The following is a 55740-nucleotide window of genomic DNA, read 5'->3' as shown; positions in this document are numbered from 1 at the left end:
CCTTCACCCATCAGTACCGGCGCGATCTGCAGGTTGATCTCATCAAGGAGCTCGGCTCTGAGTGCCTGCTGAGCGATGTCCGCACCCATCAGCGTGACGTCCTTCCCGTCCGCCGCTGCCTCTGCCTGCCGAAGCGCACTTCTCACATCACAGGTGAGGAAGGTGAAGGACCCGCTCTTCATGACCAGCCGGTCTCGCGGGTCGTGGGTCAGCACGAAGCACGGTGCCGGGAAGGGCGTGTCCTGCCATACCTCAATACCGACATCGAATGTTCTTCTGCCCAGTACGACGGCCCCTGTTGAAGCCGAGACTTCCCCAGCCCGTACGCGACGTGCGCCTCGTCGGCCGTCGTTCAGTCCCCCATCGCCGCGGTGACCAGCAGATCGCCGAGGCCGCCGTAGAAGGCCATGGCCGGGACCACGACGGCGCCCTGGTCACGGGCGCGGTCACCGAACTTCGCGAACGTGTCGAGGTTCGCCTCGATCTCCGCCGCCACGTCCACGTACGGGATCCCGGCGCGCAGCGCCGCCTCGATCAGCGGCGCGGCGGTCACCGCGAACGGGCCGGCGCAGTTGATGACGGCGGCCGCTCCGGCGAGTGCGCGGTCCAGCGAGGCGGGGTCGTCGACCGTCGCCGGACGGGTGTCCAGCACCTCACCGGCCGGGTGGGACGCCGCCAGCTCCCGCAGCTTCGACGGGTCGCGTCCGGCCAGGATCGGGGCGTACCCGCGCTCCCGCAGTTCCTCCACCACGAACCGCCCGGTGTGCCCGTACGCGCCGAACACCGCCACCGCAACCGCCATCGCTCTCTCCCAGCTTCTCCGTGTTTGACCGTGTCCGAATCCGCGTCCGAATCCGCGTCCGAATGATCCGGCTCGACCATCGTCGTTGCCGAGGCTCCGCCCACGCGAGTGTCCGGAACGACATGCCCCGTACAATTTCCGACATGAGTACCGGTACGAGGTCCATCGCGCTCGCCGTCACCGACGGCATGCTCCACTTCGAACTGGCCCTGGCCTGCGAGGTCTTCGGAACCGACCTGTCCCACCTCGTCGACCCCTGGTACGAGTTCGCGCTGTGCGGGCCGGGCGCCGTGCGGGTCGGGCGGTTCCGGCTGGAGCCCGACCATGGGCTCGATCAACTGCCGTACGCCGACACGGTGATCGTCCCCGGGTGGGTCGACGTCGACGTGGCACCACCCGCCGAGCTGGTCGACGCGGTGCGGGCGGCGCATGCGGCGGGCGCGCGGGTGGTCTCGTTGTGCACCGGCGCGTTCGTACTGGCCGCCGCCGGCGTGCTGGACGGGCTGCGCGCGACGACGCACTGGGCGCACACCGACGTCCTGGCCGCCCGCCATCCCCAGGTCGAGGTCGACCCGGACGTCCTCTACGTCGACAACGGCAGCGTGCTCACCTCCGCGGGCAAGGCCGCCGCGATGGACCTGTGCCTGCATCTGATCCGCCTCGACCACGGCTCGGCGGTCGCCAACACGATCGCGCGCCGTCTGGTGGTGCCTCCGCACCGGGCGGGCGGCCAGGCCCAGTTCGTCACCGCCCCGGTGCCGGAGCGAGGGGACGCGCCGCTCAGCGAGCTGTTCTCCTGGACCCTCGCGCGCCTGGACCAGCCCCTGACCGTGGAGGACCTGGCCCGGCGGGCGAACATGAGCTCACGCCATCTGACCCGCCACTTCAGGACGGCCACCGGCACCACCCCGCTCCAGTGGCTGCTGACCCAGCGCATCCGCCGCGCCCAGGAGTTGCTGGAGACCACCGCCGACAGCGTCGACACCATCGCGACGGCCACCGGCATGGGCACCGCCACCACCCTGCGCCGCCACTTCAACCGCACACTCGGCGTCCCCCCGGACACCTATCGCCGCACCTTCCACGACTCCCGGCCGGCGCCTCCCCGTTGACCCCGGGCGGGTACCGGCCGGTACCCGCCCGGGAGCGGCAGATGTCGTGATCCTGTGGATCCGAATAATGCGCCACATTCACATCAGGCGTTGTCGGACCCGTGCCAAACTGGGAATACGGCGGGTGTGCCGGAAACGGTCCGGAAACGGTTACGGGGGTGCCGTCATTTTGTCGTTGTTTTCGGAAGGGATCTTCACACCGCACGCACTTCTCGACGAACGGTCGATCGATATCCTCTCGGCGGCAACGCAGCGCTGCTCAGGGACGGTTCGCCCGAGCGACATCCTCCATGCCGCGATCGACTCCGGTGACCAGGGAGTTCTGTCGGTTCTCTCGCTGACGCTCGCCGAAGGCGCCCAGCCGCGGCATCTGCTGGAAACCATCGCGGTGTACAACCCGGGCAGCCGGGACGGGCAGCATTTCGATTTCGACGGACGGCGTGAGCGCTTCGCGGCGGAGACACTCGCCGCCCTCGACCGCTTCGCGGCGGAGTTCGCCGAGGACCGGGACCGGCTGCGTCCGGTCTGCCTCGAACTCCTCGTCGCCTGCGTCCTGGACCACCCCGACCCCGGTGACCGGCAGTTCCTGCGGATCCTCGACGCGCCGGCCGCCGCACGGGCGTTGCGCGACCAGGTGCGCGTCAGCGTCGAACCGCCGCCCCCACTGCTGGACGACACCGGGCGGCTGCGCTCCGAGGAGTTCTCGGCGGACGCCTGGGCTGTGCTGGAGCAGGCGGCGGAACGGGCGGGCGAGTTGGGGTACGACCGGCTGCTGCCACCGCACTGTTTCCTCGCCCTGCTCGGCGAGACGGAGGGGCTGACCGAGCGGCTGGTCCGGCTGCAGATCCCGCCGCAGCTGGGCCTGGCCAAGGTCGCGGAGATGCTGAGCGGCGCCTTCCGGTTGTCCCAGCACGGCAAGGACGCGCCACCGCTGCACCGGGACGGTCTGGGCGAGCCGCTGCTCGCCCTGCTGCGGCGGGCCCAGCGGGCCGCCGCGGTCTGGGGCGCCGAGCAGGTCGACACCCCGCAACTGCTCGACGCCCTGCTGGAGGATCCGCCGCCGAGGCTGGCGTCGGTGTTCCAGACCGACCCGCTACGCGTGGACCTCGCCCGGATGCGTGAACTGCTCGCCCAGTCCGTCCGGGAGGCGCGTACGGCGGGACCGCGCGAGGTCGCCTTCCGGTTACCGGCCGGCTCGCCGCCCGCCGAGGACCTCACCTGGGTCGCACGGACCCAGGGCATCCCGCCCGCCCGGCATCTGGAGCGCTACTTCGACGCGCTCGGCCGCGCCCTGCACCGTACGACCGACAACCATGTGCTGATCACCGGGCCCGCCGGAGTCGGCTCCACCACCCTGCTGCGCGAACTGGCCAGACGGGCGGCGGCCGGGGAGCTGCCCTTCCTGCGGCGCAAGCGCCTGCTGCGCGTCGACTGCCGCGACGTACCCGACACCGAGAGCGGCGCCAAACTCGCCCGCATCATCGCCCATGTGGCCGGGCGCACCGACCTCATCGTCTGCCTGGACGGACTCGGCGCCCTGCTCCGCGGCCCCGGCGACACCCACCACGTACTCGCCCTGCGCAGCGCGCTCAAGGAACGCCGCATCCATCTCGTCGGCGTCCTGTCCGACCAGGAGTACGACGACCTGCTGGCCGCCGACCACGTCCTGCGCGAACTCACCACCCGTATCCCCATGACCGAACCCGACCGGAACTCGGCGCGGGACATGGTCCGGCAGGTGGCGGACGCCCTGGAGACGGAGTTCGCCGCCGGGATCGACGACCGGGTGGTCGACCGGGCGGTGGTGATGTCCTCGGACTTCATCCTCAACCAGCGGCTGCCGCTCGCCGCCGTCAAGGTGCTCCGCCGGGCGTGCGAGGACCTGGACTACCGGCGTACGCAGCGCGGCGAGACCGAGTCCGGGGCCGCGCCCGCGCCCGGGTCCGGGGCCGCGTCCGGGTCCGGGGCCGCGCCCGGGTCCGGGGCCGGGTCCGGGGCCGCGCCCGGGTCCGGGGCCGGGTCCGGGGCCGCGCCCGGGTCGCCGCACATCGTCCGCGGCTACTTCGGCGGACCCCACGTCCGCTACATCCTCGAATAGAACCCTTTGAGTTTCGGATCAATAGGGGTCAACACCGACAGGTTTCTGCAGGTGGCTGCTGAACGCCTGTAATTGGAAGGAGTTGTCCGGTGAACAGGAAATTGGCTGGTGCCGTCGGCGTAATTGTGGGTGGCGCCGCTCTCATGATGTCCACTCAAGCATCGGCCCAGGAGAGGCCTGATGCGCGACCGATTTCCGGAAATGCGGCTGTGCAGATGGCAAGCAGAAGCGACGCTGAGCCGCAGGCGCTTCTCTCCGTCGCAGTGAGGGCTGCCAAGGTGGCGCGTTCGGTGACGCACCACCTGGCCGGCGGTGATGTTATGTCGCCGGTCACTGTCCCGGACGTCCCCGTTGACCACGCGTTCGATCAGTAGACGATACAGATGAGGCGAATCATGAAGATGAAGAAGTCTATTACTGTCCTGGGCATTGCGGTGGCGGGCGCTGCCGTCGCCATCGCGACGCAGGGTTCGGCCCAGGCTGCGCCGGTGAAGCCGGTTTCTGCACAGACGGCCGTTCAACCGACGGCCGGCGGTGAGGCGCCTCAGGCGATCCTGTCCGCAGTGACCAAGGTGGCCCAGAAGGCGACCGTGCACGCGAAGGCCGTCACGAGTAAGAGCCTTGGCAACATCAGCGAGCTCGGCAGCCTGTTCGGGGCCCCTCCTGCCAACGGAGTCCCCGAGGGCGGCGTGGAGTCCGTGGACGTGGCCTTCGACAAGTGACCCACACGCACCGCAAGGCCAGGAGGGCGGCGCTGCTCATCGGCGGCGCCCTCCTGGGCGTCCACATGCTCATGTCCGCCTTGTCGCAGGCTCCTTTGAGTCCCGCGAAGCTCCGCTATTACGACACGGTGGCCGGTTACCTCGACCCGTACTTCACTCAGAACTGGATGCTCTTTGCCCCGGATCCGCTGATGGACGACCGGGGGATCCTATCCCGTGCACAGTGTGCGGACGGGAAGACCACAGCGTTCTACGACGTCACGACACCGTTTGTCGAGCAAGTGCGGAATGCGAGGTTCTTTCCCTCGCGGATGTCGCGCATTATCACAGCTAGTGTCCAGCAGTTCAGCAACGGGGACGAACTGCTGATGCGACTGCGGCGGGAGGCCAGAAACGACAAGAAGCCGGTCATGCCGCAACTGCCGCACGAAAAGCGCTCGCAGGCCGAGGCCGTCGCCTTCGTGTCCCGATTCGCGCTCGACCATATGTCCTCCGCGTGCAAGGGCAACCCGGCGAAAGTACAGATCCGGATGTACATCCACGAGCTTCCTCCGTGGTCCAAGCGGAACGACTCTCGAGCGGAAGGGAAGGTCAGCGTCCAGGACTTTCCCTGGCAAAGCGTGAAGGGACTGCGATGAGCAAGTTCATGGTCACGATCGATCGCTGGTCCACGCTCCCGGTGAGCGTCCTCGGCGCCTCCGGCACCCGCTGCTTGCTCGGCTTCGTGGGCTTTATGTACTACGCGACCCAATACGCCGACAGGCAGTACCTGTTCGGCCCGGACGGGGTACTGCCGCACCGCGACTTCTCCGAGCAGACCGGCGGCACCTTCAACCTGTACGCGTGGAGTGCCTCGCCCGCCTGGTCCGAACTCGTGTTCCATGCGGGGGTGCTGGCCGCCCTGGCGGTCATGCTCGGTATCGGCGGACGGGTCGGCCTGGCGGTGCACTGGGCTTTGCTGTGGTCGATCTACCAGCGTCAGCCCGCCCTGCTGGACGGGGGCGACAACCTCGCCTATGTGGTTATTCCGATGCTTCTGCTGACGCGATGCTACGACCGGTTCTGCCTCTCCGCAGGGCTGGTGGACCGGCTGAAGGAGCGTCTGCCCGGTGCGGTCCGGTCCCTGTCGACTCCCCTGCATAACCTGGGCGTCCTGGCCGTCGCCGTGCAGATCAGCCTGGTCTACGTGGTCAGCGGGATGTACAAGGTAATGGGAGATGTATGGCAGGACGGCACAGCGCTCTTCTATATCATGCGAGTGCCGGAATTCGAGCTGCCAGGCATTTCCAGCATTATCTACGGAAACGATTGGGCCGTTTACCTGGGCACCTACGCGACGGTGTTGTTCATGGTCTACTTTCCTCTAGGTATCCTCATACCTGCGCTGCGTCCCTGGACCGCCGTAATGTCGATCGGTTTTCATATGGCGATCGCCGTGTTCATGGGGCTGACCGGATTCGCGTTGACGATGGTCGCCTGCGATCTTGTCTTCTTGTCTTCCTTCCTCGATCGTGCCGTGTCCTGGGCGCGGGCAGTGGGGAGGCGGGTGACGCACCGTGCGCACGCTGCCCGCGCTACGCCTACAGTCGACGCCTCCGTGCTGTCGGCGTCCGAGACCGAAGGAGTGACCCGATGACGGTCGCCACCTGCGTCCTGGCGAGCGAGGGTATCCGCTCGCACACCACACCTGGTCATGACCCGGACACGTTCGCGGAGATGGGTTCCCTGACGAAGGTGGTGACCGGCACGATCCTCATGCAGCTCGCCAGTGCTGGGGTGCTCAGCGCTCACGACCCGCTTGGCACCTGGCTGCCGGCAGCCGCCGATACCAAGATCACGTTGGATCATCTGTTGCGCCACACCTCCGGCTTGCCACGACTTCCACCCGACATCAGTTTCAGAGACCCCTACCGACGCTTCACCGACGATGCCCTGGAAGCCCTTCTGCCGCGCCTCGGCGCCCTCGCCACTCGTCCGCCGGGGCAGGAAGAGGAGTATTCCAACCTCGGCTATGCCATCCTCGGCGCCGCCGTGGTGGCTGCGGCTGGCCGCCCCTATCAGACACTCGTCGCCGACTACGTCTTGACGCCGCTCGGGCTAACGGCCGGAGCGATGACGCCGTGGCCGTTCCAGCACCGGTCGGTACGCCACGGGCTTCTTCGCCGCCCGATCAAGCCGTGGACACTGGACGGCGCGATCCTGCCTGCCGCGGGGCTCTGGGCCACCCCGCGCACCATGGCCGCTCTGCTAAGGCTGGTCACCGACCGACTCCTCGGCGATCCGGCGCCGACATGGCAGCACACCGGACCGTTGACCTGGCACAACGGAGCCACTCGCGCCTCCTCTGTGTTCGCCGGAGCACTCCCGGACGGCCGCTGGCTCCTCATGCACCGGCTCCACGGATCCCCGTCCAAGACTGACGCGGCGGCGATCACATGGTTCAAGAACAAAGGACACCAGGAGGGAAGATGACTGACACGCCGCTCCCGGTCCTCCTCTACGACGGGGACTGCGGGTTCTGTACGCGCACTATCACCACGCTCCTGGCCGCGCCTCGCCGCCCGGTACACATGCAGACCTGGCAGGAGACCGACCTCGGGCAGCTCGGCATCGACGAGTTGCGCGCCACGCGGGAAATGCTGTGGGTCAACAGCGACGGGCGGGTGACAGGCGGCGCCGTGGCCTTCGCAGACCTGTTCCGCCATCTTGGCGGCCCGTGGCGCGTATCGGAGGCGTTGCTGCGCACACCACCCACGCGGTGGCTCGCGGCCGGCGTGTACCGGGTCGTCGCCGACAACCGGCACCGCATGCCCGGCGGTACTGCGGCCTGCGCGGTACCACGACGGTAGGTGTCCCCAGCACCGCGGAAGCCGATGGGGCCGGCCAACTCGTCGAGTACAAGCGGCGGGAGGGGACGAGGACCGCACACCACGAGTGAGCCGACCAGGCGCCGCAGACGGTGCGGGAGCCGGGCATGTCCTGAGAGAGTTCGTGCCCCGCCGCTTGAGTGGATCCCCCGTCTGCGACACCAGCGGAAATCCTTGTGCTCTTCCTGCCGCTCGGCACATCCATCCAGTTCCGTCTCCGGCCCTTGCCCCGCACCACAGCCCACGCCCTCGCATGAGACCGAAAGAAGACACGTCGCGACCGGCAGGCCCAGTGGTCTCCTGCCTCACTCCGTCCAGCCAACTGTTCCGACTGCCACAGCCCGACAACTCATTCCGTCTCAACGAAACAAGGAAGAACTGATCTGATGCGCATACGTACATGGGTCGCTGTCGGGGGCGCCGTCAGCGCTCTGCTCACTGTCCCTGTCTCCGCCACGGCGGCGGCAGCTGAGGCAGAGGTCTTCACCTGGTCGACCCCAGCAGGCGGCCTGCCCCCGGGGAGCGATCGGGGGACCGAGCAAGCCACGTCCGAGCAGTCCGTGCCGTTGGGATATGTCTACGAGGCTGCATGGCTGTCCACCCCGGACGCGAAGGCTTACTGCGAGTCCCAGGGGATGAAGGGGATCGCGGAGGGCCGCTGGGCTGCCCATATATGCCGCGAGGAATACCGCAGGCTCACGGACATTCCGCTCCGCTTCCACGTGCTGTACGTGAAGAAATGACCGCAGCAGCTTGACTCGCGCGCCGAGTGTGGTCTGCGGTGCATCTTCTGGCCGGGCCGCGAACGCCGCCAGCGCCTGAGCCCGCAGTCGTCTCGGTTCGCTTCGGCCGCCAGGTGCGCCCTGCGAAGACTGGATGGTGCCCCGCCATGTGGTGTAGCCGATCAAGCAAGCGGAACGCCCAGGTCGCGGCCCTGATCCCCTTTGCCAGCCGCCCTGGTGGGGCTCACGAAGACGGGACTGGCCATGACTGCCGGGCGCCCCGTGGCGGGGCATGCCCGCAGCGCCCGGACCGGAGGCGGCAGGTCGTGATCGGCTACACCACGACAGGGGACGTGACCCGAGACTGCGTCGCTGGCCGCACCATCCCTCCGCCCACCCGTTCCTCATCGCAAAGGATCCCCACCGCATGCCCTGTCCAGTGACCACCTCGCTGGAAGAGTTCGGTGACCAAGCCTGTAACTGGCTCAGCGAGGAACCAGCTCCGACTCGCCCACGCCTACAGCCACATCGCTGCTCCTTGCCCTGAACCATGCCCATGCCCGGCACGCCCTCATCGGCACCCCCGTCCGGCACAGGAGGTGCTGGACGGGTGCGGGCTGCATTCGAAGGCCCAGGCCTCAGCACGCGATGACTCACCCTCCCCAGGCTCGGTGCCGCCGCTGCCCCGGCTGCAATCCCGATCCCACGGAACCGGCTTGCCGCGGCAGCAGAGCTGCCTCAGTTATCCCGCATGGACGGTTCACCGGACTCGTCCTGACGGTGCCCACCATGGCGTTTGAGACGCTCCGCGCACATAGGAGATCATGGGCATATGAGTCCTGCATTAAGTCGTTTCGCTGGCACAGGAACCATGGTTGTCGGCATTGCTGTTGCGTCCTGGGTGGTCTTCGGACCACCTCATGACTGGGAAGGTGGCATGAGATGGTTGCGCCACAGCCTCGCGTTGGCGTCCCTGGGAGCAATCAGTTATGGCGCCCGGCTGATGTTCCCTGACACCCAGAAAGATGCATCGGGCGCGATGTAAGCCTCACGGAAGTGGTGGAGTCCCACGGTCTGCTCCGGACTGCGTCAAATTGAGGGGAAGTCAGGTGAAAAGAGCTGCCTGCCAGCCACCTTCAGAATGTCAGGCAGGCCAGTGGTTAGGCCGGGCTTCCGCCACGTGAACCGGACCACTCGGCAAATTGGATTTCAGGCCGCACTCTGCCACCAGGTGCGGCGGTGTTCTGTCCACGGAGGTTGGTGACAGCGATCACTGAGGTGTGATCTTGATGCGTGAGGGCCTTCTGGCTCGGTGTGGATTGCGACATCTACGCCGGACGACAGAAAGGCCCTCGTGCCCCACCGTAATGCACCTCTGACCGAGACCGGACGTCTGCGGCTGGCCCGCTGCATCGTCGACGACAACTGGCCCCTGCGACGAGCCGCGGAAAGGTTCCAGGTCTCCGTGACCACGGCCCAGCGGTGGGCCAACCGCTACCGCGAGTTCGGCGAAGCGGGCATGGCCGACCGCTCCAGCCGTCCCCGCACCAGCCCCCGCCGGACCCCCACGCGTACCGAGCGGCGCATCATCAAGGTCCGCATCCTGCGCCGCTGGGGAAGGGCCCGCATCGCGGGCGGGGACGCATCGCCCACAGAGGATGGGACGTCACGCTCTGATGTTCCTGGGGCGCCCTTGGCGAGGCCCCTCTCCGGTCACTCCCGTGCCTGAGGCTCTCGCTTCAGAATCCCCGACGGGGCGACGAGATAGCCGAGTTGGGCGCGGCTGTCGCTGCCCAGTGTCTCCACGAGTTTCGAAATGTGGAGGCGGGCGGTGCGGACGTTCATGCCGAGGCGGTCGGCGATGGTGGTGTCGGTGTGGCCTTCGATGAGGAGGGCGGCGATGGAGCGTTGGCGTGGGGTGATGCCGTTCTCCGATGGTTGCTGTACGGCCTGGGAGTACATGGGGAGGGCCAGGTGCCACAGCCGGTCGAAGACCGTGACCAGGTAGGCCACCAGGGCCGGGTGGCGGATCTCCACAGCGGCGGTACGGTCCCGGCTTGCGGGGATGAACGCGACGGTCCGGTCGATGATGAGCAGCCGCTCGACGACCTCGTTGAGGGTGCGTGCCTCGGCTTCGCCGTGGAGGAGTTCGTAGCGGGCGATCGCCGGAGGCGAGTGGCGGAGTGCGTGTGCGTAGAGGGTGCGGATGCGGCCGCCGCGGCCGAGGAACGCGTGGTCGCGTTCCAGGGATGCGTGTACGTCTACGGCTTGCGGCCGTGGTGGGGCTGGACGGCGAGGAGTTCCTGCGTAGCGTTGGCCATGGCCTGTGCGATAGCCAGATTGATGCACTGGAGGCCGTCGAGGAGAGTGATCGTCGGGATCTCCGCCGGAGCCGTTCGGTGGCTGTCGACCCGCATCAGTGCTCGAACGCCTCGGCCAGCCGGGCCTCACGGTCTCGTTCGTCGCGGATACGTTTCTCGACGTTGCGCAGCAGCCGGTGAAACGCCACGGCCGGGGCGACGGGCTCCAGTTGATCCGGATCCTCGACGGCAGGTTGCAGCAGCCCGAAGGTGACGAGGCATGGGGCCTCGGTCGTGTCCTCGCTGCGTACATGTCCTTCGCGGAGGGCTCGTTCGTATAACTCCGCCCCTTTGGCACATAGTTCCTCCGCGCTGTGTTCCGTGTGTGTCGCTGTGCTCACTGCGCGCTTCCTTCTTGTTCCAGGATCCCCGACCGGGCGATGAGGTAGCCGAGTTGTGCGCGGCTTTCGCTGCCCAGCGTCGCGGCGAGTTTGGCGATGTGGACGCGGGTGGTGCGGACGTTCATGCCGAGGCGGTCGGCGATGGCGGTGTCGGTGTGGCCTTCGATGAGGAGGGCGGCGATGGCGCGTTGGCGGGCGGTGATGCCGTTTACCGATGGTTGCTGTACGGCCTGGGGATACATGGGGACGGCCAGATGCCACAGCCGGTCGAAGACCATGACCAGGTAGTCCACCAGCGCCGGGTGGCGGATCTCCACAGCGGCGGTGCGGTCCCTGTTGGCGGGGACGAAGGCCACGGTCTGGTCGATGATGAGCAGCCGATCGAGGACCTCGTTCAGGGTGCGTGCCTCGACGTCGCCGTCGAGGAGCTCATAGCGGGCGATTACGTGAGGTGAGTGGCGGAGAGTGTGCTGATAGAGGGTGCGGATACGGCAGCCTCGGTCCAGCAGTGCCTGGTCGCGTTCCAGGGCGGCGGTGTGAGCGGCCTCGTTGAACTCAAGGCGTTTGTGGTATGCGGAGTGGGGCTGGATGGCGAGGAGCTGCTGAGACGCGTCGGCCATCGCTTCGGAGATGGCCTCGTTGATTCGCTCCTTGCTGCTGAGGACCCTGATCGCCTTGGTGTCCGCCGCTGCCGCAGAGCCGATTCCCATCAGCGGCTCGAACGTCGCGGTCAGCCGTTCCTCGCGGCGTCGCTCGTCGGCGATGCGCTCCGCGGTGTTTTTCAGCAGGCGGTGGAGGGCGGTCGCCGGGGCCGTAGGTTCCAACCACTCCGTGTCCTCGAAGTTCGGGTGAAGCAGACCGAAGTCGATCAGGCAGGGAGTGTCGGCGGCGTCCTCGGTGCGGACACGTCCTTCACGCAGGGCTCGGGCGTATAACTCCGAACCGGGCTCGCACAGTTCCTCCACGCGGTGGGGCGGGTGCGCAGGACTCACTCTTGCGGTCCCTCCTGCTTGAGGATCCCCGACTCGGCGATCAGATAGCCCAGTTGGGCCCTGCTGCCGCTGCCCAGTGCCGTAGCCAGTTTGGCGATGTGGGCGCGGCAGGTGCGGACGTTCATACCGAGGCGGCGGGCTATGGCCTCGTCGACGTGGCCCTCCACCAGCAACTTGGCTATGGAGTGCTGGATGTCCGTGATGCCGTCGGGGGCGGTCTCGTAGGGGGCGCCGGCGGTCAGGGGGACCGCGCGGGACCACATGAACTCGAAGACCTTGATCAGGTAGCGGATGAGGCCGGGGTGGCGGATCTCCAGGGCGACACGCCGGTCCTCGCGGATGGGGATGAAGGCCGCGGTTTCGTCGCAGATGATGAGGCGCTCGACCAGTTCGTCGATCGTGCGGATCTGCACCTTGCCGTCGGGGATCTGATCCACGTAGGCGAGCGTCTCGGGGCTGTACCTGGCCGTGTGCTGGTACAGCGTGCGCATGCTGACGCCGCGCTCGATCAGCGGTCTGTCGCGCTCCAGCCCTTTGACGAGGTTGCTTTCCAGACGGCGGCCACCCGGCTGGACGGTGAGCATTTCGGAGCGGCATTCCGATGTGGCCAGGTTGAGCGCCGAGTTGATGCGTTCAGAGCCCTCCAGCACCTTGATGGCGTGGGTGCTCACCGTGGCCTGGGCGCTGACCGCCATGAGAGGCTCGAAGGCCTCGGCCAGTTCGATCGACAGCCGTCTGCGCTCGCTGATCTCGCGCTCTATGGGATGGAGTCGTTGGGCCAGGGCAACCGATGGAAGTACGGGGCGCAGGTAGTCCGGGTCGTCGGGGTCGGGATGGAGGAGGGCGAATTCCATCAGGCAGGGGGCGGTCTCCGCGTCGGCGCGCGCCACGCGTCCGGTTCGTAGGGCGTTCGTGTAGAGGCGGATGCCTTCACCGCACAGTTCCGTCACAGCATGGGGATGTGTCGGTTGTGTCTCGCTTATACCCAAATCTCCACCCCCCAGGGTCCTGAACATGCAGGAACATGATGCACCGATTATGTGGCCATGACGTGCCCGAATGAGCCATCGTCGTATCCGACGGGGGAAGAGGAGACCTTCAAGTGAGGACGAAGCCGACTATGCGGAAGAGAATGCTTCGCTCGATGCTTGCCGCTGCTCTTTCCACGGTTGTGGCGTTCGGGGTCCTGAGTGGCCTCGCCGGTGGGGTGGACAGCGGTCGGGCGGACAGTAGCTGGGACGCGAGTTCCCGTGTTGCCAGTGCGGACGGTCCGGGTTCCGTAGTCGCCGACGAAGAAGACAGTTCCTGGGACTGACGATGACCACTCCACCCGACGACCGTTCCTTCCGCCGTGAAATGGCCACCGCCTACCGTTCCGGTTGGCACTTCATCGACCTGGCCACCGCCATCCCCCACAGCGGTGACTCGTTGATGGTGACCGTGTTCGGCGAGCCGGTGGTGGTGACGCGGGGCGATGACGAGGACATCCGGGCGTACCGGTGTCTGCGACGTCCGCGCGGCGCGCCGCAGCCTGTGCGGTGTGCCGTCCGGTACGGGATGATCTTCGTCAATCTCGACCAGCGTGACCACCGGCTCGCCGAACCGGAAACCCCGGCCGCCACGGCCGTCTCAGCCACCCCCCGCAGTGCCTGAAGCGATTCCCCCGTCGTTTCAAATCGCTCAGGCGCTTCCCCCCAGCAGCGGCGTCACCGTGACCTGAACACGGTGACGCCGCTGCAGGTTTGGGGCGACATTTCAGGATGTCCATCGGTACGCCCCAGCCCTCTCGCCGGCTGGAACTGATCAGCCGCGCCCCATCGCCGCCGTCAGTTCGATCTCGATGACGACCCGGTCCGGGTTCGGGCCCGGCATCCGCCCGTACCGCTCCGCGTACCGCCGCACCGCGTCCGCGACCCGCTCCGGCTCCGTACGCACCCGTGCGCGCCCTTCGAGCGTCGCCCAGCGCCCCCCGTCCACCTGGCAGACGGCGACCGGGGCGCCTTCGGGTCCGGCGGCCAGCACATGGCCGACCTTCACGCTCGTCTTGTTGGTGATCACCCGAGCCAGCCCCGCCTCCGGGTCGTATGTGACCCCGACGGGCACCACGTGGGGCCTGCCGTCCGGGCGGAGGGTGGTGAGGGTGCACAGGTGCCGCTCCCGCCAGAAGCCGAGGTACGACTCGTCGGGTGCGTTCGGGTCTACGGAGTACGAGTGGGCGGCCATGCTGAGCAACCTAACCAGTTCACCTCCCGCCCGCCGCCTTGAGTGGAATAGACTCAACTTTGTGTACGTTGCTCAAGTCAGCGTGGATCAGGTGGATCAGGGCTGACGCAAGGAGGAGAACACGAACGTGGACGCCGAGCTGACCAACAGGAGCCGGGACGCGATCAACACGGCCAGCAACCGGGCCGTGTCCGAGGGCCACCCGGACTTCACCCCCGCCCATCTGCTGCTGGCCCTGCTCCAGGGGCGAGGCCAACAGGCACTTGAGAACGTCACCGACCTGCTGGCCGCCGTCGACGCCGACCAGGCGGCCGTGCGTGCCGGCGCGGAGAAGATCCTCGCCGGTCTGCCCAGCGTGACCGGGTCCACCGTCTCGCCGCCGCAGCCCAGCCGTGAACTGCTCGCCGTGATCACCGAGGCCCAGGCCAAGGCCAAGGAGCTCGGCGACGAGTACGTCTCCACCGAGCACCTCCTGATCGGGATCGCCGAGAAGGGCGGCCAGGCCGGGGACGTACTCTCCCGTCAGGGGGCGAACGCCAGGAAGCTGCAGGAGGCGTTCCAGAAGGCCAGGGGAGGACGTCGGGTGACCACAGCCGATCCGGAGGGGTCGTACAAGGCCCTGGAGAAGTTCGGCACCGACTTCACCGCCGCCGCGCGGGAGGGCAAGCTCGACCCGGTCATCGGCCGGGACCAGGAGATCCGCCGCGTCGTGCAGGTGCTCAGCCGCCGTACGAAGAACAATCCCGTCCTCATCGGTGAGCCCGGCGTCGGCAAGACCGCCGTCGTCGAAGGGCTCGCCCAGCGGATCGTGAAGGGCGACGTTCCCGAGTCGTTGAAGGACAAGCGGCTGGTCGCGCTCGATCTCGGCGCGATGGTCGCGGGGGCCAAGTACCGGGGTGAGTTCGAGGAGCGGCTGAAGACCGTTCTCGCCGAGATCAAGGACTCCGACGGCCAGATCATCACCTTCATCGACGAGCTGCACACCGTCGTCGGCGCGGGTGCCGGCGGCGACTCCGCCATGGACGCCGGCAACATGCTGAAGCCGATGCTCGCCCGCGGTGAGCTGCGTATGGTCGGCGCCACCACCCTCGACGAGTACCGGGAGAGGATCGAGAAGGATCCCGCCCTGGAGCGGCGCTTCCAGCAGGTGCTGGTCTCCGAGCCGACCGTCGAGGACACCATCGCGATCCTGCGCGGACTCAAGGGCCGCTACGAGGCCCACCACAAGGTCCAGATCGCGGACGCGGCGCTGGTCGCGGCGGCCACCCTCTCCGACCGGTACATCACCTCCCGCTTCCTGCCCGACAAGGCCATCGACCTCGTCGACGAGTCGGCGTCCCGGCTGCGGATGGAGATCGACTCCTCGCCGGTCGAGATCGACGAGCTCCAGCGTTCCGTGGACCGGCTGAAGATGGAGGAGCTGGCCCTCAGCAAGGAGACCGATGCCGCCTCCCGCGAGCGGCTGGAGAAGCTGCGCCGCGATCTCGCCGACAAGGAGGAGGAGCTGCGCGGCCTCACCGCCCGCTGGGAGAAGGAGAAGCAGTCCCTCAACCGCGTCGGTGAGCTGAAGGAGAAGCTCGACGACCTGCGCGGCCAGGCCGAGCGGGCCCAGCGCGACGGTGACTTCGACACCGCCTCCAAGCTGCTGTACGGCGAGATCCCCACCCTGGAGCGGGCCCTGGTGGAGGCTTCCGAGGCGGAGGAGGAGGCCGCCAAGGGCACCATGGTCAAGGACGAGGTCGGCTCCGACGACATCGCCGACGTCGTCGCCTCCTGGACCGGCATCCCCGCCGGCCGCCTGCTGGAGGGCGAGACCCAGAAGCTGCTCCGCATGGAGGACGAGCTGGGCCGCCGCCTGATCGGCCAGACCGAGGCCGTACGGGCGGTGAGCGATGCCGTACGCCGTAGCCGCGCCGGTATCGCCGACCCGGACCGGCCGACCGGCTCGTTCCTCTTCCTCGGCCCGACCGGCGTCGGCAAGACCGAGCTGGCCAAGGCCCTCGCCGACTTCCTCTTCGACGACGAGCGGGCCATGGTCCGCATCGACATGTCGGAGTACAGCGAGAAGCACAGCGTGGCCCGCCTCGTCGGCGCCCCGCCCGGCTATGTCGGCTACGAGGAGGGCGGCCAGCTCACGGAGGCCGTGCGCCGGCGCCCGTACTCGGTGGTCCTGCTGGACGAGGTGGAGAAGGCCCACCCCGAGGTCTTTGACATCCTCCTCCAGGTCCTCGACGACGGCCGCCTCACCGACGGACAGGGCCGCACCGTCGACTTCCGCAACACGATCCTGATCCTCACCTCGAACCTGGGCAGCCAGTACCTGGTCGACCCGGTCACGACCGAGGCGGAGAAGAAGCAGCAGGTCCTGGAGGTGGTCCGGACCTCCTTCAAGCCGGAGTTCCTCAACCGCCTGGACGACCTGGTCGTCTTCTCCGCACTGAACAAGGCGGAGCTGGAACGCATCGCCGAGCTCCAGATCAACCGGCTCGCGCGGCGTCTCGCCGAGCGCCGCCTCACCCTGGACGTCACCCCCGCCGCCCTCGCCTGGCTCGCCGACGAGGGCAACGATCCGGCCTACGGCGCCCGCCCGCTGCGCCGCCTCGTCCAGACCGCCATCGGCGACCGCCTCGCCAGGGAGATCCTCTCCGGGGAGATCAAGGACGGCGACACGGTACGGGTGGACTCCTTCGGCGAGGGCGAGGGGCTGATCGTGGGCCCGCCCACCGGACTCTCGATGGAGAAGGACATGTGAGCCGAGACAGCCGAGACAGCCGAGACAGCCGAGACAGCCGAGACAGCCGAGACAGCGGGGATATTCGTGGTGGCCGGGGTACCCGAATGGTTCCCGGCCACGCTCTGAGCTGAATCTCATGGCGGATCAGGCCAAGGACGACGAACCGCGCGGGTCAGGGGTTGCCACCCCCCGCCCCGCATGGGGGAGGATGGCGGAATCCGTACGAAGGGAAAATCACGGTGAGCATCGACCCGTCCTCGATTCCGAACTTCGGGGGCCAGCCCGAGCCGCAGCCCCAAGGGCCGGCGGGCCCCGTCGTCCCGGATCAGGACCTCGTGAAGCAGCTCCTGGACCAGATGGAGCTGAAGTACGTCGTCGACGACGAGGGTGACCTCGCGGCGCCGTGGGAGGAATTCCGTACGTACTTCATGTTCCGCGGCGAGGGTGACCAGCAGGTCTTCTCGGTGCGCACGTTCTACGACCGCCCGCACCAGATCAATGAGAAGCCGGCCCTGCTGGAGACCATCGACGACTGGAACCGCCGCACCCTGTGGCCCAAGGTCTACAGCCACACCCACGACGACGGCACGGTCCGCCTCATCGGCGAGGCCCAGCTGCTGATCGGCACAGGCGTGAGCCTGGAGCACTTCGTCTCGTCGACGGTCAGCTGGGTGCGCGCCGCCATCGAGTTCGACAAGTGGCTCGTCGAGCAGCTCGGCCTGGCCGAGGACGTCGACGAGGCCGAGAAGCCCGAGGACGACGAGTAGTCGTCACCCGGAAACGCCCCCAGACGTATACGAGAGCCCGGCCGGGGCGCCCACCAACACGGTGGCGCGCCACGGCCGGGCTCTCGCCTTGCGCAGGGCCTCAGAACGCCGCCTTCAGCCGCTTCGCGGCTTCCTCACAGCACCTCGACACGTTTGCAGAAGGCGAACCGTACGAAGGATGCGCCGGCCTCGCGGTGGTCGTAGAAGACGGCGTTCGGGATGGCGACGACCCAGGCGCGCTCGGGCAGCGCGCGGCAGAAGGCGAAGCCGTCGGTCTCGCCCAGGGGCCGGAGGTCGGCGGTGATGAAGTACGTGCCCGCCGTCCGGAACACCTCGAATCCGGCGTCCGCCAGCCCTGACGTCCGGATCGGCGGCCGCTCCGGCACGCCCCGGTCTGCCCGGCCTACTCGCGGAGATGCCGGGCTGTCCCCTGGCCCGGGATCAGGGTGTGCAGCGCCTGGTCCAGGACTGTGAGCAGGTGCTCGTGCTCCTGTGGGGTGTACAGCATGCGCAGTGCCAGGCCGTCGGACAGTGCGATGACTGCATCAGCGACGGCCGCCGCGTGGGTTTCGTGCCCGGCGGACTCCAGCCAGGTGGCCAGTGCCTCACGGATGTCCTGGTCGACCTGCCGCCGGATCGCGGCAAGGCGGGGGTGGTGTGCCGCGTGGACGGCAAAGGCGAGTTGCGCGGTGGCCTCAGCGCGTCGCTCGGCGTCCACGGGGAGCGTGGTAAGGATCAGGTCACGCAGCGCCTGGCGCAGCGGCAGTGCGGTGTCCACCGCGGCCATCCGGCGCTCGACGCGCTCACCGGCCAGCTCAGCGGCGAACGTGAGCATCTCGTCCTTGGTGCGGAAGTACTTCTGAACGGCGCCGGGGGAACGGCCCGTTGCGGCGGCCACGGTGCGCACGCTGACCTCGTCGAGGCCGCGTTCGGCGACCAGTTGGAGCAGGGCCGCACCGATCTGCCGACGCTGTTCCTCCCTGTCGACGGTCTTGGGCATCGGTCGCGCTCCCATCTTTAAGATACAGTCGTATTCTAACCTTCCGTCAGGTGAGGTGCTGCACGGAGCCGAAAGGAGACAAGTGGTGGATGACCGACGGGAGCCTCCGGTGCCCGCTCTGCGGGTCTCGGACCGCGACCGCGACGAAACGCTCGGCGTGCTGGCCGCGGCGCTGGCTGAGGGGCGACTCGATCCGCACGAGCACGAGATCCGTTCCACACGTGCCCTGCGGGCGCGTACAGCCGATGAACTCGCCGCGCTGACAGCCGACTTACCCGCACCGGCGCCGACCCGCTCAGAGCAGGACCGTAAAGACCTCAGGGAGTGGCTGGCCGAATGGCGCTACTGGCTCGGTGGAGCAGTGATCATGTCTGGGATCTGGGGCGCCCGCTGTGCGCAGAAGGGAGAGCTGACCTATTACTGGCCGGTCACGCCGCTGGGGGTGTGGGCGGCCGTGCTGATCGCCATCGCCATCTGGCCGCGCGACACGGGACGACAGCGATGAAGGAGACGGTGGTCGCACTGTGGCCCGCCAAGGCCTTGTTGTTCGGAGCAGGTCGGGGAATCGATCGCATCTCGTCAGCGCCGCAGACGCGCGTTGCCAGGCCCCGAGTCTGCGGCGTGATCCAAACGAAACGGCCTAGGGGTCACGGCAAGGGGCGTTCTCAGGCGAACGACAGCCCGGTCCGTGCACGGATCACCGGAAACGGTGGTGCGCGGCCGGGCTGTTGCCGTTTCGCCGGCCCGAAGGGCTTCAGCCGGCCAGGCACTTGAGGCGGGACACGGCCTCCTCCAGCACGCTCGTCCGCTTGCAGAACGCGAAGCGCACGAAGGGCGCGCCCTGTCGCGGTGGTCGTGGAAGACCGCGTTCGGGATCGCGACCACCCCGCAACGCTTCGGCAGCGCACGGCAGAACGCGAAGCCGTCGCTCTCGCCGAGCAGGCGGATGTCGGTGGTGATGAAGTACGTACCGGCCGGGCGGAACACCTCGAAGCCCGCCTCCTCCAGTCCGTCCGCGAGGAGTTCGCGCTTGAGGAGCATGTCCGCGCGGAACTCCGCGAAGTACGAGTCCGGCAGGTGCAGGGCCTCGGCGACCGCGTGCTGGAAGGGACCCGAGGCGACGTACGTCAGGAACTGCTTGGCCGAGCGGACGGCGGCCACCAGTTCGGGCGCGGCCGTCACCCAGGCGACACCTCGTTGGCCTACTTATTCCTATGTCGTGCGACAGGCCCCGCTGCGGATCTCCGGCACCGGCGGTGAGCGGGCCGCACAACCGTCCGGACCGGTCTGCCGGCCGTACCGACGGGCTCGGTGACGCGGCACTGTCCGTCGTATCCTGACCACACACGGGAAGGAGCCGTCCATGAGCGCCGACGCGATCGTGCACACCGAGTTCCCCAAGGGGTACACGGTCCTGTTCGGGGCCGACGGAAAGGTGATCATGACCCCGCAGAGCGAAGAGCACTCCAGCACCATCAGGTCGATGCAGATCGACTCCGCTCTTGCCCTCGGCCGTCACGCGAAGGTCACCTCCGACGTCTACATCGACTTCCCCGCCGACGAGAACTCCGCCCCCGACCTCGCGATCCTGCGCGAGGACGCACGCAAGGAAGGCAAGCGCTACAGCTTCGAGGACGTCCTGCTGATCTCCGAGGTCGTCTCGACCTCCTCCGCACGCAAGGACTACGACGACTGCACCGCGAAGTACGGCCGCTACGGCATCCCGATCTACCTGGTCGTGGACCCCTACGCCCAGGAAGTCGTCCTCCACACCCAGCCGACTGCCACCGGTTACATCGCCGCACACACCCACAGGTACGGCACGGGCAAGCTCCCCATCCCCCTGGCCGACGGCCGCACCTTCACCCTCGACCTCGACGAACTCCCGCGCCCGGATCCCGAGGCGGACGCCCGCTGACGAGGCACTCCCCGCTGGCCAGGCCCGTGCCGTCGGCACGGGCCTGGCCAGCGCCGTCGGCACCGCCGTCGCCGGACGTGGTCGTTCCTGGTCGGGGCAGCCGGCTGGGATGGCCCGGCCTTTCGTCGATCGGGATCGGCCAGGGGGGCGTGCCGTTCTGTGCCGTGAGTCCGTGCGACGAAGTCCGGTTCGCCGCAAGGAGGTTCGAAGCCGCGTTTGCTGCGGGCGACTACCACCACGTACTGCCCTGAGGTAGCGGGCCCGCTCGTCCTCGGCCGAGTTGCCGGCCCCGGTTCGGCGATAGCGTGGCACGGCAACGACTGCTGCAGACAGGTGGACGAGATTTCATGCGGATGCGGTTCGAACCCGAGGCCGAGGAAGAGTTCGAGGCGGCGTGCGGGCTGCTGGTTGACCGCCTCGTCCGGTGGGCCGGGGAGCAGGGGCTGCCGGTGGACGGGTTCACGGCTGAGACGGCACTGGACTACCGGCACCGGGCAACTGCCGACGGCCGACTGGGGCTGTGGGAGTCGCGAAATGTGGAGGAGCTACTGCTCTCCTGGCTTCCCCAGCAGGTCACCGAGCTTCCCGGGGAGGAACGCGCCGACGCCCCGGGCACACTGCTCACGCTACTGCGCTATCTGCACGCCGCGCAGTTGGCGGACCCGCGCGGCCCCTCACTCCAGGATTCCCTTGCCGCGGTCGACAGGGTCGCGGAACAGCATCTGGCGGCGATGACGGACCGCACTCGCTGGGGATTGGCGAAGTTCTGGGCGATGACGGCCGCGGAGCAGGGCGTGGACGTCCAGGACGGGGCGGCGTTTCAGCGCTTCGCGGACCGGGCGCAGCGCGGGGAGGTCGCCTACGATCAGCAGGCTCTCGCCGCGATCATGGAACGCCGGCTGACCGGCCGCGCGCTGTCCGGCGTGGCCCGGGCCGAGCCGCAACTGCCCGTGTTGCTTCCCCCGGACGACGAATTGCGCCGACGGGCCGAGGCGTCGACGACCGTGGCGCAGTTGCGCGGACTCGCCGAATGGGCGGGGCAGGGCGGCCGCCCGGTGACGGCGACGGGACGGCTGCGGATGGCGGAGGCCCGCGAGCTGGTGGACGTACTCGGCACCGGCGACAGGATTGAGGGGGTGCGCTCTTCGGCCGACCTGCCGCGCCTGGGGCTGCTGGTGGAGTGGGCGAAGAAGGCACGGCTGGTCCGGGTGGTCAAGGGGCGGTTGTACGCGGTGGCCAAGGCCCGGCCGGTGCTGGCCGACCCGCTCCAGCTGTGGCTGCGCGCCTTCGACGCGTGCTTCGAGCTGCGGCAGGCCCTGATCGGGGCACGCAGCGGCTGGCACGTCGAGTCGATGCTCTTCGACGTCTACGAGGACATCCTGGACGACGTGCTGAACACGCTCTACAGCCTGCCGTACCCGATGCCCTGGCCGCGGCTGCGCGACACGGTACACCTGGCCTATCGGACCTCCTCCCAGCTCGACGCCGGGTTGGACCTCCGGCACCGGATGTGGTTCGAGCACGCCGACCGGGACCTGCGCGCGGTGCTCGACCTGCTGGACGACCTGGGCGCGATCGAGCGTGACCGTGGGATGGCCGATCCGGTGTTCCTCGACATCGACCTCTCCGATGCCGGTCCCGAGCTGCTCGCGGACATGCCGCCGGAGCTCGCGGAGCTGCTGGGCGTCGAGGGGACGGCAACGGACCCGGTGGCGCGGGAGCGTGCCGATGCCCGGCGAGAGGAGCTGACCGCCGGGCCGGTCGAGCTCATCCGTCTCACCGAACTCGGTACCCGGGCCGTACGACAGCGGTTGCTGGCGGCCGGCAGGGACGCACCGTTGGTCGGTGAACTGGCCCAGGCGCCGGCGGCCGGCCTGCTGGGGGTGCTGGCCGAGGACTACGACCCGGACGCCGCCCGCACGGAGCTGGCCGGCTGGATAACGGCCCGCGGCGAGCGGGAAGGTGCCCTGCGGCAACTGACCGACGCCGTAAGGACCATGACCTTCCGCACGCGTGCGCAGGCGATGCTCGACGTGCTGCTGGCGGCGTTGCCGGACGGTGAGGGCGAGGGGCTGCTGCGCACGCTGCGGCGAGACACACAGCTGGCGCCGCTGGCGCTGAACGCGCTGGCGCACCGTGAGTTGCTGTCCCCAGAGGACATGACCGATGCAGAGTCTCTGCTGGTGCTCGCCGAGAGCCTGCTTCAGCTCGTGGAGTTGGCGGGCGGCGGGGACGGCGCCGAGGAGACGCTGCGCGCCCAGGGCTCCCAGGCCAGGGACGCGGTTGCCGCCGCGTTGGACTCCGCGCACCCGGACCGGGCCGGACTCGACGAGCTCAGGAAGCTGGCTGCCCGGGCACTGGGTACCCACGGCGTCCGCGTCGGCCGCGCCCCGAAGGCTCGGCGCTCCTCAGGCAAGAGCGGCCGCAAGCGGCGCCGCTGACCGGGCAACACCGCCTGCCCCCAGGCGCCGGGTGCGCCGGCACTGGCACGGAGCCGGGCAGAGGGAAACCGATGGGTCCCGGCGTCGTACGTCCTCGGTGGCGCGTTACCGTCGGGGTCGTGGGTGAGGGATGGGGCGAGGCCGGGCTGCGGGCCCTGCGTGGCGCGATCCACGCGCAGGACGGAGTGGCGTTGCTTGCGGCGTTGCGTCGTGGACCCGTGCGTGAGGTGCTGCAGCTGGCCGACGATGGTGTGGCCGGGGCCGCGGCGCAGGGCCTGCCGGGGGCTGCGGAGATGGCGGCCTTGTTTCTCGGCGCGCTCCAGGAGCGAGGCTTCCGGGGCGATGAGGAGCTGGCGGACCGGTTGCGCGCGGCCACGGGAGACGCGACGATCCCCCTCCTGCGCCCGCTCGCGGTCGATCTGGAGATGCTCGCCATGCTGCTGGAGGGCGACCCGGCCGAGTCCGGTGGCCGGATCGATCTGTCCACCGGTGAGTGCTGGCCTGCGTTCACCGATGAGCTGGGGCCTGGGCCCGAGGCCGAGGGGGACGACGATCCCGAGCGATGGCTGTACGTGCCGGCTCTGGGGTCCCGGGCCGGTTACCAGGACATGGAGCTGTTCATCGAAGAGGTCGAGGACGCCGCCCTTGCCGACAGGCTGCGGATCGCCATCGGTGGGCGGGGCGCCTTCCGGCGCTTCAAGGACGTCCTCGCTGGTGACGAGCGCTCCTGGAGCCGGTACCACCGGTTCCGCGATGAGCGACAGCGCGGCCGGGCCCGCGCCTGGCTGGCCGAGGAAAGCTACTGCCCGCACATCACCTTCTTCGTAGAGTCCAGCTCGGGTTCGTATCCTTCGGGGCCGGTATGACTCTTTGCTGCCCCTGTCTTGCATGATCCGGGGCGCTGTCACCGGGCCTGGCGGCGCCGGTTGATCGCTGATGGAAGCGTGTCCGCCGACAGGCGGGCTGCGTGATATGGCTGCCGAACACCGGTCTCCCGGTCGAACAGGCGGCAGTCGAGTGCGGGTGCGCGGCGGCTCGGAGCAACCAGGCCGTGTGGCCGGTACATTTGTTGGTACGTCTGTGGCTGTCAGGCGGCCAGCGTCTTGAGTCGGGAAGCCGCCTCCTCCAGCACGCCTGTCCGCTTGCAGAACGCGAAGCGGACAAAGGGTGCGCCCTGCTCACGGTGGTCGTAGAAGACCGCGTTGGGGATCGCGACCACCCCGCAGCGCTCCGGCAGGGAGCGGCAGAAGGCGAAGCCGTCGCTCTCGCCCAGGGGCCGGATGTCGGTGGTGATGAAGTACGTGCCGGCCGGGCGGAAGACCTTGAAGCCCGCCCGCTCCAGGCCGCTTGCGAGCAGGTCCCGCTTGGCCAGCATGTCCGCGCGGAAGTCCGCGAAGTATGAGTCGGGCAGGTGCAGTGCCTCGGCCACGGCGTACTGGAAGGGCCCGGAGGCGACGTACGTCAGGAACTGCTTGGCCGAGCGGACGGCCGAGACGAGTTCCCGGGGCGCCGTAACCCAGCCCACCTTCCAGCCCGTGAACGAGAACGTCTTGCCCGCCGAGCCGATCGTGACCGTCCGCTCCCGCATGCCCGGGAAGGTCGCCAGCGGCAGATGCCCGGCGTCGTCGAAGACGAGGTGCTCGTACACCTCGTCCGTCACCACCAGCAGGTCCCGCTCCACCGCCAGCTCGGCGATCGCGGTCAGCTCCTCGCGGGTGAGGACCGTGCCGGTCGGGTTGTGCGGGGTGTTGATCAGCAGCAGCCGGGTCCGGTCGGTGACGGCGTCCCGCAGCTCGTCGAGGTCCAGCCGGAAGTGTCGATATGCGACTCCGTCGCGGGCTCCCTCGTACGGGCGAAGCGTCACGGGTACGCGTGTCCCGCCCGCCATCGCGATACAGGCCGCGTACGAGTCGTAGTACGGCTCCAGCGCGATCACCTCGTCGCCGGGTTCGAGGAGGGCGAGCAGCGCGGCCGCGATGGCCTCCGTGGCACCGGCCGTGACCAGCACCTCCGTGTCCGGGTCGTACGTCAGCCCGTACCGCCGCTCCTGGTGCGCGGCGATCGCGGTGCGCAGCTCGGGGACGCCCGGCCCCGGCGGGTACTGGTTGCCGCGCCCGTCGCGCAGCGCCCGTACGGCGGCCTCGCGGATCTCCTCGGGGCCGTCGGTGTCCGGGAAACCCTGGCCCAGGTTGATCGAGCCGGTCCGCACGGCGAGCGCCGACATCTCGGCGAAGATCGTCGTCCCGAACTCTGCGAGCCGCCGGTTCAGCACCGGACGCGGGGTGGGGGCGGGGCTTGCGCTGGAGGTCATGGCCGTCATCCTGCGCCGAACCTCTGGACTTCCTCAACTCTGCTTTGGGCCGTGCGACGCCCGGGCATCCCCACGTCACGCACGGCCCACGGGGGGTCTGCAAGGGGGAACGAAAGGCTGGTGACGGAGATGGAGGCCTTCTACTTCGTCCTGGGAGCACTCGTACTGCTCGGCCTCTTCGCGCGGGTGGCCGGCGGCTCGCGCCGGCGCCGGCGCCGCAGCTGGTGGGCGGACGGCAGGTCGTCCCACGAGGGCGGATCGTCGTGCGGGGGCGGCTCGTCCTGTGGCGGCGGGTCCTCCTGCGGTGGCGGTGGCGGCGGTGGCGGTGGCGGTGGATGCGGCGGCGGCAGCTGACCTGCCGATGGGCAAGTGAGTAATCGCAAGTGAGCGAGGCGCCCACGGGGGCCGCTTCGGGGGACTCAGGAAAGAGGGGAGGGTGACGCCATGAACGCGATCGCGGTGATCGGCATCATCCTGGCGGTGCTGCTCTGTGTCGTGCTGGTGATCGTCGTGGCCGTCAACCGGAGCCGCGCGAACGCGGCCCGGGCGGCCCGGCGCCGTCCGTCACGCGGCGGCTACGGCAGCGGCCGCAACAGCGGCACCAACAGCGCCGAGGCCAGCAGCGACAACAGCTGGTGGGTGCTCGGCGGGGCCGCGGCGGTTGGCGACAGCGGATCGTCCGGCTCCGGGTCGGACGACAAGGGCTCGTCGTCCGGGGGCGGATCGTCGTGCGGCAGCGGCTCGTCGTCGTGCGGGAGCAGCAGCGGCTCGTCGTGCGGAGGCGGGTCCTCCTGCGGCGGCGGGGGCGGATGCGGTGGAGGCAGCTGACACGGGGCAGCCGAGCTCCACGACACGAGCGCCCGCCGGGTTCGAACTCCCGGCGGGCGCTCGTGTGTACCTGCCTGTACCCGCCTACGTACGGCGCGCGGGAGCACGTCGGCGGACGGAGCGTACGCCGGGTTGAACAGTTGAGCTGTGCAGCCCTCGGGGGGATGGAAAGCACGTCAAGTTGGGTAAAAACGCTGTGGTAATGCCACCGTTCATGATTCCCTATAAGCCGCCGACGCAGCCCCTGGACGTCCCTCCCGGCAAGCCTGAAACGGCTGACCGGACCGACTGGGACGTCACCCCACCTGACTGGCTGCCACATTCCCCGGTGCCGACCGGGCTGCGCCGGACCCACTCCTCTTCTTTCTTTGTTCTCTATCTTTGCGTGCTAGCGGAGCCGACCCATGCTCACGACCCTGAACACCGCCTACACCGACACGCGCGCGGCCGACCTCGCCTGGGCCCTGGGGCGTGAACCGCTGCCCGCGCTCGCCACCCTCGACCTCGAACTCAGCGGCGCGAAGCTGCAGTTGAGACTGCTCGGCGCGTCCCACCAAGTGCTTCTGGAGGAGGAGCGGGGCAGCCACTGTTCGGAGACGGTCGCGTGCATCCCAGGTTCCAGCACACCGCTCCCGCTCGGCGTGGCCAAGCGGGTGGGCGACTGGGAGTACGAATTCGCCGCCCGCATCGAGGTGTTGTCCCCCGGCTCCTTCGCGGGCCGGGCCCAGGAGCTGCTCGCCCTCGTCTCCGACCATCCCCACGGCCTCGCCGGCGTCTTCCCCGGCAGCCCGCACGCCTTCACCGCGATGCTCGCGCAGCGATACGAGGGCCAAGTGCACTGGCGTACGTGGCACGCGTATCCCCAGGACGGCCAACTGGTCGCCACCAGAACGCGCGTTGGGGTGCGCGTGCCTGCGGCGCTGTGAGGGTGGGTGAGTGCGGGTCGAAAAGCATGGGGCGCAGCCCCTGCTTTTCAGGGGCGCGGGGCTGTGCCGATATGCGGCTCCGCCGCGTGGGCGCGAACAACCCCCACCCACCCGCACCCGCCCAACAACCCGACCTCCCGAGCTATTAGGCGCCCGGCTCAGCGGCGCAGCTCCACTCGTGTGGGTGACCCGGAACACCGCAACCCTGACGTAGCGTGCCATAAGTGATCGAGCCGCACGCCCCCGCACCCCCCGGCGCCCCACCCCCCTGGCGCGGCCAGAGCGGTCACGGCGGCGCCCCGGCCGGCGGCCCCGGCGGCCCCGGCGGCCCTGTACGGCTCCCCGTCCGCCCCGGCGTAGGCCGCTTCCTGGTCCTCGCCGGCGTATTCGTCTGCGCGGCCTGCGGACTCGTGTACGAACTCGAACTCGTCGCCCTCGCCTCGTACTTGATCGGCGACTCGGTCACCCAGGCCTCGGTCGTCCTCTCCGTCATGGTCTTCGCCATGGGCGTCGGTTCCCTCGCCGCCAAACGCCTCCGCCCCCGCGCGGCCCTCGGCTTCGCCGCCATCGAGGCGGCCCTCGCCCTCGTCGGCGGCTACAGCGCCCTCGCGATGTACGCCGCCTTCGCCTGGACCGGCGGCTGGGGCGGCATGGGGGCCGGCGGCTCCAGATACCTCCTCGTCGCCTTCTCCCTGGCCATCGGCCTGCTCATCGGCGCCGAAGTCCCCTTGCTGATGGAGCTGATCCAACGCATCCGCCGCCAGGACGCGGGCTGCGCCGTGGCCGACCTGTTCGCCGCCGACTACGTGGGCGCCCTCGCCGGCGGCCTCGCCTTCCCCTTCCTTCTCCTGCCCTGGCTCGGCCAGTTGACCGGCACCCTGCTCACCGGCACGGTCAACGCCCTGATCGGCGGCGCCCTCGTCCTCGGCCTCTTCCGCCACGACCTGAGCCACCGCGCCCGCCGGCTCCTGCTGATCACGAACCTCGCCGTCCTCGGCCTGCTCGCCACCGCCGCCGTACACGTCGACGACTTCGAACGCGCCGCCAGACGCGCGGTCTACGGCAGAGACGTACGCGTGGCGCTGCACACCGACATCCAGGAGGTCGTCCTCACCGGCGGTACCCACGGCCGCCCCCTCTCGCTCTTCCTCGACGGCCGCCTCCGCGTCAGCGCCCGCGACGGACACCGCTACCACCGCGCCCTCGTCGGCACCGCCATGAACGCCGGCCCGCACGCCCGCGTCCTCGTCCTCGGCGGCGGCGACGGCCTCGCCGCCGCCGAGGTGCTCCGCCACGACGGCGTACGCCGGGTCGACGTCGTCGAACCCGACCCCGGCGTCGTACGCCTCGCCCGCCGCGACCCGGCGCTGTCGTCCCTGAACGGGCACGCCTACGACGACGCCCGCGTCCGTGTCTTCACCTCGGACGTGTTCACCTGGCTGCGGGACGCGAGCCCCACGACGTACGACCACGACGACTACGACGTCGTGATCTCCGACCTCCCCGACCCCGGCATCACGGCGAGCACCAAGCTCTACTCGCAGGAGTTCTACGTCCTGGCCCGTGAGGTCCTCGCCGACGACGGCCGCCTGGTCGTGCACGCGGGCCCCGTGTCGTCCCGCGCCCACGTCTTCTGGACGGTCGACGCCACCGTCCGTGCCGCCGGCCTGCGCACCACGGCCTACCGCGTCGCCGCCGCCCCCGGCCACGGCTTCCTCCTGGCGACCCCGCCCGGCTCCCGCCCTCCGGTGCCGGACCCCCGAGGCGGGGCCACACTCCTCGGGGACGCCGACCGCGTACGGGGCCTGCCGCCGTCCACCTTGGTGCATCCGAGGTACGCCGACTGAACATGCCGGCTGAACACGGCGGCGCCGAAGCCGGGTAATACATGTATGCAATGCGCGTATGTACGGGTGCGGTGCGGGGCCTCCTGGGTAGGCTCGACTGCCATGGAGCATGAGGTGTTCGTTCCGGTTCCCGCAGGCCGCCTCCGGGAGGCGCTGTCCGACCCCGAGCGGGTGGCCCGAGCGGTCCCCGGGCTCCAGCAGGACGCGGGCACCCCACCCGTGGCCGGCCGCCTGAAGGTACGCGTCGCCGGCCACACCATCACCTACCGCGGCACCCTCCGCGTCACCGCCCAGGACGACGGCACCTACGCCGTCGAGGGCGACGCCACCGAGGCCCGGGGAACCGGATCCGTGAAGCTCACCCTGACCCTCCGCCTGATCCCGGCGACCGACGGCACGACCATCGCCTTCGAGGGCACCGCCACCGCCGACGGCCGCATCACCGAACTCGACACCGACACGGTCACCGCGGCGGGAGCGCGGCTGCTGGGGAAGTTCGCGGAGAACCTGGGGGGCGGGGTCGCCGAGGAGGAGCGGAAGGAAGAGGAGGCACGGGAGGAGCGGAAGGAAGAGGAGGCACGGGAGGAGCGGGGGGCACAGGAGGAGGCCCATACGGCGGTCGAGGCCGAGCCCGTCGCGGAAGGCCCCGAACATACCGATGGCGAGGACGGTGAGGACGACGAATCCGTGGCCTCCGTCTACGACGCCGAGGTTCCGCCGCCGTCCCTGGACCCGTTCACCGAGGGCGACTTCGTCGCCAGTGGTGAGCCGCCGGCCGAGGCCGCGCATGCGCGCCGGACGATGATCGGGCGCAGCGCGGAGGAGGTGGACCACGCACCACCGCGCGGCCGCTACGCCCCCGTCCCGGCCGCCGAGACCGTCTCCGCCGGCACGGCCCTCCGCTGGGCGGCGCCCGCAGCGGCGCTCGCCGTGGCCTCCGCCATCATCGTGGGCCGGGCCTTGCGCAAACGCCGCTGAGAGCGCCGGAGAGGAACTCGATCCAGGCTCACCAGTCTGATTAGCGATGCGTAGCGATCCCGTGACAGACTGTCACACGCATGCCCGGCGTCCAGGCGACGTCGGGCACCCTCCTCGGTCGGGTCATGCGGCCTGACCGACCAGCGCCCGGAGGGACGTGCCACGCGGGCTGACTTCAGCACCAGGGCACGAAGGCGATTGGCTCACATCCCTGAGCAACACGGCGGATCACCAAGCCAATCAGAGACGCTGGATCTACAGGCCGTGCAGGGCTATGTGAAGGGGGAGCGCCGGCTCCTCGGGGAGGGCCGGGGGCTCCTCGCCACGGCCGGTGTGCGTGGGGCGGACGGCACGCAGGCCCGTGATGCCGTCGGCCGCCCACTTCGCGTCCGTCGCCGGCAGCGACAGCGTCATGCGCCGCCCGTCGGCAAGCGTGCTCTCCAGCTTGGTCGGGTCGTTCCCCCGGTCGTTCCCCCGGTTGTTCTCCTGGCCGTTCGCCTGGTCGTTCTCCTGCATGGCAACTCACTTCCGTCGCACACCATGAACAACAAGCCTCGAATAACAGGCCTTGATACGAAGGACTGCGGTGCGAGGAAAAAGGTTCCCAGTAGGGTCGACGCGTGAGTAGCGAAGAGATCACGCTCACCGCGGCTGACGCGGAGGCGGTGCTGGCGCCGGGCGACGGCGGACGGGTGGCGAGCCTGCGGATCGGTGGGATCGAACTGCTGCGCCAGGGCGAGCGGTTCGGGTGCTTCCCGATGGTCCCGTGGTGCGGACGGATCCGCGACGGCCGTTTCCTCAGCGGCGGAGCCGTACAGCAGATGCCCATCGACGCCCCGCCCCACGCCATCCACGGCACCACCCGGGACGGCGCGTGGCGGGTCGCGAGCCACACCGACACCGAGGCCGTCCTCACGTACGACCTCGTCGACCCCTGGCCCTACCCCGGCCGGGTCACCCAGGTCGCCACGCTCACCCCGGACGCCCTCACCCTGACCATGTCCGTGGAGGCGTACGACTCCTCCTTCCCGGCGCAGATCGGCTGGCACCCCTGGTTCAACCGCACCCTGGAAGGCGGCGGGGAGGACGTACGGCTCGACTTCAGCCCCGCCTGGCAGGAGGAGCGCGGCGCCGACCACCTCCCCACCGGCAACCGCGTGGACCCGAAGCCCGGCCCCTGGGACGACTGCTTCGGCATGCCCGACGGCGTCGACGTCACCCTCACCTGGCCGGGGCGCCTGGAGCTGAAGGTGGCCTCGCGGGAGGAGTGGGTCGTGGTCTACGACGAGCAGGCGGAGGCCGTGTGCGTGGAGCCGCAGACCGGCCCGCCCAACGGCCTCAACACCCACCCCCGCCTGGTCACCCCGATCGAGCCCCTCGAAGCGGCGACGACCTGGACCTGGCGGCGCCTGTGAGCGCGCTGCCTGTGAGCGGGGTCATGGGGGCATAAAGGGCCCATTAGGCTGGCTGCCATGACTGACGTGGACGTACGCGGATCGCTGCTGCAGCAGATCAAGGACAAGGCCGTGGTGCACGGCAAGGTGACCCTGTCGTCGGGTCTGGAGGCGGACTACTACGTCGACCTGCGCCGCGTCACCCTCGACGGCGAGGCCGCCCCGCTGGTCGGACAGGTGCTGCTCGACCTGACCGCCGACCTCGACTTCGACGCGGTCGGCGGTCTCACGATGGGCGCCGACCCGGTGGCCGGCGCCATGCTGCACGCCGCCGCCGCGCGGGGACGGCGGCTCGACGCCTTCGTCGTACGCAAGGCGGCGAAGGCGCACGGCCTGCAGCGGCGGGTGGAGGGGCCGGACATCGCGGGGCGTCGGGTACTCGTCGTCGAGGACACCTCCACCACCGGTGGCTCGCCGCTCACCGCCGTCGAGGCCGTGCGCGAGGCGGGCGCCGAGGTCGTCGCCGTCGCGACCATCGTCGACCGGGCCACCGGTGCCGCCGAGAAGATCGAGAAGGGCGCCGGCGTGCCGTACCTCTTCGCCTTCTCCAAGGACGAGTTGGGCCTGGACTGAGGGGCGATTGCGAAACGCCAGGTCAGGGTTACCGAAGAGTTTCGGGCGCCCTGGCCGGAGCAGCCGGTCACGTCTGGAAGGATGGGTCCGACGATGACGTCGCAACCCTAGGTCAGGGCTCGTAAGCACAACGCCACCCGCACATACAAGGAGCGGACCATGCCCATCGCAACCCCCGAGGTCTACAACGAGATGCTCGACCGGGCGAAGGCAGGCAAGTTCGCCTACCCGGCCATCAACGTGACCTCGACCCAGACGCTGCACGCCGCGCTGCGCGGCTTCGCGGAGGCGGAGAGCGACGGCATCGTGCAGATCTCGACCGGCGGGGCCGAGTTCCTGGGCGGTCAGTACAGCAAGGACATGGTGACCGGCGCGGTCGCCCTGGCCGAGTTCGCGCACATCGTGGCCGAGAAGTACCCCGTCACGGTCGCCCTGCACACGGACCACTGCCCGAAGGACAAGCTGGACGGTTACGTACGTCCGCTGCTGGCGGTGTCGGAGGAGCGGGTCGCGCGCGGCGAGAACCCCCTCTTCCAGTCCCACATGTGGGACGGCTCGGCCGAGACGCTCGCCGACAACCTCGCCATCGCCCAGGAACTCCTCGCCCGCGCCGCCGCCGCGAAGATCATCCTCGAGGTCGAGATCACCCCGACCGGTGGCGAGGAGGACGGTGTCTCCCACGAGATCAACGACTCCCTGTACACGACGGTCGACGACGCGATCCGTACCGCCGAGGCCCTCGGCCTGGGCGAGAAGGGCCGCTACCTCCTCGCCGCGTCCTTCGGCAACGTCCACGGCGTCTACAAGCCGGGCAACGTCGTCCTGCGCCCCGACCTCCTGAAGGAGCTGAACGAGGGCGTCGCCGCCCGCTTCGGCAAGGAGTCCCCCTTCGACTTCGTCTTCCACGGCGGCTCCGGCTCCACCGAGGAGGAGATCCGCACCGCCCTGGAGAACGGCGTCGTCAAGATGAACATCGACACCGACACCCAGTACGCCTTCACGCGTCCCGTCGCGGCCCACATGTTCCAGAACTACGACGGCGTGTTGAAGGTCGACGGCGAGGTCGGCAACAAGAAGACCTACGACCCCCGCACGTGGGGCAAGCTCGCCGAGGCGTCGATGGCCGCCCGCGTGGTCGAGGCCTGCGGGAACCTGCGGTCCGCGGGCACGAAGATCAAGTAAGCCGCGTCGTACGGCGACAGCGAGCCCGGTGCCCTGGCGCCGGGCTCGCTGTATACCTGGACCATGCCCGACATCCGGCTGGCCTCGCCCCGGGGCAGATGGGTCCTGCTCACCACGATCCTCGGCTCCAGCATGGCCCTGCTGGACTCCACCGTCGTCAACGTCGCCCTGCCCCGTATGGGGCGCGACCTGGACGCGGATCTCGCCGCCCTCCAGTGGACCGTCAACGCGTACATGCTCACCCTGGCCGGGCTGATCCTGCTCGGCGGCGCCCTCGGCGACCGGTTCGGCCGACGCAGGGTGTTCGTGATCGGCGTGGTGTGGTTCGCCCTGGCGTCCCTGCTGTGCGGCCTCGCGCCGAACGTCGGCGTACTGATCGCGGCCCGTGCGCTGCAGGGCGTGGGCGGGGCCCTGCTCACCCCCGGCTCGCTGGCGCTCATCCAGGCCTCGTTCCACCCCGACGACCGGGCGCGGGCCGTCGGTCTGTGGTCCGGCTTCGGCGGCATCGGCGCCGCCGTCGGCCCGTTCCTGGGCGGCTGGCTGGTGGACGGCCCCGGCTGGCGCTGGGTCTTCCTGCTGAACGTGCCCCTGGCGCTCATCTGCGTCCCGATCGCCACCCGCCACGTACCCGAGTCGGGCGACGGTCAGGCACACCACGGCCGCTTCGACGTCCTTGGCGCGACCCTGGGCGCCTTGTCGTTGGCGTTGGTGACGTACGCCCTGATCGAGGCCGGGGAGGGCTCACTGGCGGTGACCGTGTCGGCCGTCACGGGAGTCGTGGCGGGCGTGGCCTTCGTCTACGTCGAACGCCGGCGCCCCGACCCGATGATGCCGCCGGAGATCTTCGCCTCCCGCCAGTTCACGGCGGTCAACCTCGTCACCCTGTGCGTGTACGCGGCCTTCGGCGGCTTCTTCTTCCTCGTCGCGCTCCAACTCCAGGTGGTGTCGGGCTACTCGGCGCTGGGCGCGGGCACGGCCCTGCTGCCCATCACGGTCCTGATGCTCCTGCTCTCCTCCCGCGCGGGCGCGCTCGGCGAACGGATCGGCCCCCGCATCCCCCTCACCGTCGGCCCACTGCTGTGCGCGGCGGGCATGCTGCTGGCGCTGCGGGTGGGGCCGGAGGCGTCGTACGTCGCCGATGTCCTGCCCGCGCTGGTGGTGCTCGGCCTCGGCATGGTCACCCTGGTCGCGCCCCTGACCGCGACGGTCCTGGCCTCGGTCGACACCGAGCACGCGGGTCTGGCGAGCGGCATCAACAACGCGGCGGCCCGCGCGGCCGGCCTCGTCGCCGTGGCCGCGTTGCCGCTGATCGCGGGGATGGGCCCGGAGGCGTACCGATCGGCGTCCCAGTTCGACGACGCGTTCGGCACGGCGATGCTCGTCTGCGCCGCCACGCTGGTCGCCGGCGCGGCCCTGGCCTACGCCACGATCCGTCGCCCGGCGCCGGACTGCCGCCACCCCGAATGCCGAACGCACTGCGGGGTGACGGCTCCGCCGCTGGAGTCGGGGGAGGTGGGGGAGGCGGAGGGCCGGGAGAAGTGACGCGGGCTCAGCTGTCGTCGTCCGGCGTCGGCAGGCGCAGTCCGCGTGATTCGGCGACCCTCAGGGCGTCGCCGAGGCACTCCGCCAGTCGGAGCCCGGCGTACCGCACCTCGGTGTGCGGGGACGCGGGGTCGGCCAGCACCTTGCGGGCGTGGCCGAGGACGTCGGTGCCCAGGGTCAGTTGTACGGCCTCCATCTCGTCGGCCAGGCGGGACACGTAGCCGCCCTCGTCGCTGGGGACGAGGTAGCACGGCTTGCCCTCCGGGGAGGTCCAGGGGAGGAGGCGGGGCGTGATGACCAGGTCGGTCATGCGGCGACCTCGCCGAGGTAGGGGCGGACGAGGGGGCTGGTACCGCCGTCGAAGGGGGCGAGGTCGAGTCCGTAGGGGGAGCGGTGGGGCGGTAGCTGGTCGATGGGGTGGGGATGGGGGTGGAGTGCGGGCCGTCGCCGGGTGGGGCGGGTGCCCGCGCGGTGCGTTCCGGTGCCGGGGGTGAGGAGAAGGCCCAGTAGGTGGGCGGTGCGGCGGATAAGGTTTCGCATGTCGATGCTCCTGGTGCAGCGTCGGCCACGCCCCGGGGTCCTGGCAGACCGCCGGGGTCTTTCGTTCCTCAAGACTACAGTGCATTAGGAAGCGTCGGGTAGCAATAGGAAGCATACGGGTGCACCTAGTTGTTGCCGTACGTAGTGCGGCGCGTCGAGCCGCCTTAGCGTGCAGGAATGGCTGACGACCGTGACTGGAGCCCCGACCTGACGAGTCACGTCTACGTGTATCTCCAGGTCGTGCATCACATCGCCGAGCAGATCCGTACCGGGCGGCTGCCCGCAGGGGCCCGGCTTCCGGCCGAGCGCGACCTCGCCGAGCAGTACGGTGTGGCCGTCAACACCATCCGCCGGGCTGTCCGCGACCTCCGCGATCAAGGCCTCGTCATCACTGTCCCCGTGAAGGGCACCTTCGTCCGAGCCGAGCAGCCGCCCACGGACGACACCCCCGAAGACGCCCCGGCCGCCGACTGATCCACCCCCACCCGTACCGCCACCCACCCCCACATGGGCCAGACTGGAACCCATGACGATTCACGAGAACCTCCTCGGGGGCCCGCCCCCGACGCACCTCCCCGACGACCCGGAGCCCCGCGAACTCCTCGCGGGCGGCACGGCCCCCTCCGACGTCGCCGCCAAGTACCCCACCTCCTCCCTCGCCTGGGCCCAGCTCGCCGACGAGGCGTTCGAGCGGGGCGCCGTCGTGGAGTCGTACGCCTACGCCCGTACGGGCTACCACCGCGGCCTCGACGCCCTGCGCCGCAGCGGCTGGAAGGGCCACGGCCCTGTCCCCTGGGAGCACGAGCCGAACCGCGGCTTCCTGCGCGCCCTGCACGCCCTGGCCCGCGCTGCCGGAGCCATCGGCGAGCAGGAGGAGTACGAGCGCTGCTCGCAGTTCCTGAAGGACTCCTCCCCGACGGCGGCGCAGACGCTGAGCTAGTCACGCGTCGCGTTCGCGCAGGTCCGCCTGGTGTGACCAGGCGGACCTTGCGGTCCGGGGCGGTATGCCCGAACATGCCGGTGGGGACCGGGGCCCCCGTGTCGGAATTCGGCAGGGGCGGACCGCTACCCGGAGTACACAACAGGAGACAGCGATGTCCCAGCAGGCTCAGCCCGTCGAGGCTTCGGAGCCCGAGACCCCGCATCTCGACTTCCAGGGAACGACCCCGTACGAGGACTACGTCCAGGCGGACGTCCTCACCCATCTCCAGCACCCCCTCTCCGACGACCCCGGAGAGATGGTCTTCCTGGTGACCACCCAGGTCATGGAACTGTGGTTCACCGTCATCGTCCACGAGTGGGAGACCGCGACCACCGCGATCCGGAACGACGACGTATCGAGGGCCAGGGACGCGTTGAAGCGTTCCGTACGGGAGCTGGAGGCTCTCAACGCCTCCTGGAAGCCCCTCGGCCAGCTCACCCCCGCCCAGTTCAACTCCTACCGCGCCGCCCTCGGCGAGGGCTCCGGCTTCCAGTCGGCGATGTACCGCCGGATGGAGTTCCTGCTCGGCGAGAAGTCCTCCTCCATGCTCGTCCCGCACCGGGGCGCCCCGCGGGTCCACGCCGAACTGGAGAAGGCGCTGCACGAGCCGAGCCTCTACGACGAGGTACTGCGGCTCCTGGCCCGCCGCGGCCACGCGATCCCCGAGTCCGTCGTGAACCGTGACGTCTCCCAGCGCTACGAGCCCTCACCCGAGGTCGAGGAGGTGTGGACCGAGCTGTACTCCGGCGACCCGGACCATGACCTCGCCCGCCTCGGCGAGGCGTTGACGGATGTCGCGGAACTCGTCTGGCGCTGGCGCAACGACCACCTGGTCGCCACCCGCCGCGCGATGGGCGCCAAGGCCGGCACGGGCGGCTCCGCCGGCGTGGCCTGGCTGGAGAAGCGTGCCCGCAAGAACGTGTTCCCCGAGCTGTGGACGGCGCGGTCCCATGTCTGAAATCACTCAACTCACTCTTGAAGCCGAGGAGTTGGACGCGGCCGACGAACTGTCGAAGCTGCGCGAACGCTTCGTCCTCGACGACGCGGTGTACCTCGACGGCAACTCCCTCGGCGCCCTCCCCGCGAGCGTTCCCGACCGCGTCGACGACGTCGTACGCCGCCAGTGGGGCTCCCTGCGCATCCGTTCCTGGGACGAGAGCGGCTGGTGGACGGCGCCGGAGCGGATCGGCGACCGTATCGCTCCGCTGGTCGGCGCGGCGGCCGGCCAGATCGTGGTGGGCGACTCCACGAGCGTCAACGTGTTCAAGGCGGTTGTGGCGGCGGTCCGCATGTCCGAGGACGAGCACGGAGAAGGCCGTGGGGGCCGGGACGAGATCCTGGTCGACGCGACGACGTTCCCCACGGACGGCTACATCGCCGAGTCGGCGGCCCGCATGACCGGCCGCACCCTCCGCCCGGTGACCCCGGCGGAGGTGCCGGACGCCCTGAGTTCCCGTACGGCGGCCGTACTCCTCAACCACGTCGACTACCGCACGGGCCGCCTCCACGACCTGCCCGGCCTGACAGCGGCGATCCACGAGGCGGGGGCGTACGCCGTCTGGGACCTGTGCCACAGCGCCGGCGCCCTGCCGGTCGGCCTCGACGAGCACGGGGTCGACCTGGCGGTCGGCTGCACGTACAAGTACCTGAACGGGGGCCCGGGTTCGCCCGCGTACCTCTACGTACGACGCGACCTCCAGCCCCGTTTCGACTCGCCCCTGCCCGGCTGGAACTCCCACGTGGAGCCGTTCGGCATGGACCCCGCGTACGAGCCCGTCGCGGGCGCGCGACGCGGCCGCGTAGGCACACCTGACATCCTGTCAATGCTGGCCCTGGAGGCGGCACTTGAGGTCTGGGAGGGCGTCTCGATCGAGTCGGTCCGCGCCAAGTCCCTGGCCCTGACCGACTTCTTCCTGAAGTGCGTGACGTCGTACGTTCCCGAAGGACGCGTCGAGTCCCTCACCCCGACACCCCACCCGGAACGCGGCAGCCAGGTGGCCCTGCGCTGCTCCCCCACTCTCGGCTTCGCTCGAGCGGGAGGTGCCCCCAACGCCGCCGAGGTCATGAAGCACCTCATCACCGAGGGCGTCATAGGCGACTTCCGCCACCCGGACGTCCTCCGCTTCGGCTTCACGCCCCTGTACATCGGCTTCGCGGACGTGGAGAGGGCGGCTCGGGTACTGGCACAAACCTTGGAGTCATTCGACTAGGGCGTGTTGCGAAAGTCCCGTCGTCCGCCCGGAGGGCGGGCCGAGCGGCGTCATGGGGGTCCCCCCGCTCGAGCGAAGCCGAGAGTGGGGGAGCGTGCTCTCGGCGTGCCGGGCGGAAGGCCCTGTAGATGGACTGGATGTACGTGGGCTTTCGCCCGGTGCGGCGGTGGGGCCCCCTCCCGCTCATGGGGGCCCCTCCCGCTCGAGCGAAGCCGAGAGTGGGGGAGAAGCCGAGAGTGGGGGAGCGTGCCAGGCGTCGGGCGGCAGGCGGGACTTTTGCGACACGCCCTAGCGGCCTCCGGGCCACCCACGTTGTCATGGCTGCCCCAGCTGTCCTGGCTGCGGGCAGTCGTGCCGCTGGGGCGATGAGGGAGGGCGGGCAGCGGCACCCTGTCAGCGCCGGCAAGCACCTCCAGCCCCCGCCCAGCGCAGACGCCGAGTCACAACGCACCCCTGCGCACCCACACACCCCTCCCGCACGCCCCCACCAACCCGACGCACAAGAACCGCCAGAACCGTCAACCTAACCCAGCGTCACATCCCGTTGTCGACGCACGTCACCGGCCTGATACCGTCCCCGCACAACGGCAGGCATCCGCACCCCCCGGCCCGCCCACCCCAAACCCTTCCAAACCAGTTTCACCCTTGAGAGGTTGGAGCATGCCGCACGACGACGCCGCAGCCCGCGATGCCGCCGAAGAGGCGTCCGCCTTCTCACACCCCCCGGTCGACCCCGACACCACCACCTCGTACGGCACCGACCACCCCGACCAGGTGATCGACTTCTACGCCCCCCGCACTTCCACCCCCACCACCGGCACGGCCCCCTTGGTCGTCGTCCTGCACGGCGGCGCCTGGCGCGCCCCGTACGACCGCCGCCACGTCACCCCGTTCGCCGACTACCTGGCCCGCCGAGGCTTCGCCGTGGCCAACGTCGAGTACAGAAGGGGCAGTTCACTCCCGTCCCAGACCGGCCCGGCCGGCAGCGCGGGGGGCCCGATCGCGGGCCGCTGGCCGGAGACGTTCGACGACGTCGCCGCCGCCCTGGACGCCCTGCCCGACCTCGTACGGGAGGCCCTGCCGCAGGCGGATCCGCGCCGCACGGTCCTCACCGGCCACTCCGCCGGCGGCCACCTCGCCCTGTGGGCAGCCGCCCGCCACGTACTCCCGTCCGACACCCCGTGGCGCACGCCTCGCCCGCCCGCACTGCGCGGCGTCGTGGCCCTCGCCCCGATCGCGGACTTCGCCGTGGCCGAGAAACTCGACGTCTGCGGCGGAGCGGCCACCCAACTCCTCGGCGGGCACGACCATTTCGCCGAACGCCGTGCCTACGCCGACCCGGCCCTCCTCCTCCCGACCGGCATCGCCACGACCCTTGTACAGGGCCGCACCGACATCGTCGTACCGCAGGCCGTGGCCGAGTCCTACGCGGACGCGGCAGCGAAGGCGGGCGAGGTCGTGGGCCTGACGCTGCTGGAGGACGTGGGCCACTTCCCCCTGATCGACCCGGCGGCGGACGCATGCGCGGTGGTGGCGGAGGAGATCGCACAGCTGGCGTGGTGAACGGGGGCGCGCCTCGACCCCACGGGGATACCCGTAATACCTGAGAGCTACCTCCCAGATGAGCTCCCTGGCGTGACGCCGACCACGCCCCCGGATTCGTAATTTCCCTTCCAGAGCGGCCCGACCAGCGGCCGGGCTGAACTGGAAGGGGCGGGCACCATGGGAACCGCGACGCGGCGTACGGCAGAACTCGCTCCGCCCAGAGAACCAACGCCCGACCCCCGCACCCGCCTGCGTCGCCCCCGCACCCGCCTGCGTCGCCCCCGCACCCGCCTGCGTCGCCCCCGCACCCGCCTGCGTCGCCCCCGCACCCGCCTGCGTCGCCCCCGCACCCGCCTGCGTCGCCCCCGCACCCGCCTGCGTCGCCCCCGCACCCGCCTGCATGGCTCCCGTACTCCTACCCGTACCCGCCTGCTCCGCGCCCTCCTCGCCCTGCTCATCGCGACCGCCGTCATCATGCCGGTCTCGGCGGCTGCGGCCAGTCCACAGATCCCGGCCCCGGCCCCCGCCACCCTCGCCGCTCCGACACCGGCGACGCTGGAGTCGACGTACGCGGCGCATCGTACGAACGCCGAGCAGGCGTCCCGTATGGCGGAAGCCCACGGCGACGGGAGCCGGGCGGCGACGGAGCGCGCGATGGCGGCGCCCACCCGGCAGTTCCTGAGATTCGACGGCCGGGGCCCCGGCCAGGCGGTCGAGGTCTTCGGCGACCTGTTGAAGGCGGAGCGCGTGGCGGTACTGGTCCCGGGCTCGGACACCAGCCTGGACACGTACGACCGCTTCCACAGAGCCGCCCGGGCCCTGTACGACCGGACGGGAACAGGCACGGCGGTGATCGCCTGGCTGGGCTACGAGACGCCGGAGACGATCAGCGCCACGGTTCTGACCCCCACCCGAGCCGACCAGGCGGCCCCGAAGCTCCGCACGTTCATACGCGACCTGCGCGGACTGCTGCCGAGCACCGCCCACGTCACCCTGGTCTGTCACTCATACGGCTCGGTGGTGTGCGGCCGAGCCGCGGCGGGCCTGAACGGCGTGCAGGACATCGCCCTGATCGGCAGCCCGGGTACGGGCGCGGACAGCGTGGCCGCGCTGCACACATCCGCGCGCATATGGGCGGCCCGAGGCACCGACGACTGGGTCGGGACGGTCCCGCACACCCGGGCCGACTTCTTCGGCACCACGGTCGGCTTCGGCACCGACCCCATCTCCCCGGCCTTCGGCGCCCGCGTCTTCCCCGCAGGCAACGCAGGCCACAGCGACTACTTCACCCCGGGCTCCCTCTCCCTGGAGCACCTCGCCCGAATAACCCTCGGCACCACCAAGGAGCCAGCCCATGCGTGAGCCCGGCACCGCAGCCGCCGACGGCGCTCAGCCCCCACAGGGGCGACGAAGCGCACCTCCCGCACGCACCCGACCCATCCGTGACGCCCTGCACCAGGCAGCCCACCGCATCGACAACGCCACCCCCACCACCCGCGACCGCGCGGTGGACGCCCTCCGTGCCTTCGCCATCCTCGGCATAATCCTGGGCCACTGGCTGGTAACCGCCCTGGTCGCGGACGGCGGCACCCTCCACACCGCCAGCCCCCTGCAACACATGCCCTGGCTGGCGCCCATCTCCTGGCTCTTCCAGACTCTGTCCGTCTTCTTCCTGGTAGGCGGCCACGTAGCGACGAAGAGCTACACCTCGGCACAGGCCCGCGGCACCACGTATCCCCAATGGCTCCGCACCCGCCTGACCCGCCTGTTCGCCCCCGTCGCCGCGGTACTGCTCCTCTGGGCGGCCGTGGCGACAGCACTCCTCCTCACAGGCACCGACCTCGTGACGGTCCGCACCCTCCTCAAACTGGCCCTGTCCCCTCTGTGGTTCCTCCTGGTCTTCGCCGCCCTGACAGCGGCAACACCCCTGGTGACCCGCCTCAACCCCCTGTGGCCCCTGGCGGTCGTCCTGCACGTCGACCTCGTCCGTTTCGGCCTCCACGGCCCCGAGGCACTCGGCTGGGTGAACCTGGCCGCAGGTTGGCTGGTGCCGTACACCCTGGGCGCGGCCTGGACGCGGGGCGAGCTGAACCGCCGTAGCGCGGGCTGGGCACTGCTCGCGACCGGTACGACGGCGACGGCGGCCCTGATCCTCTGGGCCGACTACCCGGCGTCGATGGTCGGCGTCCCCGGCGCATCCGTCTCCAACCTGAACCCACCGACCCTGGCCGCGGTGACCTTCGGCCTGGCCCAGTGCGGCTTGGCCCTCCTGCTGCGCGGCCCCCTCCGCCGCACCCTCCAGCGCCGACCGATGGCCTGGGCGGCGGTGGCCCTCGTCAATCTCTCCGCGATGACGGTGTTCCTCTGGCACCAGACGGCATTGATGGCGACCACCGCCACAGGCCTGGCCGCGGGCCACCTCCCCGGCCTGCACACCCTCCCCGACGACCCGACCTGGATAGCGGCCCGCCTCGCCTGGCTCCCGGTGTTCGCCGTCGCCCTCCTGCTCTGCTGGGCGGCGTTCCACGGCTACGAGACCCACGGTCCGGAAGGAGAACCGGCACTCGGAAACGGCACGTCGCCCCAGAATCCCGCGGCCCAAGACGGTGCCCCATGCCTAGGGTGGTCGGGATGAGCACGGTGGAGAAGCGGCTGACCAGAGGTCTGCGCACGCTGCGCGAAGACCTGTTGAGCAGCGAGTCCCATCCGCTGCCGCCGTCGGTGTGGCTGCGCTGGCTGCCGCACGGCCTGGTCTGCCTGGCCGCGTTCGCCACCACGCTGGGCAACATCGTGGACGACCGCTACCACCTGGGCGCGGAGTACACCCTGCTGTGCTCGCTGGCGCAGGGCGCGGCGGTGGTGCTCGCGCTGTGGTGGCCGGTACCGGCTTGGTGGGCCTCCATGGCCGTCACCGTCGTGGTCGCCCTGGGCGTCCGGATCCAGCTGTTCCATCTGCTCACAGGGGCAGCCCAGTTCGACCTCATGGTGCCGGACGACCTGCCGCGGGGCGGCGTTCCGTGGCCGTGGAGCGCGCCCGGAATGATCGCGCACGCCCTGATCCTCTTCCTGCTCGCGCTACGACTGCCCACCCGCGTCGCGGTCGAGGTCCTGGTGCTGACCGGCCTGGCCACCTATGTCGTCCAGGGAGTCATCGGCGCCCCGGCCTACTCGTCGACGAGCACTCTGGCGATGGCCCTCTTCATCGGCGTCGTCCTCCTCGGCAGCACCATGCGCGGCCGCCGCGAGGCCCGTACCCAACTCGTCGAACAGGCCGGCCTCACCGCCGAGGAACGCGCCCGCCGCACCCTGCTGGAGGAGCGCAGCCGTATCGCACGCGAGCTGCACGACGTGGTCGCCCACCACATGTCGGTGATCTCCATCCAGGCCCAGGTCGCCCCCCACCTCGTGGAGAACCCGTCCGACGAACTGAAGGAGAACCTCCACGGCATCCGGCAGAACGCGCTGGAGGCGCTCACCGAACTCCGCCGCGTCCTGGGCGTCCTGCGCTCCGAGCACCCGTCGGACACCGACGACCCGCGCGACCCGCACGACATGGTGGCCGTCGCCGAAGGCACCGCCCCGCACGCCCCGCAGCCCACCCTGGACCGCCTCGACGCCCTGATAGAGAACACCCGCGCCGCGGGCCTCGCGGTCACCGCCGAGGTCGACGGCGACGTACGCCCGCTGTCGCCCGGTGTGGAGTTGTCGGCGTACCGGATCATCCAGGAAGCGCTCAGCAACGCCCTGCGCCACGCACCCGGGTCGACCGTCCGGGTGGAAGTGACCCATTTCCCGCGCGGCCTGCAACTGAGGGTCATCAACTCCCGGCCCCACAGCCCGGCTCCACCGTCCCCCGGCGCGGGCCACGGACTGCTCGGCATGCGCGAGCGCGCCACGATGCTCGGTGGCACCCTCATGGCGACCGAGACTTCCCACGGCGGTTTCGCGGTGGTGGCCTTCCTCCCACGGAACGGCGCCCCCGGCAGCGAGACCCCCGCCCCCTCCGACGCCCTCACCGACACGATCGGCACACCATCGGGTACAACGGTGCCCCGCGCCTCCGGAACCTCACCGGATACGACAGGAGAAGAGCCCTCCCCATGACGATGTCGAGCAGCGCCATCCGCGTACTGATCGCCGACGACCAGCAGATGGTCCGGCAGGGCTTCTCGGTGCTGCTCGACACCCAGCCCGACATCGACGTCGTCGGCCAGGCGGTGCACGGCCTCGACGCGATCGACAAGGTCGCCGAACTCGCCCCTGACGTCGTCCTGATGGACATCCGCATGCCCGAGCTTGGCGGCATCGAGGCCACCCGCCGCATCACCACCGAGAACCCGCACATCAGAGTCCTCGTCCTCACCACCTTCGACCTCGACGAGTATGTGTACGAGGCGCTGCGCGCCGGCGCTTCCGGCTTCCTCCTCAAGGACGCCTCCGCCGACCAACTCGCCGAAGCCGTAAGGGTGGTGGCGTCCGGCGACGCACTGCTCGCGCCCGGTATCACCCGCCGCCTCATCGCCGAGTTCTCCCGCCTCGGCACCGCACCCCGCGCCCCACTGAAGGACCGCGTCGGTGACCTGACCGAGCGGGAGACGGAAGTCCTCGCCCTGATCGCCCAGGGCCTGTCCAACGCCGAGATCGCCCAACGTCTCGTCGTCGCCGAACAGACCGTGAAGACCCACGTGGGCCGCATCCTCGTCAAACTGGGCCTGCGCGACCGCACCCAGGCAGCGGTGTACGCCTACGAATCGGGCCTGGTCCGCCCCTCCGGCTACTGACACCCCGGCACCCCTTCCGCAAACCCCCACGCAAGCCCCTTTTCGGGAACCTCCGCCGATACCCGTAGTACCTGAGACGGACCCCGCAGGACCCTTCTCACTGGTGACGACGCCGGCCCCGGCCTCCACCTACCGTTTTCAACGTGACCGAGACGACCCAGACGCAGAAGCTGTCCCCTCCAGGCGGGGGCAAGCCGCACACCCCCGAGTACCGCGTGGTGCTGGACGCCTGGCACCGGCTGCGGCAGGACCTGTTCCATGACGCGTTCGCCTACCGGCCCCTGCCCCGCATGCGGATGGATGGCCTGTTGACCCGCCGCCTCTCCGGCCAGCTGCGTGAGTACGTGTCCTGGGCCCCGCACGCGGCCGTGGTGACCGCCGCCCTGCTGGCGGCGACCATCGCGGTCTCCGCCAGTGACCGGGGCGAGTTCGGCATGCTGGTGACCACTGCCCTCACCGTGGTCCCGATCCTGCTGACGCTGGTCCGGCCCATCGGGGCCTTCTGGGTGTCCATGGCCGCGACCCCGGTCACCGCGGTGTTCAGTGACATGTGGAGCGACTGGCCGTGGGCACCCGGCAGCTTCGCGGCGCACCTCGTGGTGCTGACGGTCGTGGCGCTGCGCACCCCACCGCGCACCGCCGCCTGGATATGGGCCCTGACCGCGGCCTACGGACTCTTCGTCGAAAGCATCCTCGGCGCCGGTCACTACTCCTCGAACACCGGGCCGCTGCTGGTCATCTCCGCCATGAGCGTGCTGGTCGCCGTCGTCGTGAACACCCGCCGCACGGCCCAACGCGAGGTCACCGCCCAGCAGACCGTGACGGCCCACGAGCGTTCCAAGCGCACCCTCCTCGAAGAGCGCACGACGATCGCCCGCGAGCTGCACGACGTGGTCGCCCACCACATGTCGGTGGTCGCCATCCAGGCCGAGGCCGCGCCCTACCGCGTGGAGAACCCGCCGCCCGAGCTGGAGCAGGCCTTCGCCACCATCCGGGAGAACGCGGTGGCGGCGCTGACCGAGCTGCGCCGCGTCCTCGGGGTCGTCCGTGCCGAGGGCTACGAGGCCCCGGACGCCCCGCAGCCCACCCTCGCCGACCTGGACGGCCTGCTCACCAATGTGCGGGAGACCGGCCTGACCGTCGAGAAGTCGGTCACCGGAGCGGTGCGCGAACTCCCGCAGGGCGTGGAGCTGTCGGCGTACCGCATAGTCCAGGAGGCGCTCAGCAACACCCTGCGGCATGCGCCCGGCGCGACGGCCCGCGTGGAGATCGGTTACGTACTGGGCGGGCTCGGCCTGCGCATAGTCAACGGCCCGTCCCCGGAGGTGAACCTGGTGAAGTCGACCCATGGCGCCGGCCACGGCATCACCGGCATGCGCGAGCGCGTCACGATGCTGAACGGCGAGATGACAACGGGCGAGACGGAGGACGGGGGCTACGAGGTGACGGTGTTCCTGCCGGTGGCCACCGCGAGCAAGGACGACGCATGACCATCCGTGTACTGATCGTCGACGACCAGATGATGGTCCGCGAGGGCTTCTCGGTGCTGCTCGGCGCGATGCCGGACATCGAGGTGGTCGGCGAGGCGGTGAACGGCCGGGACGCGGTCGACCGTGTTCGGGAGCTCTCCCCGGACGTCGTCCTGATGGACATCCGCATGCCCGAGCTGAACGGCATCGAGGCGACGAGGGAGATCGTGGCCGCGGACGGAGGAGCCAAGGTTCTGGTCCTCACCACCTTCGACCTCGACGAGTACGTGTACCAGGCGCTGCGGGCGGGAGCCTCCGGCTTCCTCCTCAAGGACGCCTCGGCCCGCCAACTGGCCGATGGGGTCCGCGTGGTGGCCGCCGGCGAGGCACTGCTCGCCCCCTCCGTCACCAAGCGCCTGATCACCGAGTTCTCCAAGCTGGCCGAGGCACCCCGTCCCTCGGCGGCGGCCCAGCTGGCGTATGGAGAGCTCACCGAACGTGAGACGGAGGTACTGGTCCTCATCGCCCAGGGCCTGTCCAACTCGGAGATAGCCGAACGCCTGGTCGTCGCCGAGTCCACCATCAAGACCCATGTGAGCCGCATCCTGGTCAAACTGGGCCTGCGCGACCGCACCCAGGCGGCGGTGTTCGCCTACGAGGCCCGCCTGGTCAAGCCCGCCTGACAAGCCAGGTCCCGCCGGTCCGAAGCGGCGAGCGGCGGCGGGCGGTGAGGGCCGGCTGCCAGGCCTGGTCAGCCGCCCTGTCGGCGGGTTAGCGTCCGTCCATGGCAGCTGTTTCAGACTCCGCTTTCGACCACGCTTTCGATCCGTGGGACGCCGACTTCGTGGCCGACCCGTACCCGGCGTACGCCGAGCTGCGGGCGCGGGGCCGGGTGCGGTACTTCGAGCCGACGAACCAGTGGCTCGTGCCGCACCACGCGGATGTCTCGGCGCTGCTGCGGGACCGGCGGCTGGGGCGGACGTACCAGCACAGGTTCACGCACGAGGACTTCGGGCGTACGGCGCCTCCGGCGGAGCACGAGCCGTTCCATACGTTGAACGACCACGGGATGCTCGACCTGGAGCCCCCGGACCACACACGGATCCGGCGGCTGGTGTCGAAGGCGTTCACGCCGCGCACGGTGGAGCAGCTGAAGCCGTATGTGGACGAGTTGGCGGGCGAGCTGGTGGCCGGGCTGGTGGAGGCCGGCGGGGGTGACCTGCTGACGGATGTGGCGGAGCCGCTTCCGGTGGCGGTGATCGCCGAGATGCTGGGCATCCCCGAGTCGGACCGTGCGCAGCTGCGGCCCTGGTCGGCGGACATCTGCGGGATGTACGAGCTGAGCCCGTCGGAGGAGACGGCGAAGCGGGCGGTGCGGGCGTCGGTGGAGTTCTCGGAGTACCTCCGGGAGCTGATCGCGCACCGCAGGGCGCAGCCGGGCGAGGACCTGATCTCGGGCCTGATCGCGGCCCACGACGAGGGCGACCGCCTCACCGAGCAGGAGATGATCTCGACCTGCGTCCTGCTGCTCAACGCGGGCCACGAGGCGACGGTGAACGCCACCGTGAACGGCTGGTGGGCGCTGTTCCGCAACCCCGACCAGCTCGCCGCCCTCCGCGCGGACCACTCGCTCGTACCGGCGGCCGTGGAGGAGCTGATGCGGTACGACACCCCGCTGCAGCTCTTCGAGCGCTGGGTGCTGGACGACATCGAGATCGACGGCACGACGGTCCCCAGGGGCGCGGAGATCGCGATGCTCTTCGGCTCCGCGAACCACGACCCGTCCGTGTTCACCGACCCCGGGAAACTGGACCTGACCCGCAAGGAGAACCCGCACATCTCCTTCAGCGCCGGCATCCACTACTGCATCGGCGCCCCCCTCGCCCGTATCGAACTCGCCGCGTCCATGAGAGCCCTCCTGGAGCAGGCCCCGACCCTGACCCTGGCCGCGGAGCCGACCCGCAAGCCGAACTTTGTGATCCGGGGGTTGGAGGGGCTGAGCGTCGAGATGGGGTGATCACACGTTCGGATGAACGTGTGGGGGGCCCGGCTGATGATCGACGGCAGCTCGCCAAGCTGGTGCCTGCCTGCGAAGGGAGGCACCATGACGGTTATGGCAGAGCGCGCGTTGCAGACGCCTCAGATGTCGGTGGAAGAGTTCGAGAGGATCGCCGCGTTCGCGGCCAAGGAGACCGACGACGCCGTCAGGTTGGAGTTCATCAACGGACGGATCGGTGTCAAGAAGGTGGCCGATGGCGACCACAACACCATTGTCACCTGGCTGAACAAGCGCTGCGTGCGTGCGAGGCCCGGTCTGGACCTGTACCAGGGGCAGGGGCTGAGGGCGGAGAAGTACCGAGAGGGCCGGGCTCGTCCCGACGCGGTGCTTGTTCCCGAGGAACACTTCGCCGGGCATGGCGAGTGGGCGGATCCCAGCGGAGTACTGCTCGTCCTTGAGGTCACGTCGTACGACTCCGACACCGACCGGCGCGACCGACAGGAGAAGCCGGTGGCCTACGGGGCTGCGGGCATCCCCTTCTACCTGCTGATCGACCGTGCTGCTTGCATAGTCAAGCTGTACAGCGATCCGGACCCGGAGGTCGGCTACCGCGAGTTCCGTAAGGTGCCTTTCGGAGACGCTCTTCTGCTGCCCGAGCCCCTCGGTATCGAGCTCGACACGGAGAAGCTCAAGCAGTACGTCGACTGACCGGCGCCCGGGGAGCCAACGGTCACCTTTGGCGTTCAGGGCCCCGCCTCCGGCCCAGCACCCACGCGAGCAGCAGACAGGCGAGGGCGGGGACGGCGGCTCCGGCGGCGGCGACCAGGGGGAGTTCGGTGACGAGGACGGTGTAGTCCATGCCCTCGCCCTCGAAGCCACCGCGAAGATGGCGGCGGGTACGGGGCGTGGAGGACCAGGCGAGGGTGGCGGCCGTCGCCCCCACCGCCGACAGCGCACACCCCCCGCACCCCAGCGCACTCTGCCGATCGACCCGCCGGTCCCGGTGCTCCGGCCGCCCCCGCTTCTCCCACCGCTCCGGCTCCGTCTGGCCCATGCCCGCAGGGACGCGCCCCGCCCCGCCCCGGTTCTCCCTACGGGATACGCGATACGTCCCGGCGCCCCGCCGGCCCACCGCCCTCAGGCCGTCACGTCCCGCCTCCGCACCCCCACCAACCCCCCGACCACCAGCACCACCGCCAGCCCGAGCAGAGTCAGCACCGGCGCCCACTCCATCCCCCCGCCCGGCAGCTTCGGGAGGTGGCCGAAGGGGGAGAGGTCCAGGACTGCCTGCGGGGCCTTGAGGGCGGGGCCGATCCAGCCGATCAGGAGTACGGCACCGGCGAGGCCCCAGGCCGCCATCGCCGCCCGGGGCGCGACGCCGTACAGGAGGACGGCGACGCCGCCGATCACCCATACCCCGGCCACCTGTACGAGACAGGCGCCCAGGATCGGGCCGATGTCCTTGCCGTGGCCGGCGGCGAAGCCGAGGCCGGCGAGAAGCATGATCCAGACGGATCCGCCGAAGGCGATGGCCAGATGGCCCGTGGCCCAGCGCAGTCGGCCCACCGCGCCTGCGAGGATGGGTTCGGCCCGGCCCGACGTCTCCTCGCCGTGCAGCCGGAGCACGGCGCTCACGATGTACAGCGCGGCGATCAGGCCGAGCATGCCGATCATCGAGGCGAGGAAGGCGTTCGTCAGGGCGGAACTGCCGCCCATGCGCTCGAAGATCTCGCGGGCGCTCTCGTTGTCGCCGACGAAGTCGGCCACGCCGTCGGCCAGCCCGCCGTAGACGACCCCGGCGAGGAAGAAGCCGATGCTCCAGCCGAGCACGCTGCCCCGCTGGAGTCGCCAGGCCAGCGCGCCCGCCGTCCCCAGCCGCCCGGAGGCCGGGCCCGGGCGGGTCGGCAGGAAGCTCATGCCGACGTCGCGGCGCCCGGCGAGTCCGTACGCCACCGCGCCCTGGACCAGCACCGCCCCCGCGAACAGCAGCAGCACCCACCACCGCTCATCAGCGAACGAACGCTCGTTCTCCAGCCACCCCAGCGGCGACACCCACGTCAGAAGAGACGAACCGTCGTTCTCGGAAGCGTCGCCCGCCGCCCGCAGGACGAACGCCGCCCCCAGGACCCCGGCCGTCAGCCCTCGCGCCAGCCGCGCGCTCTCCGTCAGCTGCGCGACCACCGCCGCCATCGTCGCGAACACCATGCCCACGCCCGCGATCCCCAGCCCGAAGGCAAGGGCCCCCGCCGCCCCCTGCCCGGCCAGCCCGGCGGCGATCAGCAGTGCCAGTACGGCATTCGCGACGGCCGCCGTGAGGAGGGCGGAGGTGAGCGAGGCCCGGCGGCCCACCATCCCGGACGCGACCAGTTCCTGGCGGCCGCTCTCCTCCTCGTCCCGTGTGTGCCGGATGACGACGAGGAGGCTCATGACGGCGGCCAGCGCACCGGCGTAGACACCCACACGCCACGCGGTCAGGGCGCCCAGCGAGTCGTCGAAGACGGGGCCGATGAGGGCGCGCAGCGACGAGTTCGTGGTCATCTGGGCCATCAGGTCGGCGCGTTCGGCGGCGGTGCCGTACAGGCTCTTCAGGCTGTTCGGCATGGAGAGGATCATCAGGCCCGTCACCGCGACCCAGATCGGGAGCATCACCCGGTCGCGGCGCAGGGCGAACCTCAACAGGGTTCCCGTACCGGCCAGTTGACGGGAGCGGGCGGCGAAGGTGGTCCTGGTGCCACCCGTGGCCGTGCTGGTGGTCATCGCGCGACCGCTCCTTCCCCCGCGTCGGCGTCCGCGTCGGCCAGGTCGTCCTGGTAGTGACGGAGGAAGAGTTCCTCCAGGGTCGGCGGCGTCGACGTCAGCGACCGTACGCCCGACTCGCTCAACGAGCGCAGTACGGCGTCGAGTTTGTCGGTGTCGACCTGGAGGCGGACCCGGTTGCCCTGGATGTCGAGGTCGTGGACGCCGGGGAGACGGGTCAGGCCATTGGGCGGGCCGGCGAGTTCGGCGGTGACGCTCGTACGGGTCAGATGGCGCAGGTCGGCGAGGGAGCCGCTCTCGACGGTGACGCCCTTGCGGATGATGCTGACCCGGTCACAGAGTTCCTCGACCTCGCTGAGGATGTGCGACGACAGCAGGACCGTCCGGCCCCGGTCGCGCTCCTCCCGTACGCAGCGCTGGAAGACCTCCTCCATCAGGGGGTCCAGGCCGGAGGTCGGCTCGTCGAGGATCAGCAGGTCGACGTCCGAGGCGAAGGCGGCGACGAGGGCGACCTTCTGACGGTTGCCCTTCGAGTACGTCCGGCCCTTCTTCGTCGGGTCCAGTTCGAACCGTTCGATCAGCTCGGCCCGGCGGCGTGTGTCCAGGCCGCCGCCCCGCAAGCGCCCGAACAGGTCGATGACCTCGCCGCCGGACAGGTTGCGCCACAGGGTCACGTCCCCCGGTACGTACGCGATCCGGCGGTGCACCTCGACCGCGTCCGCCCAGGGGTCGCGGCCGAGTACCTGCGCGGCGCCCGCGTCGGCGCGCAGCAGGCCGAGGAGGACGCGGATGGTGGTGGACTTTCCGGCGCCGTTGGGGCCGAGGAAGCCGTGGACCTCGCCGGCCTCGACGTCCAGGTCGAGGCCGGCGAGCGCGTGGGTCCGTCCGAAGGACTTGTGGAGTCCCGAGACGGTGATGGACTTCGGCATGCTTCAGAACGTACGCTTACTTCAGAAATTTGTGAAGTTAAGGAACAGTCAAAATGGCCGTTAGGCTGGGGGCATCGCTGGGGGGGGGCGCCGCTGAGCAGGGGAGATGATCGGAGCATGACGACAGCAGCCGGACCGGAGCGGAACGCCGAGGGCGGATCGGGGTGGAACGCCGAGGGCGCATCGGGGCGGAACGCCGAGGCCGTCTCGCGGTTCGTGGAGCACTTCGCCGCTCAGCTCGTCGAGGCGGGCGTGCCGCGTATGCCGGCCCGCGTCTTCGCCGCGCTCCTCGCCTCCGACACCGGCGCGCTGACCTCCGTCGAGCTGGGCGAACAGCTGCGGATCAGTCCCGCCGCCGTGTCGGGCGCGGTCCGCTACCTCGCCCAGGTGCACCTGGTCTCACGCGAGCGCGAGCCCGGCTCCCGCCGCGAGCGCTACCGCGTCCACAGCGACCAGTGGTACGAGGCCCTCACCAACCGCGAGGCCATCATCAAGCGCTGGGAGGAAGCCCTGCGCGAGGGCGTCAACAGCCTGGGCGCCGACACCCCGGCCGGGTTCCGGCTCGCCGAGACGCTCGCCTTCTTCGAGTTCATGGAGGGAGAGGTCGAGGCGATGATGGACCGCTGGCGTGCCCACCGGGACAAGAGGTTCCGTCAGGGCTCGACGGCAGAGGGCTCAACGTCAGAGGGCTCAACGTCAGAGGGCTCAACGTCAGAGAGCTGAACGCCCTGGGTCCGGCAGCCTGTGGTCCGGCAGCCTGTGGTCCGGCAGCCTGTGGTCCGGCCGCCCGTGGTCCGGCCGCCCGGGAAATATCGTTGGAGCGGCGCGTCCTCGCCGTGCTTGCATGAGCCGCATGGTGTCTGCCGACCGGTTGCTGGCCTTCGCGGCCATGTCGTTCCTGCTGATCGTGATCCCCGGCCCCAGTGTGCTGTTCGTGATCGGGCGGGCGCTGGCGCAGGGGCGGCGCGCCGCGCTGACCACGGTCGTGGGGAACACGCTCGGCGCCTACGTCCTCATCGTGGCCGTGGCGTTCGGGATCGGGGCGGTCGTCGAACGCTCGGTCCTCGTTTTCACGGCGCTCAAGCTGGCCGGCGCCGCCTACCTGGTGTATCTCGGCGTCAAGGCCTGGCGCGAGCGCGGTTCGCTGCATGCGGCGGTCACCGGCGGCGAGGGCCGGGACGGGAGCGGGGGCGGGGCTGCGCAGAACGGGGCCGCGCGGAACGGCGCTGGTGGCCGGCGGACGTTCTGGGAGGGGTTCGCGGTCGGTGTGACCAACCCCAAGACGCTCGTGTTCTTCGCCGCCGTACTGCCGCAGTTCGTCGACCGGGCCCAGGGGCATGTCGCGGCTCAGATGCTGCTGCTCGGCCTCGTCTTCAACGTCATCGCCCTCGCCTCCGACGCGGCGTGGGGCCTGCTCGCGGCCACCGCCCGGGACTGGTTCGCCCGCTCACCGCAACGGCTCTCCCTCGTCGGCGGCGTCGGCGGACTCACCATGATCGGCCTGGGCGTCACCGTCGCCGCGACCGGCCGCAAGGACTGAGGCCGGCGGATCGCACCCGGATCACCGCAGGTCGAGGAGTTGCTTGGTGTGTCCCGGAAGCTCCACTTCCGCGAGGCCCGTGACGATGTCCCGCAACGGCATGGGCTGCTCGACCAGGACCGCCCCGTTGGACAGAAGGCAGAACCGGGGGAGCAGCGAAATGGGCAGTAAGGCACGAATCCGCGCGTCCAGGCGATGGGTATGTGCCGCAGCCGTGCTCGTCAGCACGCTGGCGGGTTGCGGTGGCGGCGACACGCTCGACGCGGCCGATACGGGAGCGGGCGAGTCGCCGGGAGCGTCCGAGAGCCTGTCGCCGGGCAAGAACGCGACCGACCAGCCCGAACCGGACAAGCTGCCTCCGGCGCGCACACCAGTGCTGCACGTGGACGGCAAGTACACGTACACGGTGCGCATCCTCGACGCCAAGACCATGGTGGACGTCCCGGGCACCCCTCCACCGGCCGGCACGATGGCGCTCGCCCTGCTGCTGCGCGTGGAGGCCGAGCCCCGCGACCGCAGCATCCACGCGCCCTACGCGGCGCTGTCGATCGACTATCCGAGCCGCAAGGACGACCTGAATTCGGAGATCGGGACCGTACTCGACTACGGAATGCCGTACTTGACCGAGGACCAGATGCTCTACGGCGGCGAGGGAGCGAAGGGTATCGACTCGGTGTTCGGCACCCTCCAGCCGAACACCGTTTACTACCACTGGGCCTGGCAGATCGTCTCGGAGAAGGCGAACCTGGAGGGCGCCACCCTGTGCGAGGCGGAAGTGTGGGGGGCCGGCTGCATCCCCATCGGTGACATCAACACCGCTGAATCCTGACGCGGGGCGCCTGGCCTCAGCCGTCCTTCCCGGTCCCGGTCCCGGCGTCGGTGCGGCTGGCCAGGCGTTCGTAACGTTGCCGGGCGGCCTGGGGGGACTGAAGGCCGAGGCCGAAGGCGATCTCCGGCCAGGTCATGCCCCGGCCCCGGGCCATCTCCAGCAGCCCGGCCTCCAGTTCGTCCATCTCGCCGCGAGCCAGCGGAACGAGGCTCAACGCGGCGGTGATGTCAGCCCGATCCACCTCCGGTTCACCGTCTTCGAGCATCGCCGCGCCACTGAGCAGGAACGACACCAGCCGGATGGCCTCGTGCGGGCCGAGCACATGCGGATGGATCTGCCGCCGCCGCTGCCCGTCCGTCGCCGCGTGCCGCTCGGCGATACGGAAGAGAGACGTGTACGTGCGCCGAGCCCGCGCCTCGTCCGCGCTCGGCGGGGCGAAGGGGGCGTCGGAGTCGGTGGCGGGCGGCTGCGAAGAAGAGGAGGACGACATACGTCCAGCATGGGATGCAAACAATTTGTTGTCAACGAACTATTTCCAACCCGGCGGGGTCCGGCCCTGCTGTCACCGTCGCCCGCCGAACTCCCACTCATGCACCTCGATGACGTCGTACTCGTCCGACGTCAGCACGGCCCGCGCCGTTTCCGGCCTCGGAGCCCTGACCAGTGCCGCCGTACCCAACCAGGTGTCCCCGTCGTCGGACAGCAGCGGCCCGTACGCGATCAACTCATCGCGCCGGGTGGCCGGTACGACGAGGTCGGCGCCCGGCCCCGACCCCAGCCCCAGGACGAGGTACCGACTGCCGCCGTCCCGTCCACCAGGGAACTCCCACATCGTGCGACCCAGCAGGTTGCGCCACCGCCGCAGCAGTACGTCGCGGTACACGCCGGCCTGATGGTTCGGCTCGTCGAACGCGAACGCGCGGGCGGCGGCGGGATCCGGCAACCCCACGATGTGCACGCTCCCGGTGGGCGTCTCCCCGTCCTCGCCGAACGTCGGCCCACGAGCGATCAGCTCCGCCTCGTACCGGTCCATGTAGGACCAGTGCGCTTCGCCCAACTTCTCCCTCAGCCCAAGGGAATTGGCCCGATCGCGGTGATAACAGAAGAACTCCATGCCGCAGACTCTTCCCAATGAACGCCCGCATCTCAACGGGCTTTCGTAGGGGCGGCCTTCCTGGCCTCGCGATGCCGGTCACCCAACCGTTCCGAGTACGGCCACGGACCGCCGCCGTTCCCCACGAGGTCCGCGGGGCAGCCGTTGTTCAGGTGCCGCACCGATTGGCAGATCCGTCTCGCCGAATTGCCGTAAACGCCTCGCACAGTGCCCTGAACGAGGCATGCCACTGGGACTGATCTGCCAATTGCCGACTGAGCGTGCCCCCCGACTGAGCGTGCCCCCCGGCCGAGCGTGCCCCCCGG

At 70.0% G+C, this 55740-nt stretch carries 55 protein-coding genes and 5 pseudogenes (1 of these 60 running past the window's edge); 41 read left to right on the top strand and 19 right to left on the bottom strand.

Features of this window, described 5'->3' with window-relative positions; translation table 11 throughout:
- Together CES90_RS20535 and CES90_RS20530 are read right to left on the bottom strand one after the other, a co-directional pair.
- Positions 1-215: the 5' portion of a dihydrofolate reductase family protein gene (locus CES90_RS20535; protein WP_332836399.1), read on the bottom strand. It extends 154 nt beyond the left edge of the window; 215 of the gene's 369 nt are visible here — the first part of the coding sequence; its start codon is at positions 213-215; its stop codon lies off the left edge, out of view.
- Between the two features lie 140 nt (positions 216-355).
- Positions 356-802, bottom strand: a pseudogene (locus tag CES90_RS20530) (saccharopine dehydrogenase NADP-binding domain-containing protein); the annotation flags it as partial.
- Positions 803-945: 143 nt separating this feature from the next.
- Here CES90_RS20530 and CES90_RS20525 point away from each other — a divergent pair.
- From CES90_RS20525 to CES90_RS20485, 9 genes and pseudogenes are all read left to right on the top strand, one after another.
- Positions 946-1914: a helix-turn-helix domain-containing protein gene (locus CES90_RS20525; RefSeq protein ID WP_189785529.1), complete on the top strand. Its 969-nt coding sequence runs from the start codon at positions 946-948 to the stop codon at positions 1912-1914.
- 175 nt (positions 1915-2089) lie between these two features.
- Positions 2090-4012, top strand: a complete 1923-nt coding sequence (locus CES90_RS20520) for an ATP-dependent Clp protease ATP-binding subunit (protein ID WP_208921431.1) — start codon at positions 2090-2092, stop codon at positions 4010-4012.
- A gap of 395 nt (positions 4013-4407) precedes the next feature.
- Positions 4408-4734 carry a hypothetical protein gene (locus CES90_RS20515; RefSeq protein ID WP_189786176.1) on the top strand — a complete coding sequence of 109 codons (327 nt, stop codon included), beginning with the start codon at positions 4408-4410 and terminating at the stop codon, positions 4732-4734.
- Complete coding sequence (locus CES90_RS20510; protein WP_189786175.1) at positions 4731-5372, top strand: DUF5819 family protein; 642 nt, start codon at positions 4731-4733, stop codon at positions 5370-5372. The genes CES90_RS20515 and CES90_RS20510 overlap by 4 nt, the downstream gene beginning before the upstream one ends.
- The gene (locus tag CES90_RS20505; RefSeq protein ID WP_189786174.1) at positions 5369-6370 is read left to right on the top strand and encodes an HTTM domain-containing protein; all 1002 of its coding nucleotides are present in this window, start codon (positions 5369-5371) and stop codon (positions 6368-6370) included. The genes CES90_RS20510 and CES90_RS20505 overlap by 4 nt, the downstream gene beginning before the upstream one ends.
- Entirely contained in the window at positions 6367-7206 is an 840-nt protein-coding gene (locus CES90_RS20500; RefSeq protein ID WP_189786173.1) for a serine hydrolase domain-containing protein, read from the top strand. Before CES90_RS20505 ends, CES90_RS20500 begins: the two co-directional genes overlap by 4 nt.
- On the top strand, positions 7203-7583 hold the full coding sequence (locus CES90_RS20495; RefSeq protein WP_189786172.1) for a thiol-disulfide oxidoreductase DCC family protein: 381 nt from the start codon (positions 7203-7205) through the stop codon (positions 7581-7583). The genes CES90_RS20500 and CES90_RS20495 overlap by 4 nt, the downstream gene beginning before the upstream one ends.
- A 404-nt stretch (positions 7584-7987) precedes the next feature.
- Positions 7988-8344, top strand: coding sequence for a hypothetical protein (locus tag CES90_RS20490; protein ID WP_189786171.1), 357 nt, complete (start codon positions 7988-7990; stop codon positions 8342-8344).
- Between the two features lie 1333 nt (positions 8345-9677).
- Positions 9678-9956 (top strand): annotated as a pseudogene (locus CES90_RS20485) (leucine zipper domain-containing protein); the annotation flags it as partial.
- Between the two features lie 80 nt (positions 9957-10036).
- Here CES90_RS20485 and CES90_RS20480 read toward each other — a convergent pair.
- The 3 genes and pseudogenes from CES90_RS20480 to CES90_RS20470 all read right to left on the bottom strand — a co-directional run bounded on the left by CES90_RS20480 (position 10037) and on the right by CES90_RS20470 (position 13032).
- Positions 10037-11024, bottom strand: a pseudogene (locus tag CES90_RS20480) (LuxR C-terminal-related transcriptional regulator).
- On the bottom strand, positions 11021-12016 hold the full coding sequence (locus CES90_RS20475) for a helix-turn-helix transcriptional regulator (RefSeq protein WP_189786170.1): 996 nt from the start codon (positions 12014-12016) through the stop codon (positions 11021-11023). The pseudogene CES90_RS20480 and the gene CES90_RS20475 overlap by 4 nt, the downstream one beginning before the upstream one ends.
- Entirely contained in the window at positions 12013-13032 is a 1020-nt protein-coding gene (locus CES90_RS20470) for a helix-turn-helix transcriptional regulator (RefSeq protein ID WP_189786169.1), read from the bottom strand. Before CES90_RS20470 ends, CES90_RS20475 begins: the two co-directional genes overlap by 4 nt.
- Positions 13033-13333: 301 nt before the next feature.
- Here CES90_RS20470 and CES90_RS20465 point away from each other — a divergent pair, with 301 nt between their 5' ends.
- Positions 13334-13669, top strand: a complete 336-nt coding sequence (locus CES90_RS20465) for a Rieske (2Fe-2S) protein (RefSeq protein WP_189786168.1) — start codon at positions 13334-13336, stop codon at positions 13667-13669.
- A gap of 150 nt (positions 13670-13819) precedes the next feature.
- Here the strand turns inward: CES90_RS20465 and CES90_RS20460 are convergent, their stop codons facing one another.
- Positions 13820-14239, bottom strand: coding sequence for a pyridoxamine 5'-phosphate oxidase family protein (locus CES90_RS20460; RefSeq protein ID WP_189786167.1), 420 nt, complete (start codon positions 14237-14239; stop codon positions 13820-13822).
- Between the two features lie 127 nt (positions 14240-14366).
- Between CES90_RS20460 and clpB the strand changes: the two genes are divergently transcribed.
- Both clpB and CES90_RS20450 read left to right on the top strand, forming a co-directional pair.
- Positions 14367-16991 carry an ATP-dependent chaperone ClpB gene (gene clpB, locus CES90_RS20455; protein ID WP_189786166.1) on the top strand — a complete coding sequence of 875 codons (2625 nt, stop codon included), beginning with the start codon at positions 14367-14369 and terminating at the stop codon, positions 16989-16991.
- Positions 16992-17212: 221 nt separating this feature from the next.
- Complete coding sequence (locus CES90_RS20450) at positions 17213-17740, top strand: YbjN domain-containing protein (RefSeq protein WP_189786165.1); 528 nt, start codon at positions 17213-17215, stop codon at positions 17738-17740.
- 100 nt (positions 17741-17840) lie between these two features.
- On the opposite strand, the pseudogene CES90_RS20445 reads toward CES90_RS20450, so the two are convergent.
- Both CES90_RS20445 and CES90_RS20440 read right to left on the bottom strand, forming a co-directional pair.
- Positions 17841-18099, bottom strand: a pseudogene (locus CES90_RS20445) (aminotransferase); the annotation flags it as partial.
- 44 nt (positions 18100-18143) lie between these two features.
- On the bottom strand, positions 18144-18740 hold the full coding sequence (locus CES90_RS20440) for a TetR/AcrR family transcriptional regulator (protein ID WP_189786164.1): 597 nt from the start codon (positions 18738-18740) through the stop codon (positions 18144-18146).
- Positions 18741-18825: 85 nt separating this feature from the next.
- Between CES90_RS20440 and CES90_RS20435 the strand changes: the two genes are divergently transcribed.
- Positions 18826-19245: a DUF1707 SHOCT-like domain-containing protein gene (locus CES90_RS20435; protein ID WP_229914194.1), complete on the top strand. Its 420-nt coding sequence runs from the start codon at positions 18826-18828 to the stop codon at positions 19243-19245.
- Between the two features lie 249 nt (positions 19246-19494).
- Here the strand turns inward: CES90_RS20435 and CES90_RS20430 are convergent.
- Positions 19495-19931 (bottom strand): annotated as a pseudogene (locus CES90_RS20430) (aminotransferase class I/II-fold pyridoxal phosphate-dependent enzyme); the annotation flags it as partial.
- 172 nt (positions 19932-20103) lie between these two features.
- Between CES90_RS20430 and CES90_RS20425 the strand changes: the two are divergent.
- The 3 genes from CES90_RS20425 to CES90_RS20415 all read left to right on the top strand — a co-directional run bounded on the left by CES90_RS20425 (position 20104) and on the right by CES90_RS20415 (position 23965).
- Complete coding sequence (locus tag CES90_RS20425; protein ID WP_189786162.1) at positions 20104-20658, top strand: Uma2 family endonuclease; 555 nt, start codon at positions 20104-20106, stop codon at positions 20656-20658.
- Positions 20659-21005: 347 nt separating this feature from the next.
- Positions 21006-23099, top strand: a complete 2094-nt coding sequence (locus CES90_RS20420) for a hypothetical protein (protein WP_229914193.1) — start codon at positions 21006-21008, stop codon at positions 23097-23099.
- 119 nt (positions 23100-23218) lie between these two features.
- Entirely contained in the window at positions 23219-23965 is a 747-nt protein-coding gene (locus CES90_RS20415; RefSeq protein ID WP_229914192.1) for a UPF0158 family protein, read from the top strand.
- A 221-nt stretch (positions 23966-24186) separates the two neighbouring features.
- Here CES90_RS20415 and CES90_RS20410 read toward each other — a convergent pair whose 3' ends face one another.
- Positions 24187-25419, bottom strand: coding sequence for a pyridoxal phosphate-dependent aminotransferase (locus CES90_RS20410; RefSeq protein ID WP_189786161.1), 1233 nt, complete (start codon positions 25417-25419; stop codon positions 24187-24189).
- A 120-nt stretch (positions 25420-25539) separates the two neighbouring features.
- Here CES90_RS20410 and CES90_RS20405 point away from each other — a divergent pair, with 120 nt between their 5' ends.
- From CES90_RS20405 to CES90_RS20385, 5 genes are all read left to right on the top strand, one after another.
- Entirely contained in the window at positions 25540-25764 is a 225-nt protein-coding gene (locus CES90_RS20405) for a hypothetical protein (RefSeq protein WP_229914196.1), read from the top strand.
- 90 nt (positions 25765-25854) lie between these two features.
- A complete protein-coding gene (locus CES90_RS49720; RefSeq protein ID WP_229914191.1) occupies positions 25855-26238 on the top strand; it encodes a hypothetical protein in 384 nt (127 codons plus the stop codon).
- A 404-nt stretch (positions 26239-26642) separates the two neighbouring features.
- Positions 26643-27164: a DUF2617 family protein gene (locus CES90_RS20395; protein WP_189786159.1), complete on the top strand. Its 522-nt coding sequence runs from the start codon at positions 26643-26645 to the stop codon at positions 27162-27164.
- Between the two features lie 224 nt (positions 27165-27388).
- Entirely contained in the window at positions 27389-29011 is a 1623-nt protein-coding gene (locus CES90_RS20390) for a polyamine aminopropyltransferase (RefSeq protein WP_189786158.1), read from the top strand.
- Between the two features lie 102 nt (positions 29012-29113).
- Positions 29114-29989: an SRPBCC family protein gene (locus CES90_RS20385; RefSeq protein WP_189786157.1), complete on the top strand. Its 876-nt coding sequence runs from the start codon at positions 29114-29116 to the stop codon at positions 29987-29989.
- Between the two features lie 255 nt (positions 29990-30244).
- Here CES90_RS20385 and CES90_RS20380 read toward each other — a convergent pair whose 3' ends face one another.
- Positions 30245-30505 carry a hypothetical protein gene (locus CES90_RS20380; protein ID WP_189786156.1) on the bottom strand — a complete coding sequence of 87 codons (261 nt, stop codon included), beginning with the start codon at positions 30503-30505 and terminating at the stop codon, positions 30245-30247.
- Positions 30506-30609: 104 nt separating this feature from the next.
- Here CES90_RS20380 and CES90_RS20375 point away from each other — a divergent pair, with 104 nt between their 5' ends.
- The 4 genes from CES90_RS20375 to CES90_RS20360 all read left to right on the top strand — a co-directional run bounded on the left by CES90_RS20375 (position 30610) and on the right by CES90_RS20360 (position 34740).
- Complete coding sequence (locus tag CES90_RS20375; RefSeq protein WP_189786155.1) at positions 30610-31404, top strand: aldose epimerase family protein; 795 nt, start codon at positions 30610-30612, stop codon at positions 31402-31404.
- A 57-nt stretch (positions 31405-31461) separates the two neighbouring features.
- Positions 31462-32016, top strand: coding sequence for an orotate phosphoribosyltransferase (gene pyrE, locus CES90_RS20370; protein ID WP_189786154.1), 555 nt, complete (start codon positions 31462-31464; stop codon positions 32014-32016).
- 159 nt (positions 32017-32175) lie between these two features.
- The gene (fbaA, locus tag CES90_RS20365; RefSeq protein WP_189786153.1) at positions 32176-33198 is read left to right on the top strand and encodes a class II fructose-bisphosphate aldolase; all 1023 of its coding nucleotides are present in this window, start codon (positions 32176-32178) and stop codon (positions 33196-33198) included.
- 63 nt (positions 33199-33261) lie between these two features.
- A complete protein-coding gene (locus CES90_RS20360; protein ID WP_189786152.1) occupies positions 33262-34740 on the top strand; it encodes an MFS transporter in 1479 nt (492 codons plus the stop codon).
- Between the two features lie 7 nt (positions 34741-34747).
- Here the strand turns inward: CES90_RS20360 and CES90_RS20355 are convergent, their stop codons facing one another.
- Positions 34748-35050, bottom strand: a complete 303-nt coding sequence (locus tag CES90_RS20355) for a hypothetical protein (RefSeq protein WP_189786151.1) — start codon at positions 35048-35050, stop codon at positions 34748-34750.
- Complete coding sequence (locus CES90_RS20350; protein WP_189786194.1) at positions 35047-35280, bottom strand: hypothetical protein; 234 nt, start codon at positions 35278-35280, stop codon at positions 35047-35049. Before CES90_RS20350 ends, CES90_RS20355 begins: the two co-directional genes overlap by 4 nt.
- A 177-nt stretch (positions 35281-35457) precedes the next feature.
- Between CES90_RS20350 and CES90_RS20345 the strand changes: the two genes are divergently transcribed.
- The 13 genes from CES90_RS20345 to CES90_RS20285 all read left to right on the top strand — a co-directional run bounded on the left by CES90_RS20345 (position 35458) and on the right by CES90_RS20285 (position 48974).
- A complete protein-coding gene (locus CES90_RS20345; protein ID WP_189786150.1) occupies positions 35458-35754 on the top strand; it encodes a GntR family transcriptional regulator in 297 nt (98 codons plus the stop codon).
- A gap of 52 nt (positions 35755-35806) precedes the next feature.
- Entirely contained in the window at positions 35807-36220 is a 414-nt protein-coding gene (locus CES90_RS20340) for a DUF3151 domain-containing protein (RefSeq protein WP_189786149.1), read from the top strand.
- Positions 36221-36374: 154 nt separating this feature from the next.
- Positions 36375-37220, top strand: a complete 846-nt coding sequence (locus CES90_RS20335; protein ID WP_189786148.1) for a tryptophan 2,3-dioxygenase family protein — start codon at positions 36375-36377, stop codon at positions 37218-37220.
- Entirely contained in the window at positions 37213-38472 is a 1260-nt protein-coding gene (gene kynU, locus CES90_RS20330; RefSeq protein ID WP_189786147.1) for a kynureninase, read from the top strand. The genes CES90_RS20335 and kynU overlap by 8 nt, the downstream gene beginning before the upstream one ends.
- A gap of 660 nt (positions 38473-39132) precedes the next feature.
- A complete protein-coding gene (locus CES90_RS20325; RefSeq protein WP_189786146.1) occupies positions 39133-40035 on the top strand; it encodes an alpha/beta hydrolase in 903 nt (300 codons plus the stop codon).
- A 159-nt stretch (positions 40036-40194) separates the two neighbouring features.
- On the top strand, positions 40195-41379 hold the full coding sequence (locus CES90_RS20320; protein ID WP_232791326.1) for an alpha/beta hydrolase: 1185 nt from the start codon (positions 40195-40197) through the stop codon (positions 41377-41379).
- The gene (locus CES90_RS20315) at positions 41372-42652 is read left to right on the top strand and encodes an acyltransferase family protein (RefSeq protein ID WP_189786145.1); all 1281 of its coding nucleotides are present in this window, start codon (positions 41372-41374) and stop codon (positions 42650-42652) included. Before CES90_RS20320 ends, CES90_RS20315 begins: the two co-directional genes overlap by 8 nt.
- Positions 42649-44121, top strand: coding sequence for a sensor histidine kinase (locus tag CES90_RS20310; protein WP_229914189.1), 1473 nt, complete (start codon positions 42649-42651; stop codon positions 44119-44121). The genes CES90_RS20315 and CES90_RS20310 overlap by 4 nt, the downstream gene beginning before the upstream one ends.
- A 2-nt stretch (positions 44122-44123) precedes the next feature.
- Complete coding sequence (locus CES90_RS20305; RefSeq protein ID WP_189786189.1) at positions 44124-44798, top strand: response regulator; 675 nt, start codon at positions 44124-44126, stop codon at positions 44796-44798.
- Positions 44799-44941: 143 nt separating this feature from the next.
- Positions 44942-46288 (top strand): sensor histidine kinase, encoded by a 1347-nt coding sequence (locus CES90_RS20300; protein ID WP_189786143.1) that lies wholly within the window; start codon positions 44942-44944, stop codon positions 46286-46288.
- On the top strand, positions 46285-46950 hold the full coding sequence (locus tag CES90_RS20295; RefSeq protein WP_189786142.1) for a response regulator: 666 nt from the start codon (positions 46285-46287) through the stop codon (positions 46948-46950). The genes CES90_RS20300 and CES90_RS20295 overlap by 4 nt, the downstream gene beginning before the upstream one ends.
- 101 nt (positions 46951-47051) lie before the next feature.
- Complete coding sequence (locus CES90_RS20290) at positions 47052-48284, top strand: cytochrome P450 (RefSeq protein WP_189786141.1); 1233 nt, start codon at positions 47052-47054, stop codon at positions 48282-48284.
- Positions 48285-48371: 87 nt separating this feature from the next.
- Complete coding sequence (locus CES90_RS20285; protein ID WP_189786140.1) at positions 48372-48974, top strand: Uma2 family endonuclease; 603 nt, start codon at positions 48372-48374, stop codon at positions 48972-48974.
- 22 nt (positions 48975-48996) lie between these two features.
- Here the strand turns inward: CES90_RS20285 and CES90_RS20280 are convergent, their stop codons facing one another.
- The 3 genes from CES90_RS20280 to CES90_RS20270 all read right to left on the bottom strand — a co-directional run bounded on the left by CES90_RS20280 (position 48997) and on the right by CES90_RS20270 (position 51952).
- Positions 48997-49320 (bottom strand): hypothetical protein, encoded by a 324-nt coding sequence (locus CES90_RS20280; RefSeq protein WP_229914188.1) that lies wholly within the window; start codon positions 49318-49320, stop codon positions 48997-48999.
- Positions 49321-49403: 83 nt separating this feature from the next.
- The gene (locus CES90_RS20275) at positions 49404-51023 is read right to left on the bottom strand and encodes an ABC transporter permease (RefSeq protein ID WP_189786139.1); all 1620 of its coding nucleotides are present in this window, start codon (positions 51021-51023) and stop codon (positions 49404-49406) included.
- Complete coding sequence (locus tag CES90_RS20270) at positions 51020-51952, bottom strand: ABC transporter ATP-binding protein (protein WP_189786138.1); 933 nt, start codon at positions 51950-51952, stop codon at positions 51020-51022. The genes CES90_RS20275 and CES90_RS20270 overlap by 4 nt, the downstream gene beginning before the upstream one ends.
- 117 nt (positions 51953-52069) lie before the next feature.
- Here CES90_RS20270 and CES90_RS20265 point away from each other — a divergent pair, with 117 nt between their 5' ends.
- Positions 52070-52675 (top strand): GbsR/MarR family transcriptional regulator, encoded by a 606-nt coding sequence (locus tag CES90_RS20265; RefSeq protein ID WP_229914187.1) that lies wholly within the window; start codon positions 52070-52072, stop codon positions 52673-52675.
- A gap of 130 nt (positions 52676-52805) precedes the next feature.
- Entirely contained in the window at positions 52806-53492 is a 687-nt protein-coding gene (locus CES90_RS20260; RefSeq protein WP_189786137.1) for a LysE family translocator, read from the top strand.
- 21 nt (positions 53493-53513) lie between these two features.
- Here CES90_RS20260 and CES90_RS20255 read toward each other — a convergent pair whose 3' ends face one another.
- Positions 53514-53720, bottom strand: a complete 207-nt coding sequence (locus CES90_RS20255; RefSeq protein ID WP_189786193.1) for a hypothetical protein — start codon at positions 53718-53720, stop codon at positions 53514-53516.
- Between CES90_RS20255 and CES90_RS20250 the strand changes: the two genes are divergently transcribed.
- Complete coding sequence (locus CES90_RS20250; protein ID WP_189786136.1) at positions 53707-54321, top strand: hypothetical protein; 615 nt, start codon at positions 53707-53709, stop codon at positions 54319-54321. The two genes, CES90_RS20255 and CES90_RS20250, sit on opposite strands and share 14 nt — an antisense overlap.
- Positions 54322-54337: 16 nt before the next feature.
- On the opposite strand, the gene CES90_RS20245 is transcribed toward CES90_RS20250, so the two are convergent.
- Together CES90_RS20245 and CES90_RS20240 are read right to left on the bottom strand one after the other, a co-directional pair.
- Entirely contained in the window at positions 54338-54811 is a 474-nt protein-coding gene (locus CES90_RS20245; RefSeq protein WP_189786135.1) for a DNA-binding protein, read from the bottom strand.
- Positions 54812-54883: 72 nt separating this feature from the next.
- Positions 54884-55435, bottom strand: a complete 552-nt coding sequence (locus CES90_RS20240; protein WP_189786134.1) for a YciI family protein — start codon at positions 55433-55435, stop codon at positions 54884-54886.
- Positions 55436-55740 lie beyond the last annotated feature (305 nt).

This window comes from Streptomyces capitiformicae, from assembly GCF_002214185.1.
Taxonomy (GTDB): domain Bacteria; phylum Actinomycetota; class Actinomycetes; order Streptomycetales; family Streptomycetaceae; genus Streptomyces; species Streptomyces capitiformicae.
This window is presented reverse-complemented; position numbering and strand designations above follow the sequence as displayed.

Excerpts from the sequence above, each read along its gene's own strand:
- CES90_RS20525 (WP_189785529.1), top strand. The coding sequence starts at position 946 with ATGAGTACCGGTACGAGGTCCATCGCGCTCGCCGTCACCGACGGCATG.
- CES90_RS20515 (WP_189786176.1), top strand. The coding sequence starts at position 4,408 with ATGAAGATGAAGAAGTCTATTACTGTCCTGGGCATTGCGGTGGCGGGC.
- CES90_RS20505 (WP_189786174.1), top strand. The coding sequence starts at position 5,369 with ATGAGCAAGTTCATGGTCACGATCGATCGCTGGTCCACGCTCCCGGTG.
- CES90_RS20500 (WP_189786173.1), top strand. The coding sequence starts at position 6,367 with ATGACGGTCGCCACCTGCGTCCTGGCGAGCGAGGGTATCCGCTCGCAC.
- CES90_RS20495 (WP_189786172.1), top strand. The coding sequence starts at position 7,203 with ATGACTGACACGCCGCTCCCGGTCCTCCTCTACGACGGGGACTGCGGG.
- CES90_RS20490 (WP_189786171.1), top strand. The coding sequence starts at position 7,988 with ATGCGCATACGTACATGGGTCGCTGTCGGGGGCGCCGTCAGCGCTCTG.
- CES90_RS20470 (WP_189786169.1), bottom strand. The coding sequence starts at position 13,032 with ATGTTCAGGACCCTGGGGGGTGGAGATTTGGGTATAAGCGAGACACAA.
- CES90_RS20465 (WP_189786168.1), top strand. The coding sequence starts at position 13,334 with ATGACCACTCCACCCGACGACCGTTCCTTCCGCCGTGAAATGGCCACC.
- CES90_RS20460 (WP_189786167.1), bottom strand. The coding sequence starts at position 14,239 with ATGGCCGCCCACTCGTACTCCGTAGACCCGAACGCACCCGACGAGTCG.
- CES90_RS20440 (WP_189786164.1), bottom strand. The coding sequence starts at position 18,740 with ATGCCCAAGACCGTCGACAGGGAGGAACAGCGTCGGCAGATCGGTGCG.
- CES90_RS20425 (WP_189786162.1), top strand. The coding sequence starts at position 20,104 with ATGAGCGCCGACGCGATCGTGCACACCGAGTTCCCCAAGGGGTACACG.
- CES90_RS20420 (WP_229914193.1), top strand. The coding sequence starts at position 21,006 with ATGCGGATGCGGTTCGAACCCGAGGCCGAGGAAGAGTTCGAGGCGGCG.
- CES90_RS20410 (WP_189786161.1), bottom strand. The coding sequence starts at position 25,419 with ATGACGGCCATGACCTCCAGCGCAAGCCCCGCCCCCACCCCGCGTCCG.
- CES90_RS20405 (WP_229914196.1), top strand. The coding sequence starts at position 25,540 with ATGGAGGCCTTCTACTTCGTCCTGGGAGCACTCGTACTGCTCGGCCTC.
- CES90_RS49720 (WP_229914191.1), top strand. The coding sequence starts at position 25,855 with ATGAACGCGATCGCGGTGATCGGCATCATCCTGGCGGTGCTGCTCTGT.
- CES90_RS20395 (WP_189786159.1), top strand. The coding sequence starts at position 26,643 with ATGCTCACGACCCTGAACACCGCCTACACCGACACGCGCGCGGCCGAC.
- CES90_RS20385 (WP_189786157.1), top strand. The coding sequence starts at position 29,114 with ATGGAGCATGAGGTGTTCGTTCCGGTTCCCGCAGGCCGCCTCCGGGAG.
- CES90_RS20380 (WP_189786156.1), bottom strand. The coding sequence starts at position 30,505 with ATGCAGGAGAACGACCAGGCGAACGGCCAGGAGAACAACCGGGGGAAC.
- pyrE (WP_189786154.1), top strand. The coding sequence starts at position 31,462 with ATGACTGACGTGGACGTACGCGGATCGCTGCTGCAGCAGATCAAGGAC.
- fbaA (WP_189786153.1), top strand. The coding sequence starts at position 32,176 with ATGCCCATCGCAACCCCCGAGGTCTACAACGAGATGCTCGACCGGGCG.
- CES90_RS20360 (WP_189786152.1), top strand. The coding sequence starts at position 33,262 with ATGCCCGACATCCGGCTGGCCTCGCCCCGGGGCAGATGGGTCCTGCTC.
- CES90_RS20355 (WP_189786151.1), bottom strand. The coding sequence starts at position 35,050 with ATGACCGACCTGGTCATCACGCCCCGCCTCCTCCCCTGGACCTCCCCG.
- CES90_RS20350 (WP_189786194.1), bottom strand. The coding sequence starts at position 35,280 with ATGCGAAACCTTATCCGCCGCACCGCCCACCTACTGGGCCTTCTCCTC.
- CES90_RS20345 (WP_189786150.1), top strand. The coding sequence starts at position 35,458 with ATGGCTGACGACCGTGACTGGAGCCCCGACCTGACGAGTCACGTCTAC.
- CES90_RS20340 (WP_189786149.1), top strand. The coding sequence starts at position 35,807 with ATGACGATTCACGAGAACCTCCTCGGGGGCCCGCCCCCGACGCACCTC.
- CES90_RS20335 (WP_189786148.1), top strand. The coding sequence starts at position 36,375 with ATGTCCCAGCAGGCTCAGCCCGTCGAGGCTTCGGAGCCCGAGACCCCG.
- kynU (WP_189786147.1), top strand. The coding sequence starts at position 37,213 with ATGTCTGAAATCACTCAACTCACTCTTGAAGCCGAGGAGTTGGACGCG.
- CES90_RS20325 (WP_189786146.1), top strand. The coding sequence starts at position 39,133 with ATGCCGCACGACGACGCCGCAGCCCGCGATGCCGCCGAAGAGGCGTCC.
- CES90_RS20320 (WP_232791326.1), top strand. The coding sequence starts at position 40,195 with ATGGGAACCGCGACGCGGCGTACGGCAGAACTCGCTCCGCCCAGAGAA.
- CES90_RS20315 (WP_189786145.1), top strand. The coding sequence starts at position 41,372 with ATGCGTGAGCCCGGCACCGCAGCCGCCGACGGCGCTCAGCCCCCACAG.
- CES90_RS20310 (WP_229914189.1), top strand. The coding sequence starts at position 42,649 with ATGAGCACGGTGGAGAAGCGGCTGACCAGAGGTCTGCGCACGCTGCGC.
- CES90_RS20305 (WP_189786189.1), top strand. The coding sequence starts at position 44,124 with ATGTCGAGCAGCGCCATCCGCGTACTGATCGCCGACGACCAGCAGATG.
- CES90_RS20295 (WP_189786142.1), top strand. The coding sequence starts at position 46,285 with ATGACCATCCGTGTACTGATCGTCGACGACCAGATGATGGTCCGCGAG.
- CES90_RS20290 (WP_189786141.1), top strand. The coding sequence starts at position 47,052 with ATGGCAGCTGTTTCAGACTCCGCTTTCGACCACGCTTTCGATCCGTGG.
- CES90_RS20285 (WP_189786140.1), top strand. The coding sequence starts at position 48,372 with ATGACGGTTATGGCAGAGCGCGCGTTGCAGACGCCTCAGATGTCGGTG.
- CES90_RS20280 (WP_229914188.1), bottom strand. The coding sequence starts at position 49,320 with ATGGGCCAGACGGAGCCGGAGCGGTGGGAGAAGCGGGGGCGGCCGGAG.
- CES90_RS20275 (WP_189786139.1), bottom strand. The coding sequence starts at position 51,023 with ATGACCACCAGCACGGCCACGGGTGGCACCAGGACCACCTTCGCCGCC.
- CES90_RS20270 (WP_189786138.1), bottom strand. The coding sequence starts at position 51,952 with ATGCCGAAGTCCATCACCGTCTCGGGACTCCACAAGTCCTTCGGACGG.
- CES90_RS20265 (WP_229914187.1), top strand. The coding sequence starts at position 52,070 with ATGACGACAGCAGCCGGACCGGAGCGGAACGCCGAGGGCGGATCGGGG.
- CES90_RS20260 (WP_189786137.1), top strand. The coding sequence starts at position 52,806 with ATGGTGTCTGCCGACCGGTTGCTGGCCTTCGCGGCCATGTCGTTCCTG.
- CES90_RS20245 (WP_189786135.1), bottom strand. The coding sequence starts at position 54,811 with ATGTCGTCCTCCTCTTCTTCGCAGCCGCCCGCCACCGACTCCGACGCC.
- CES90_RS20240 (WP_189786134.1), bottom strand. The coding sequence starts at position 55,435 with ATGGAGTTCTTCTGTTATCACCGCGATCGGGCCAATTCCCTTGGGCTG.